This is a genomic window from Nocardiopsis sp. CNS-639 (assembly GCF_000381685.1).
GTDB lineage: Bacteria > Actinomycetota > Actinomycetes > Streptosporangiales > Streptosporangiaceae > Nocardiopsis > Nocardiopsis dassonvillei.
The window spans coordinates 1-57,671 of the sequence record NZ_KB906866.1 but is presented as its reverse complement, the minus strand read 5'-3'; the positions used below and the strand labels follow the sequence as shown (position 1 = coordinate 57,671).

The following is a 57,671-nucleotide window of genomic DNA, read 5'->3' as shown; positions in this document are numbered from 1 at the left end:
CGTCGGCCACAGTCTCGGCGAGTACGCGGCCGCCTGCTTCGCGGGGGTGATGTCCCTGGAGGACGGCCTGACACTGGTGGCCGAGCGGGCGCGCCTGCTGGGCGAACTGTCCGGCAACGGGGCCATGGCCACGGTGTTCGCCCCCGCCGAGAAGGTGGAGGAAGTCCTGGCCGGCCTCGGCGGCGGGGTGATCGGCGTCGCCGCCGTCAACGGACCGATGAACACCTCGATCTCGGGCGAACGGGCGGTCGTGGAGAGGGCCTGCGAGGTCTTCATGGGCATGCGCGTGTTCGCGGAGATACTGCGGATCGACACCGCCTCGCACTCGCCACTGGTCGAGCCGGTTCTGGACCCGTTGGGTGACCTGCTGGGGAAGGTGGAGTTCTCGGCCCCCGACATCCCGTGGGCGACCAACCTGCACGGGAGCGTGTGGCCGTGGGGCAGCGTCCCCGACACCTCCTACTGGCTCGGGCACGCGCGCCACCCGGTGCGCTTCGCCGAGGACGTCCAGGCGCTCCACGAGATGGGGTACCGCACCTACCTCGAGGTCGGACCGGCTCCCGTGCTGCTGGGCCTGGCCAAGGAAGCCGTCGGTGGCGGGTCCACGATGGTGCCCAGCATGCGACCGATGGGCGACGAGTGGGAGACCCTCCTGGGCGCCGTCGGACGTCTGTACACCCGGGGCGTCCGCGTCGACTGGTCGGCCTTCGACCGGGACTACGCCCGTGCCAGGGTGCCGGTCCCGCGATATCCCTTCGAGGGCGCCCGGGACCGGTACGAACCGGACAACGCCGCTGAGGCCTTCCTATGGGGCAGACCCACGCGCAGGCGCGCGGTCGGAACCACCGACGCGCCGCCGCGCCCACGCGGGCGCTCGCCCCGCTCCGGGGACGCCGCGCGGAACCGGACGGCGCGGAGCCGCCCGTCGCGGGAGCGCTCCCCCGAGCCGCCGCGCACTCCCCGGTCGGACCTGCCCACCGCCCGCGAGCTACTGGAACTCCCTGCGGAGCAGCGCTCGCAGACGCTAGTTGAGGGGCTGCTGCGCGCGGTGCGCCTCACGTTGGGTGCCAGGTCCGCTTCGGTGGTGGAGCCGCAGGTGCCGCTCTCGTCCTACGGGCTGGACTCCCTCATGGCCGTCGAACTGCGCAACGCGATCCGTGACCGGCTCGGGGTGACCGTCGTGATCGGCCGGGTGCTGCGGGAGGCGAGCGTCCGCGACCTCGCCGAGGACGTCGTGGCACGGCTCGGAGAGGACACCGCCGACAGGCGCGCGGCCGGCTCCCAGGGGTCAGCGACGCCGATCCGCCGGGCCGCGCGTGCCAGGGACGCCACGGCTGAACGGCTGCTGGAGCGGTTGGAGGACGGGGTGGCAGAACCCGCAGAGGCCATGGTGGAAGAAGAGGCTCAGCCATGACCGGTCTCGACGAGCGCCTGGCAGCGCTCCCTCCAGACAAGCGGGCGCGGTTCGAGCGAATGCTCTCCGAACACGAACCGGCCGAGGACATCTTCCCCCTCGCCGTGTTCCAGGAGGGGATGTGGTTCCTGGAGCAGTTGCGCCCAGGCAACCCCGCGTACGTTTCCACGAGCGCGGTCCGCATCCGGGGGCGCTTGGACACCGGCCTGCTGCGGTCGGCGCTGGACGAGGTCGTCCGGCGGCACGAGGTGCTGCGCACCGTGTTCCGGCTCCGCGACGGCAAACCCGTCCAGGCCATCCGGGCCGGCCTTCGGATCGACCTGCCCGAGAAGGACCTGCGCGGACACGACCCGGCGCTGGTCGACCTCGACGCCTGGATCCGCAGCTCCGTGCTCGACGCCCCCTTCGACCTGGAGAACGGTCCGCTGACCAGGGCGGCTCTGATCCGTACCGCCGACGACGAGCGAGTGCTCGCAGTGGCATTCCACCACCTCGTCTCGGACCGCACGTCGCTGGGGATCATGCTGGACGAGCTGGCCCGGGTCTACGAGGCATTGGAACAGGGGCGCCGCTCACCGCTGCCCGAACCCGAAATCCAGTACGGGGACTTCGCGGCCTGGCAGCAGGAACGCGCCGTGGACGGCACCTGGGACGAACACCTGGCGTACTGGCGTGAGCACCTCGCGGGCGCGCCGGCCGCTCTGGAACTGCCGTCGGACCGCCAACGGCCCGACGTCCAAGGGTTCGACGGCGCCACTCACCCCTTCCACCTGCCCGCCCCGCTCCTGGACAGACTGAGCACCCTAGCCGGGGAGCACGGGGCGACGCCCTACATGGCTCTGCTGGCGGTCTACGCCGTGCTCCTGCACCGACTCAGCGGGCAGGACGACATCGTCGTGGGCGTCCCGACCACGGCCCGCGACCGGCCTGAGACCGAGTCGCTGATCGGCTACTTCGTCAACACACTGCCGGTCCGGATCCGCCTGGACGGGGACCCCGGGTTCACCGACGTCCTCAAACGGGTGCGTGACGCCTGCCTCGGTGCCTACGACCACCAGGACGTGCCCTTCGACCGCGTGGTCACCGAACTCGGGACGGCACGCGATCTGAGCCGACCGCCCGTGTACCAGGCCAGCTTCTCCTACGGGCGTGATCCGGTCCCCGGCGTGGGACCGGGCGGGACCCGGCTGGAGCGCCTGCACGTCGACGGCGGCGGGGCGCGCTTCGACCTCGAACTCCAGGCTTTCGAGAGCGGGGAGGGGTTGTCGGGATGGTTCGAGTACGACACCGGCCTCTTCACCGAGGCCACGGTGGCCCGCTTCGCACACCACTACCACCGCTTGGCACAGGAGGCCGTGAAATCCCCGGGCGTGTGCGTCGGTCGCCTGGAGATGCTCGGGGACACCGAGCGCCGCCGGATCCTGGAGCGGTCCCGGGGACCCGAACGCCGGTGGCCGCGTGAGCGGGGCTGGATCCACCAGTGTGTCGAGGACACGGCGCGCCGCACACCCGACGCGGTGGCCGTCCGCTTCGAGGGGCGGGATGTCGGCTACGCCGAGCTGAACCGGCGCGCCAACCGCCTCGCCCACCGGCTGATCCGGCTCGGCGTCGAGCGAGACGTCCTCGTGGGCGTTGCTATGGAGCGGTCCATCGACCTGGTCGTGGCGCTGCTGGCGGTGCTCAAGGCGGGCGGCGCCTACGTGCCGCTCGACCCTGGTTACCCGCGGGCCCGGCTGAAGCACATGCTGCACGACGCGGCGGTGCCGGTGCTGCTCACCCAGAGCGGCCTCGCTGACCTCCTGCCCGAGACCGACGCGACGGTGCTGTGCCCGGACACCGAGGAGACCCTGGACCGGGAGCGCGAGGACGACCCGCAGGTACCCGTCGACGGCGAGGACCTCGCCTATGTCATCTACACCTCGGGTTCGACCGGTCGGCCCAAGGGCGTGATGAACGTCCACGCGGCCATCCGTAACCGGCTCCTGTGGATGCAGGACGCATACCGCCTGGACTCCACCGACCGAGTGCTGCAGAAGACGCCGTTCTCCTTCGACGTGTCGGTCTGGGAGTTCTTCTGGCCGCTCATGGTCGGTGCCACGCTGGTCGTGGCCCGACCAGAGGGGCACCGCGACAGTGGTTACCTGGTGGACACCGTCCGCAGTGAGCGGATCACCACGCTCCACTTCGTTCCCTCCATGCTCCAGGTGTTCCTTCGGGAGCCGGTTGAGGACTGCGCCTCGCTGCGCCGGGTGTTTTGCAGCGGAGAGGCCCTGCCCCCCGACCTGCGGGACCGGTTCCTACAGCGTTCCGGGGCCGAGCTGCACAACCTCTACGGGCCCACCGAGGCGGCCGTCGACGTCACCGCCTGGGACTGCCGGGGCGACGCCGCAGGCGTCCCGGTCCCCATCGGCGTGCCCATCGCCAACACGCGGATCCTCGTCCTGGACCGCTTCGGGGCGCTCGTGCCCGAGGGCGTCGCGGGTGAGCTGCACATCGGCGGGCGCAACCTCGCCCGCGGCTACCTCAATCTGGCCGGACTCACCGCGGAGCGGTTCGTCGACGACCCGTTCCAGGAGGGCGTCCGGTTGTACCGGACCGGGGACCTCGCCCGCACCCGCGCCGATGGAGCACTGGAGTTCCTGGGTCGGCTCGACCACCAGGTGAAACTCCGCGGGTTTCGGATCGAGCTGGGCGAGATCGAGGCCGCGCTCGTGGAGCACCCGGGCGTGCGGGAGGCCGTCGTCCTGGCACGCGAGCGTGGTTCGGGAGACACCCGCCTGGTCGCCTACGTCACTGCGGACGGCGCGGCCGCGGCGCGGGCGTCGGCCCCCACCGCCGCCGACCTCACCGCGCACCTGCGCAGACGGCTTCCCGAACACATGGTCCCCTCCGCCTTCGAGGTGCTGGAGGCCCTCCCCCTGACTCCCAACGGCAAGGTGGACCGCGCCGCCCTGCCCGAGCCGCGCTCAGACCGCCCCGAGTCGGCCGTCCGTTACACGGCTCCCCGGCGCGGGCTGGAGAGCACACTGGCGCGGACGTGGTGCGACCTGCTCGGTGTGGACCGCGTGGGCGCGGACGACAACTTCTTCGACCTCGGCGGCCACTCGCTCCTCATGGCGGAGCTGAAGGACCGGCTGGCCGAGGAGCAGGGCCATCGGGTGACGATGGTCGACCTCTTCCGCCACCCCACCGTGGCCTCCCTGGCCGAGTACCTGGGCGGCGGCGACGGCGCGCTGCGCGGCTCCGCCGGAGCCGCCCGTGAACGCGCCCGCCGCCGCAACCGCGACCGCCGCCCGGCTGGCAGCCGGACCCGTTCTGACAGCGATAGGTGATGTTGATGTCCGAGGCATATGAGGACAGCGATCGCGTGGCGATCACCGGAATGGCCGGGCGGTTCCCCGGGGCCCGCGATATCGGCGCGTTCTGGGCCAACCTCGTCCAGGGGCGCTCAGGCGTGTCGTTCTTCTCCGAGGAGGAACTGCTGGAGGCGGGAGCCGCCCCCGAGGGCCTCCACGAGGACGGTTTCGTGCCGGCCAAGGGGTACCTGGAGGGCGCGGACCGGTTCGACGCCGGGTTCTTCGGCTACAGCCCGCGCGAAGCCGAGATCATGGACCCCCAGCACCGTGTGTTCCTGGAATGCGCCTGGGAGGCCCTCGAATCCGCCGGCGTCGTCCCCCACGAGTTCGAGGGGCGCATCGCCCTGTACGCCGGGGCCGGTTTCAACACCTACATGCTCCGCAACGTCCTCGCCGACGACGGTACGCGCGAGGCGGCGGGCATGTACCAGACCATGCTCGCCGGGGACAAGGACTTCCTGGCGACCAGGGCCGCCTACAAGCTCGGGCTGACCGGGCCGGCCATCACGGTGCAGACGGCCTGCTCGACGTCACTGACGGCGGTGCACCTGGCTGTGCAGAGCCTGCTGGCCGGGGAGTGCGACATCGCGCTCGCCGGAGGCGTCGCGGTGAGCTCCCCGCTCAAGGACGGGCACGTCCACGAGCCCGGCGGAATCCTCTCGCCGGACGGGCACTGCCGCCCCTTCGACGCTGAAGCCGCCGGCACCGTTCCGGGGAACGGGGTCGGGGTGGTGGTCCTGCGACGCCTGGGCGAGGTCCGCGAGGCCGGCGGGCGCGTGGAGGCGCTGATCCTGGGCACCGCGGCGAACAACGACGGAGCGCTCAAGGCAGGGTACACCGCACCCAGTGTCGACGGGCAGGCAGAGGTGATCGCCGAGGCTCTCGCCGTCGCGGACGTGGACCCTGCCACCATCGGCTACGTCGAGGCCCACGGGACCGGTACCCGTCTCGGCGACCCCATCGAGGTCACGGCGCTCTCCCGGGTCTTCGCCGAAGGGCGCGGGGCCGGCGAGCACGCCGGGAGCTGCACGCTCGGCTCGGTCAAGAGCAACGTGGGCCACTTGGACGCCGCGGCGGGAGTCACCTCGCTGATCAAGGCCGTCCTCACGCTGCGGCACGGGACGATCCCACCAACCCTGCACTTCTCCTCCCCCAACCCCGAGCTGGAGCTGGAGAAAAGCCCCTTCTCCGTCAACTCCGAGGTTCGCGCCTGGCCCCGCGGGGACGCACCGCGCCGGGCCGGGGTCAGTTCCTTCGGCATCGGCGGCACCAACGTGCACGTGGTGCTGGAGGAGGCGCCCGAGGAACCGGAGTCCCCGGCGCCCCGCGCCCGGGGCGCCACCGTGCTGCCGCTGTCAGCGAAGTCCCCGGCGGCGGTGGCCGAGGCGGCGCACCGCCTGGCCGACCACCTGGAGGAGCACCCTGACACCGACGTGGACGACGTCGCCGCCACGCTCGCCCACGGCCGCCGCGCCTTCGGAGTGCGCACGGCAGTGGCCTGCCGGGACCGTGCGGAGGCCGTCGCACACCTGCGTCGGGTCTCCGCAGCGGACACGGTCCAGGCGGACCGGGACACTTCCGTCGCCTTCCTGTTCCCAGGACAGGGCGCTCAGTACGTGGGGATGGCCCGGGGTCTCTACGAGCACGAGTCGGCCTTCGCCGCGCAGGTCGACCGGTGCGCCGACCTGTTCGCTCCCTATCTGGGCCTGGACCTGCGCACCCTTTTGTTCACCGCGGGGGAGTCCGAGCAGGCCGCCGGGCTCCTGGAGCAGACCAGGATCACCCAGCCCGCCCTCTTCACGGTCGAGTACGCCCTGGCGCGGCTGTGGGAGACGTGGGGCGTCACGCCGAGCGCGATGATCGGGCACAGCGTCGGGGAGTTCGTCGCGGCCTGCCTCGCGGGGGTGTTCTCCCTGGAGGACGCCGTCCGCCTGGTCGCGAGGCGTGGGCACCTGGTCCAAGCCATGCCCGCGGGTGCCATGCTCAGCGTCTTCCTGCCGGAGGAGGAGACCGCCGCGCTCCTGCACGGGCGGTTGTGCGTCGCGGGCGTCAACGCGGTCGATGTCACCGCCGTCTCCGGACCGGAGGAGGACATCGCCGCACTGGAGCGGCAGCTGAAGGACCGCAGGGTCTCCTGCCGCAAGCTGCGCACGTCGCACGCGTTCCACTCGCCCTCCATGGAGGCGGCCGTCGGCCCGCTCGTGGAGGAGGTGCGCGGGATTCGGCTCGCCGCTCCGAGGATCCCCTTCCACTCCAACGTGACCGGGACCTGGATCACCGACGAGCAGGCCACCGACCCCGTGTACTGGGGACGCCAGCTCCGCAGCCCGGTGCGGTTCGCCGACTCCGCGGCCGTCCTGCTCGCGGATCCCTCCCTGGTGTTCGTGGAGGTGGGGCCCGGGGAGACGCTCGGGGCCCTGCTGCGGCGGCACAGCGGATGGACTGACGGGCGCACCGCGGTCCCCTCGCTGCGGCACCCCGGGGACCGGGTGGACGACCGCGTGCGTCTGCTGCGCTCGCTGGGTGCCCTCTGGAGCGCCGGCGTCGCGGTGGACTGGGCGGCCTTCGACCCGGAGGGGAACCGCGCCCTGGACCTTCCCGCCTACCCGTTCCAGCGGCAGCGCTACTGGGTGGAGCCCCGGCAGGGGTCGGAGGGGGCGCGTGGCCCCGCCGCCTCCCCCTCTGCGCGGCCCTCGGCCGACACATGGTTCCGCGTACCGGGGTGGAGGCGCCTGCCCGACGCCCCGGTGCCCGGCGCCGCCGCCTCGGGCGCGCTCTGGGTGGTGCTCGGAGAGGACGTGGCCCTCGGGTCGGCGCTGGCCCAGCGGCTGGAGGCGGACGGCGCGGAGGTGGTCCGGGTGCGTGCGGGTGACGAGTACCGCGCCGGTGGAACACACGTCGAACTTGACCCCGGCAGCCGCGAACACGCGGCCGAACTCTTCCGCCTTCTGGAGCAGCGGTCACCGGAGTCGGTGCGGCTGGTCCACCTGTTCGGCTTAGCCGGGGAGAACGGCACAGAGCGGACACTCGACGGGGAACGCCTGCTCGACGCGCGGAGCCGGGGCTTCGCCGGGCTGCTCGCGCTGGCCCAGGGCGTCCTGGACACCCGGGGCGACGGCCGCCGCGTCCCCGTGGCCATCGACGTGGTCTGCAGCGGGGTGTACTCCGTCACCGGCGACGAACGCCTGCGCCCCGAACAGGCGATGATGCAGGGTCCGGCCACGGTGATCCCCCAGGAGGTCCCCGATACCCGGGCGCGCATCCTGGACCTGGCCGAGGCCGACCCGCAGCGCCCCACAGACCAGGAGGCGGCCGCGCTGTACGCCGCGGTGGTCCGAGACAGCGGGCACCGCGACCTGGCTCTGCGCGGGCGCTACTGGTGGGTCCGCGAGTTCGACGAGATCGAGCTCGACGGCGGCGATGGGACCGACAGCACGCTTCGGCCCCGCGACGGCGGCGTGTACCTGATCACCGGCGGCCTGGGCGGCGTGGGCCTGACACTCGCCGAGCAGATCGCCGCGTCCGCCGACGGGGTCGTGCTCGGCCTGCTAGGAAGGTCCGCGTTCCCGGATCAGGCCGACTGGGACGCTCCGCAGGCCGACGACGCGACGGCCGAGCGGATCCGCCGCGTGCGCGCGCTGCGGGACCGGGGCGCTACGGTGGCCGTCCTCACCGCGGACGTGAGCGACGCCGAGCAGACCGGCGCGGCACTGGAACGCCTGCGTGCCCTGGGCGGCCCCATCACCGGTGTCGTCCACGCGGCGGGGCTGCCCTCCTCGGGGATGATCGCGCACAAGACCCTGGAGGAGGCCGAACGCGTCATGGCGGCCAAGACCCAGGGCACCCTGGTCCTGGACCGGCTCTGCGGGGACGAGGCGGAGTTCGTTCTGCTGTGCTCGTCGGTCACCGGCGTCCTGGGTGGCCCAGGGCAGATCGACTACTGCGCCGCCAACGCGTTCCTGGACGCCTACGCGGCCTGGCGCAACCGGCGGGGAACGGGGGCGCGCGCGGTCTCCGTCGCCTGGGACACATGGAACGGCGTGGGGATGGCCGGAAGGGCGCCGTTCCTGCTCAGCGGGGCCGACGGCGGGCAGCCGACCTCCCACCCGCTCCTGCGCCTGGTCCAGGAAGCTGGGGGGAACCGTACCTACAGCGCGTCGTTCAGCACCTCCGAGAGCTGGATCGTCGACGACCACCGGCTCATGGGGCACGGGCTCGTCCCGGGGACCGCCTACCTCGACCTCGCCTATGCCGCGTTGGCCGAGGAAGCCGGCGGGCGCGAGGTCGAGCTGGCCGACATCCTGTTCCTGCAGCCGTTGATCGTGCCCGACGGCCAGGTCCGCACGCTCTACCTGACGGTCGAGGAGGACGGGGAGCAGCGGAGCTTCGCCGTGCGGAGCCGATCCGCGTCGGGCGGGGCCATCGACCACGCCAAGGGAACGGCGCGCTTCGCCGAACGCGGCCCCCGCCCCGTGCTGGACCTGGCCGAGGAGCTTGACAAGTGCGAGGTCACGGAAGTCCTGTCCACCCCGCAGGAGGTCAACCGGCGGTTGCGGGTGGAGGCCTACGCCAAGGGCAACGGCTCCTTGGAATTCCGCTTCGGCCCCCGGTGGCAGCTGCTGCGCAGCATCCGCACCGGGCGGCGGCGGATGCTCGCCGAGATGCGCCTTGACGAGGAGTTCCACGGTGACGTGGAGGAGTACCCGCTGCACCCGGCGCTCTTTGACATGGCGGGTGGGGCCTTCCGGATCCACGCCGAGCACCTGTACTACCTGCCCCTGACCTACCGGAGCGTGCGGGTCCTGCACCCGCTGCCCGCCTCGGTGGTGTGCGTGGTCGAGATGAGGGAGTCCGGTGACGGCGAGACGATGTCCTGCGACATCGACATCCTCGACACCGACGGCCGCCTTCTGGTCCGGGTGGCCGACTTCACCGTCAAACGCGTCACCGATCTGGACGGGCTGATCGAACAGGTGGACCTCGCCGTCGCCGAGGGTGGCACGGACTCCGCGGAGACCGACGGGGACACCGCCGTCCTCCGAGCCTTGGGCGAGGGAATGAGCGAGGAGGAGGGGCGCGAGGCCTTCGCCCGCATCACCGCGTCGGCCGCTCCTCCGGAGCACCTGGTCGTCACCCCCTCGGACTTCGCCGCCAAGCGGATGGCGTTCGCGGCCCTGACCCCCGAGCTCCTCGCCCGCGGGCTGGAGCAGCTGCCGTCGCCGGCCGCCGCCCACCCGCGGCCCGAACTGGACACCCCCTACGTTGCCCCGCGCACGGAGGACGAGGAGGCCATCGCCGGCATCTGGCTCGCGGTCCTCGGTGTGCAGGACGTGGGCGTGAACGACGACTTCTTCGCCCTTGGCGGCCATTCGCTGGCGGCCGTGCAGGTCGGGACGCGCTTCCAGAGCCTTTTCGGGTTCGAACTGGACCTGCGGGACTTCTTCGCCTCCCCCACCGTCGCGCACACGGCCGAATTGCTGGTGGCGGCGCGCGAGGGCGGGGGCGGAGGCGACGCGGCCCCGGAGGACGGGGTCATTCGCCGACTCGACCGGGGCGACGATCCCGAGGACGTGGACGCCCTCTCCGACGAGGAGGTGGAGGCGAGGCTGGCGATGCTCCTCGCCGAGGAACAGGAGGAACGCCATGAGCAGCCTTAGGACGGGAACCCGGCGGGCCGCGCACGGCGGCTTCGCGGGCACGGGCGGAGCGCGATGGACGGAGGAGCAGACGGCATGACCACGACCGACTCGACAGGGCTGTCCGCTGAGCAGAAGCGCCGAATGCTGGCCGAGCGGCTGCGGGAACGCGCCAGGAGCAGGCGACGCTTCCCCGCCTCCTACCCACAGCGGCGGATGTGGTTCCTGGACCAGCTGGCCCCCGGGAACCCCGCCAACAACGTCCCCGCGGCCGTCCGCGTCCGTGGCGATCTCGACCTGGACGCCTGGGGACGGGCCGTGGACGCGATCGCGCGCCGCCACGAGGCGCTGCGCACCGTCTTCGAGGAGAGCGAGGGCGAGCCGTTCCAGGTCGTGACCGACGATGTGCGGCCGGAGCTCACCGTCGTCGACTGTTCCCACCTGCGCGGCCCGGACGAGGAGAAAGCCGTATCCGAGCTCGCCCGGGAGGAGTTCACCCGCCCCTTCGACCTGGGAGCCGGCCCGCTGATGCGGTTGCGCTTCCTGCGCCTGGCCCCCGACGACCATGTCCTGCTGTACACGATCCACCACATCTGCGGAGACCTGTGGTCCACCTCGGTCTTCTTCGAGGAGTTGGTGACGCTCTACGAGGCCTTCACCAAGGGAGGCGAACCGGACATGCCGAAGCCAGCGATCCAGTACGCCGATTACGCGGCCTGGCAGCACGAGCGTGTGGAATCCTCGGCCCTCGACGCCGACCTGCGCTACTGGCAGCACGCCTTGTCCGGAGCCCCGGCGGTGCTAGAACTGCCCACGGACCGTCCGCGGCCCGCCGTGCAGTCCGGCCGCGGCGCCTCGTTGCCATTCCGGGCGGACGGACAGGTGCTGGGGTGGGTGCGGGACTTCGCCCGCCAGGAGGGCGCCACACCGTTCATGGTGGTACTGGCGGCCTTCACGGTGCTCCTGCACCGCTACAGCCGCGAGGAGGACCTGGTCATCGGCGTACCGGTGGCCAACCGCGGCCGTAAGGAGGTCGAGCGGCTCATCGGCTACGTCGTGAACATGCTGCCTCTGCGCGTCGACCTGTCCGAGGAGCCGACCTTCCGCGAGGTCGTGGCCCGGGTACGGCGCGCGTGTCTGGAGGGCTTCGCCCACCAGGAGCTGCCGTTCGAGCGGCTGGTGGAGGAGCTGCGTCCCGAACGGGACCTGTCGCGCAACCCGGTCTTCCAGGTCTCCTTCGTCTACCAGAACATCTCCATGCCCGACTTCCACGCGGCCGGCCTGCACCTGGACCCCATGGACGTGGACGGGTCCACCGCCCGGTTCGACCTGGAATTCCAGGTCTTCGAACGGTCCGAGGGGCTCAGCGGTTGGTTCGAGTACAGCACCGACCTGTTCGACGCCGGAACAGCCGAGGCAATGGCCGACCACCTCGGTGTGCTCCTGGACGAACTCCGGGCGGACCCGGACGCCCCCGTCACCAGCGTGCCGATGCGCACCCCTGAGGAGGAGAAGCACGACCGGGAGCGCAACGCCGGCCGACGGGAATGGCCCGAACCGATCCAGGCCCACCTGCGCTTCGAGGAGAGGGCCGGACTCGCCCCGGACTCCGAGGCGGTGCGCGCCGGGCGGGACCGGGCCACCTACGCCGAGCTCGACCGGTACGCCGACCGGGTCGCCCACGCGCTGCGCGAGCGCGGAGTGGGCAGGGGATCGCTCGTCGGGATCCGCATGGAGCGGACCGTCGACATGGTCGCCGCCCTTCTGGGGACGCTCAAGGCCGGCGGGGCCTACGTTCCGCTCGACCCGGGCTTTCCCGAGGACCGCGTCGCCTTCATGATCGAGGACTCGGGACTCACCGTGCTGCTCACCGACGAGGCCTCGGCCGCGTTCCCCGCACCCGAGGGAATTGACCTTATACGCGTGGACGAGCTCGGGGACGTCTTGGGCACCGCCCCGACCAGGCCGCCGTCGGCGCACGTCTCGCTCGACGACCTCGCCTACGTCATCTACACCTCGGGCTCGACCGGCCGGCCCAAGGGCGTGCAGATCCCGCACCGGGCCCTGGGCAACTTCCTGATGTCCATGCGCGAACGGCCCGGCGTCGGCGCCGGAGACACCCTCCTGGCGGTGACGACCCTCTCGTTCGACATCTCGATGCTGGAGATCCTGCTGCCTCTCATGGAAGGGGGCACCGTGGTCCTGGCCGACCACACGACCACAGCCGACGGCGGCGCGCTGGCCGAACTGGTCACGGCTTCCGGAGCCACGGTGATGCAGGCCACCCCGTCGACCTGGCGGATGCTGTTCGACGCCGGGTGGGCTGGTGCCCCCGGGCTCCGAGTGCTGGTGGGCGGCGAAGCCCTCCCACCCGACCTGGCACGCCGACTCCGCAGCGCGGGCATGCCGGTGTGGAACATGTACGGCCCCACCGAGACGACCATCTGGTCGTCGGTCGCCGAGGTGGGCGACGACCCGGTCATCGTCCTGGGCGACCCGATCGCCAACACCGAGCTGCACATCCTCGACGAGCGGCGCAGACCCGTCCCCACGGGCGTGCCGGGCGAGCTGTGCATTGGAGGCGACGGCCTGGCGCACGGCTATCTCGGCCGCCCCGAGCTGAGCGCTGAGCGCTTCGTGCCCCATCCCTTCGGGGGCGGCCTCTCCGACCGCCTCTACCGCACCGGGGACCTCGTCCGGCGGCGGCGCGACGGCGGCATCGAGTTCCTCGGTCGGCTGGACCACCAGGTGAAGCTCCGCGGGTTCCGGATCGAGCTGGGCGAGATCGAGTCGGCCCTGGCCCTGCACCCGTCCGTCAGCGAGGCGGTTGCGCTGGTCCGCGAGGACGTTCCGGGCGACCAGCGCCTGGTCGCCTACGTGGTCCCGCGGTCTGGGCACGCCGACCCCGACCCGCGCGAACTGCGCTCGGCTCTCGCACAGCGGCTGCCGGAGTACATGGTGCCGTCCGCCTTCGTCGTCCTTGGCACGCTGCCACTGACCCCCAACGCCAAGGTCGACCGCAAGGCGCTGCCCGCGCCCGCGATGGCGAGCGCGTCCCGGGGCCGCGCGCCGCGCGATGAACGGGAGGCCCGGCTGTGCGAGCTGTTCGGGCAGGTGCTCGGACTCGCGGACATCGGCGTCGAGGACGGCTTCTTCCAATCGGGCGGGCACTCGCTACTGGCCACCCGGCTCATCGCCCGCATCCGCACGGAATTCGGCGTGGACCTGCAGGTGCGCACCCTGTTCGAAGCGTCCACCCCGGCCGAACTGGCCGATCGGCTGTCCGGCGGACCCGCCCCGGAGCGCCCAGCACTGGAACCGGCCGCCCGTCCGGAGCCGATGCCGCTGTCCCACGCCCAGCGGCGCATGTGGTTCCTGGGCCAGCTGGAGGGGCCCACATCGGCCTACAACATCCCGGTGGCACTGCGGCTCAGCGGCGACCTGGACGTCGACGCCCTGCGCGCCGCGCTCGCCGACGTCGTCGAGCGCCACGAAACCCTGCGCACGGTCTTCCCCGACGACGACGGGGTAGCCCGGCAGGAGGTTCGGCCCCTGGAACAAGCGCGGCCGAGACTGCCGGTGACACCGGTGTCGGAGAAGGACGCCGACGAGGTGTTGGCGTCGGCGGCCCGGTACACCTTCGACCTGTCCGCCGAGCCCCCGCTGGACGCCCGACTGCTCGCCTTGGGCCCGCAGGAGCACATCCTGGTCCTGGTAGTGCACCACATCGCGGCGGACGGATGGTCCATGGCCCCGCTCACGCGGGACCTGGCGGCCGCCTACACCGCGCGCCGCGACGGCCGGGCGCCCGACTGGCGACCGCTGGAGATCCAGTACGCCGATGTCACCCTGTGGCAGCGGCGGCTCCTGGGGGAGGCCGACGACCCCGAGAGCCTGTGGTCCACCCAGCTGGAGTACTGGCGGGGAGCGCTGGAGGGACTGCCCGAGCGCCTTGACCTGCCCACCGACCGCCCGCGCCCGGCCGAACCCACCCGCGAGGGGCACACCCTGTCCTTCCGGTGGGACGCCGACCTGCGGCAGGCCGTCTCGCGCCTGGCGGGTGAGAGCGGGACGAGCGAGTTCATGGTCGTCCAGGCCGCGCTGGCGGTCCTGTTCCACCGCCTCGGCGCCGGGGAGGACATCCCCGTGGGCGCCTTGGTCGCCGGCCGCGCCGACCGGGCGACCGAGGACCTGGTCGGGCTGTTCGTGAACACACTCGTGCTCAGGGCGGACCTCTCCGGCCGTCCCACCTTCCGCGAGCTGCTAGCCCGGGTACGTGAGCGGTCCCTGGACGCCTACGCCCACCAGGACCTGCCCTTCGAGGCCGTCGTGGACGCCTTGGCGCACTCCAGGTCCACCTCCCACCACCCGCTGGTCCAGGCCACCATCGCCTGGCAGAACACACCCGATGTCGATCTGGAGTTGCCGGGCCTTCGAGCCCGGGTCGTCCCGGTCTTCACCGGTACCGCCCGCATGGACCTGTCCCTGCTGTTGGAGGATCGCGCCACTCCGGGCTCGGCTCCGGACGGCATCGACGGCTATCTGGAGTACAGCTCCGAGATCTTCGACCGACCCACGGCCGAGGGCTTCGTCCGCCGTCTGTGCATGGTGCTCCAACAGGCTCTCTCCGACCCCGACCTGCCCATCGGCGCGTTGGAGGTGCTGAGCCCGCAGGAACGGCAGGACGCCCTCCAAGGGGCGAACGACACCCGGCGGCCCATGCCAGAGGTGACGCTGGCGGAGCTGTTCGGTGCCCAGGCCCGGCGTACGCCGGAGGCCGTGGCGCTCGTCGACGGCGACCGCGAGTTCACCTACGCCGAACTGGACGCGGCCGCCGGGCGCCTGGCCGGGCGCCTGGTCGGCCTCGGGATCGGCCCCGAGATCCCGGTCGCGGTGCGCATGGAGCGCTCCGCCGTCCTGGTCGCGGCGGTCCTGGCCGTGGTGAAGGCGGGTGGCGCCTACGTTCCGCTGGACCCGAGGTACCCCGAGTCCAGGCGGCGGCTGATCCTGGAGGAGACCGGGACGCCGGTGCTGCTCGTCGACGGTGCCGCACCGGCTGAGCCGGTCCCCGACCAGGTGAGCGTACTGCCGGTGGACGAGACCGTGTTCGACCCGCGGGTCTGGAACCCCGGCCCGGCGGAGGCGGGCATGCCTGACCGGTGGCCCTGCGGCCACCCCGACGACCTCGCCTATGTCATGTACACCTCCGGTTCCACGGGCACCCCCAAGGGGATCGAGGTGACCCAGCGCAACGTGGTCCGGCTCGCCTTCGACGAGCGGTTCGCCAACGGCAACCACCGGCGCGTCCTCATGCACGCACCGACGGCGTTCGACGCCTCGACCTACGAGATGTGGGTCCCGCTGCTATCCGGGGGGACGGTTGTGGTCGCACCTCCGGGGCCGCTGGACCCCGACGGACTGGCCGGGACCATCGTGGACCGCGAGGTCACCTCGGCCTTCTTCACCAGCGCCCTGTTCGCCCTGCTGGTCAAGCAGCACCCCGAGGCACTCGCCGGGATGCTGGAGATCTGGACCGGGGGCGAGGCGGCCTCGGCCACGGCCGTCGAGGAGGCCAAGCGCGCGTGCCCGGACACCGTCCTGGTGAACGGATACGGCCCCACCGAGACAACGACCTTCGCCGTGACCCACCCCTTCCGGGAGTCCACCGACGGATCGGTGCCGATCGGCAGGCCCATGGACAACACCCGTGCCTACGTCCTGGACGGCAACCTGAGCCCCGTTCCGCCCAACGTCCCCGGGGAGCTCTACCTGGCCGGTGAGGGGATGGGCCGGGGCTACCTGCGCCGTCCCGGGTTGACCGCGCAGCGCTTCGTCGCCGATCCGTTCGGTCCGCCGGGAGAGCGCATGTACCGCACCGGAGACCTCGTGCGGCGTCTGCCCAACGGGTGGATTGACTACCTGGGCCGTACCGACGAACAGGTCAAGATCCGCGGCTTCCGGATCGAGCCGGGGGAGGTCGAGGCGGCGCTCTGTGCGCACCCGGAGGTCGCCCAGGCCGCCGTCACGGTGTACACCAAACCCGGTGGTGGGAAGGACCTGGTCGGATACGCCGTGCCGACCGAAGGCGCCGAGCCGGACCCGCTCAACCTCCGGGAGCACCTGTCCCGGGAGCTACCGGAATACATGGTCCCGGCCGCGATCACGGTGCTCCCGGCCCTGCCGCTGACCGCCAACCAAAAGGTCGACAAGCGAGCCCTGCCGCATCCGGACCTGGCCGCGACGCGGGCCTCGCGCTCGCCGCGCACGCCCACGGAGCGAACACTGTGCGACGTATTCGCACGTGTCCTGGGTGTTCCCGAGGTGGGAGCGGAGAGCGGGTTCTTCGACCTCGGCGGCGACAGCATCCAGGCGACCCGGCTGGTCGCCCAGGCGCGCACTGCCGGACTGGCGATCACTGTCCGCGACGTCTTCGCGTGCCAGACCGCCGCGAAGCTGGCGCAGGCGGCTGTCCCCATGACCGCGTCCAGTGCACACGAGGAGGAGTCCGACGATGACGGACCGATCCCCGCCACACCGATGATGGAACGGCAGCGCCGGTTGGGCGGCCCTGTGGAGGGGTTCGCCATGGCCGTCATGGTCCGCCTGCCGGACGGGATCGCGTCCGAACACCTGGAGGCGGCTCTGCAGGCCGCGCTCGACCGGCACGCGGCCCTGCGGTCGCGGCTGGTGGTCGGCGACGACTCCTGGACGCTGGAACCCCGTCCCCCCGGCGCGGTGCGTGCCGCGGACGTCCTACGGCGGCTGCCGACCGGGGCCGGGCACGGCACGGACGGCCCGGACGGGCGGGACCGGGAAGAGGCCGAAGCGAACGCCGCGCGGGCCCGCCTGGACCCGGCCGCCGGAGTGGTGCTGCAGGCGCTGCACCTGTCCGGCACAGATCGCCCCGAACGCCTGCTCCTGGTCGTCCACCACCTCGTCTGCGACGGCGTGTCGCTGCGCATCCTCCTCGACGACCTGCGCGCCGCCTGGGAGGACACGGCCGAGGGAGACCCGCCTACCCTGGCGCCGGTCGGCACCTCACTGCGGAACTGGGCGTCGTTGCTGCGCGAGCAGGCCACCTCTGCGCGTCACATCGGCGGCCTCGCGTACTGGCGGGGGATACTGGCCGACGCGGTGCCGGTCGTGGACGGCGCCCTCGACCGTGACCGAGACACCTCCGGCTCCGCGGGCAGGGTGACCGCGGTTCTTCCCGCGACCCGCACGGAGGTGCTCCTCGCGGAGGCGCCCGCTGCCTTCGCGGCCGGAATCCAGGACGTCCTGCTCACCGCCTTCGGCGCGGCGCTGGCCGAATGGCGCCGCCGCCGGAGCGGTGGGGAGGGGCCGATCGTGGTGGACGTCGAGAGCCACGGGCGCTTCGAGGAGCTCACCGAAGCCGTCGACCTCTCCCGCACCGTGGGGTGGTTCACCTCGATCAGCCCGGTGCGCCTCGACCCGCGGGGAACCTCCTGGGAGCCGATCCGGCAGGGCGGGAGCGACCTGGCCAGAGCCGTGGCGCGGACCAGGGAGGAGCTGCGGAGCCTTCCCGACCAGGGCGCGGGCTACGGTCTACTGCGCCACCTCAACCCGCGGACCGCCCCGGTCCTGCGGGAAGCCGGTGACTCACAGGTGCTCTTCAACTATCTCGGGAGGACCGGCGCCACAGGGGCGGGAGCGGCGTGGGAGCCGATCCACGATGAGGCCGCCACGGCGGCGAGCGGGACCGACCCCGCCACACCGCTGACGCATCCGCTGGAGCTCGACGCGGTCGCGCGTGAAGGGGAAGGCGGAACGGTACTGGAGGCGCGGTGGACCTTCGCCCCAGCCCTGGTCGGCGAGGACGAGGTCGGCGAGCTGGCCGAGCTCTGGTTCCAGGCGTTGGATGCCCTGGCCGTCTGCGCCCGCGACCCGGAGGCCGCCGGGGCCGGCCGCGTTCCCGAACCGGGAACCGGGGCCGCGGCCGCAACCGCGTCGTCGATCCCCCACACGGACTGGAGCGGTGGCGTCCCGCTCTCCTTCGGTCAGTTGGAGTTCCTGCTCCAGCCCGTGGGACCCAACCACCCCCACCACAACGTGGTCGCCGCCTGGAGGCTGCACGGTGCCCTGGACGAGCGAGCACTGCGCGAGAGCCTGGACGTCCTGGTCCGCAGGCACGACATCCTGCGGACCCGCTACCTCCAACGGGGGACGGATACGCTGCAGTTCGTCGACGACCGGTCCACCTGGCCGGTCGAAGGGGTCGATCTGCGCGGCGAGGCGCCCGCCGACCGGGAACGCGTGCTGCGCGATCTGGTGAAGGCCCAGACCGACCGGCCCGTCAGTATCGAGGGTGGAGACCTGGTGCGGGCGGTGCTGGTCGCTCTGGCCGAGGACGAAAACGTCATCGTCCTGTCCCTGCACCACATACTCGTCGACCACTGGGGTTTCCAAGTACTGGTGGGCGAGCTCAACACCCTCTACCGGGCGCGGGTCGCAGGGAGCGAGCCCGAGCTGCCCCCGATCCAGGTCCAGCACCTGGACTACGCGGCTTGGGAGCGCGGCCTACTGGACGGAGGCGCGCTCGACGCGCACGTCCGGTACTGGCGCTCCGAGTTGGAAGGGGCGCCCAGAGAGCTGGCCTTCACCGCGCCGGACCACCAGACGGCCGACCCGGTCGAAGGGTACACCCACAGCTTCCGGATCGACGAGTCCGTCACCCGTGCCGTCAAGGCCGCCGCGAAGAGGGAGGGGGTGACTCCCTTCATGGTGTTCATGGCGGTGCACCAGCTCTTCCTGTCGGCCTACACCGGAAGCGACGATGTCGTGCTCACCCATCCCCTCTCCGGCAGGGAGCACCCCGAGACCCAGCGGAACATCGGCCCCTTCGTCGACATTTTGGCGGCCCGGTCCCGGATGGCGGGAGACCCGACCTTCCGCGAGTTCGTCACGCGCGTCTACCAGGCCGAACTGGAGGCCTACGCCCATCAGCACGTCCCGTTGCGCGCACTCATCACCGACGGAGTTGTGGGGGACAACCAGCTTCCGCTGCGCATCCTCTTCAACATGTTGGGGGTCCCCGGAGTCTCCCTCGACCTGGAGGGGGTCGACGCGGTTCCCGCCGGTGCCGGAGTCGGTGACGACAGCGTGCTGTCCGAGCTCGTCACCGTCATGCGCCCGCACAACCTCGACCTGTACCTGATGCTGCGGGAGGACGGGGGAGCCATGCGCGGCATGTGGCTGTACCGGCCCGAGGCCATCGTCCCGGAGACGATGGGGGTGCTGGTCCGCCAGTGGCCGACCGCCCTCGGCCTGGCCCTGGAGAGGCCGGACCGGCCGCTCTCGGAACTGAAGCGGGACCTGCTGGGACGAGAGTTCGGAGGGCACACCACGTGACGACGAACTGGCTGGTCAGGCGGGAGCCCGACCCCTACGTGGAGTTCCGGCTGTTCTGCTTCCCCTACGCGGGAGCCGGTGCCTCGGCCTACCACCGGTGGCACGCCGCCGCCCCGGCCTCCGTGCACGTGTGCGCGGTGGAGCCGCCGGGGCGGGGGATGCGGGTCGGCGAACCGGCTCAGGAGGACTTCCCGACGCTGGTTCGGGACCTGGCCGACCGGTTCGAGGAGCTCGAGCCCGGAGCGTTCGCGTTCTTCGGGCACAGTATGGGCGGTCTCGTCGCCTACGAACTGACCCGGGAACTGCGCGAGCGCGGCTCGCGGGGGCCGACGCACCTGGTGGTGTCGGCCTCCGCCGCCCCGGGGACCCCGCGCCTCCGCCGATCACTGGCCGGGGCCGACGACGCCGCGGTGTGCGAGGAGCTCCGGGACCTCGGAGGCACCCCCGAATGGGTCCTGGACGACGAGGACCTGATGGCTATCGTCCTGCCCGCCGTGCGCGCGGACTACGCCACCCTCGATTCCTACCGCCCGAGCCCGCACGCACCGGTCGATGTCCCCATCACCGTGCTCGGCGGGCGGGACGACAGCGTCGTGCCCCCGGGACACCTGGAGGGATGGCGGCGGGCGACGACGGCCGGGGTCCGGACGCGGTTGTACCCCGGCGGCCACTTCTACCTCCACGACCATGTCGAACACATCCTCGCCCTAGTGGAGAGCGAGGTGTCGGCGGGCAGGACCCGTGACGCCCTGGGCGGCTCAAGGTGACCGTAGATCGGCGGCCCGCGCGGTGCTCGTGGGCGGCCCACAAAGATGCAGGAGGACTTCGCTTGGAAACCACGGAACGCCCGGTGGCGCTGGTCACCGGAGGGACCAAGGGTATCGGCCGTGCAGTCTGCCTGCGCCTGGCCGAGGACGGCTACGACGTCGCGCTGTGCTACTCGACCGACGTGGACGCCGCGCGGGAGCTGGAGAAGGAACTGACGGAATACGGAGTGGACGTCTACGCCCGGCGGGCCGACGTCTCCGACCCGCGTGAGGTACAGCTGCTGCTTGACGCCGCGCAGGACGCGCTCGGGCCGGTGTCCGCACTGGTCGCCTCGGCCGCGGTGGTGCGTGATACCCCGTTGGCGCTGATGGAGGACGAGGACTGGCAGCGGGTGCTGCGCGTCGACCTGGACGGGGTCTACACGGTGTGCCGGGCGGTGATCGAGGAGATGATGGGCCGCCGGCACGGGGCCATCGTCACCCTCTCCTCCCTCGCAGGCATCCTCGGCAGTCCGGGGCAGACCAACTACGCGGCCGCCAAGGCCGGGGTCATCGGCTTCACCACGTCCCTGGCGCTGGAGGTCGGTCGGTATGGGATCCGCGCGAACGTGGTGGCACCCGGTTACATCAACACCAGGAACGTGACCGGATTGCCTGAGGAGACCGTTGACGAGGCGGTCGACCGGACCGCCCTGGGGCGCCTGGGTGAACCGGAGGAGGTCGCCGATCTGGTCGCCTTCGCTCTCTCCGACCGCGCCTCCTACATCACCGGGAGCGTGCTGCGCATCGATGGGGGCTTCGGCGCGTCACTGTGACGCGGGGTCGTCGCTTCGGGCCCGGGACCGCACGGGCCAATCAGACACAGAGGTGGATATGACCAATCCTTTCGACGACGACAACAGCGTCTTCCACGTACTCGTTAACGAGTGGGGGCAGCACTCGTTGTGGCCGGCGTCGGCGCGAACACCTGATGGCTGGACTGCTGTTCTCACCTCGTCCCCCCGCGAGGAGTGCATTGACCACATCGAGCGGAACTGGTCGGACCTGCGTCCGCACCGGAACCCGCTCCCGGAGGAGACTTCACAGGTCGTGCACTGAACCAGGGGCGGAGCCATCGTGTGCGTGTCAGAGGAACTCAGGCCTTCCTCTTAGCCGTCACACGGTGGCTCGCCCCGTGGGGGCGGTGGCGCAGGGGCCACCGGCCGCAGGGGGCTCGTGCGGCCGTGGTTCAGTGTCTGACTCGTCTCAGTTCCAGCCTCTCGGCGAAGGCCTGCCAGGAGCGCGCGCACTCGATCGCCGCTAGCGAGACCATCTCTAGTCGGTGCTCCGGGATCGCCTCGGCGATGGTGCTCGACCGCCGAGCGCCCGTGAGCTGTACGTCCAGCATGCGCAGCAGCAGGCGCCCGAGTTCGCTGTGGCGCAAGGAGGGATCCCTGCACAGGTTCTGGAACAGGGTGTCCAGGTCCACGACGGCCTCGGAGCCGTCGTTGCCGCGGGCGACGGTACGCCTGTAGTCCTCCGTCCTCGACTCCGGTTTGCGCCGTTTGCCAAGAGCCCGGATCGAACGGGGGACGGGGTCCTCGCCCCGGAGTACGCGTGCTCGTACGTCGCGTACGGTGCCCGGCGAGATGCCTGCCTTCCTGGCGATCTCCCGCAGCGGTGCGTAGGGGGTCTCGGAGAGCAGACGTCCGGCGATCCGACGCCCCTCCTCAGTGCTGACGGGGCGGAGCTTTCCGTCCTGTCCCAACCGCGCCGTAAGCTGTTCCCCGCTGGATGCCTCGTTGCGCAGTCCGCCGATCTTCGTGGCGGACAGCGCCGTCGCCGCGGCGATTGCACGGTCCGACCAGTGCGGATGGGTCTTGATGAGGCGTTGTGCCGCCGCCGTCTTGTCTGCGAGTGTCAGCGGCAGTCCGTGGCGGGTGTTGGACTCGACGGCGAGGAGGAACGCATCGGACTCAGGCCCATCGAAGAACTTGGCCTTGATCTCCGTCTGGCCGCGCAGCTGTGCCGCTCGCAGTCTGTGCATACCGTCGATGACGCGCATGGTCGCCTGGTGGACGATGATGGGGGGAAGTTCCTGTCCTGCCTCTGCGAGGGAGCGCACATGGCCCATGTCCTCGCCCGACAGTCGAGGCGAATCCGCAGCGAGCAGGGAAGCAATCGGGACCGTGGTGGTGGCATCATCGGGTAAAGTGCCTTGTAATGCCTGCTGGATCAGTGAATCGGGGCTGGCGAGACTCATTTCCAGAAAACCCTCATGTTTTATGGCGGTTGAATCGTCGGGGTAATTGGCCCGCACCTGAACTTGATATCAAGGCAGGCTAGGTGCGCAGGAGTTCCGAGGCACGCATGTGCCTGACCGCGATGGGTGGGTCTGCGCGAATCCTGCGCTTCCGGTCTTGGCCGGTGTCCGGGGCCTCCTCCTGGCCCGAGCCTGTGGTCGGGCCATTCGGTGTCTGTTTTCCAGGCATCCCGGTGCGGTCGTGCACCTGGGCTCGGCCCCGCGTCAGGGTGCGGTGGAGGCGGCCCCCACGTACCCTGTTCCGCAACCGGCTCACCTGGTCTCATGTTGATCTCTGCAGGTCAAAGGGGTTTCTTATCCTGTAAGATTCCCAAGGAAAGAGTACGTAAAGCATGAGATGGCCGTCAAGCCGAAAGGCGACGGCTGAGTCGAAGGTGGGTCATGCCAGTCAAGCGCACACGCGGCCAGCGGGCAGGGTTGACAAGACAGAGCATTCTCGAAGCCGGGCTCGACCTGGCCGACCGCGAGGGCCTCGCGGCCCTGTCCATGCGGAACCTCGGTGCCGAACTGGGGGTAGAGGCCATGACCCTCTACCACTACATCCCCAGTAAGGACGCGCTTCTGGACGGCATAGTGGAATGCGTCGTCTCAGAAGCCCTTCCTCCTCGGTTCGCCGAAGCGTCCTGGCAGGAAAGGCTGAGGGGCTACGCCAATTCGCTCGCCTCGGTCATGGCCGCCCATCCGAACGTCGTGCCCCTTCTCATGCTCCAGCCAGCGGTTACCTCGCGGAATATGGAGACCATGGAGTCCATGCTCCAGTCGCTGCACTCAGCAGGGTTCGATCTGCGGCAGGCCGTGGACGTGATCTACACGCTGACCGGATTCGTTCTCGGTCACGTCGCGGTCCAGGCGGGCATCCAAGGAGTGCGCTCGCACGGGCGGCCTGCTGAGGAGCGTGGGCGCGATATCGACGAGGATCGCTACCCCTTGCTCTCTCGGGCAGACAAGGTGTCAGAGAGGGACGCGCGGTTCGAATTCGCCTTGGATGCTCTGATCACGGGGTTTGAGGCGGCGTGTTCAGCGCCTAGGTCCTGAACGCTTCCGGAAGCCCAACTGACTCTTACGTCGTAAGAGTCGTGGGGTTACTCTATGAGAGGGACATGGCGAGGCAGATCCGAGAGGAAGATCGTGGCAACTCGACAGCGCGAATCCCTATCCCGAGAACGAGTGATGAGGGCGGCCTTGGAGTTGGTGGACAGGGACGGCCTCGAGAATCTCTCCATGCGCCGCTTGGGTTCTGAACTCAGTGTGGAGGCGATGGCTCTTTACCACTATGTTCCGACCAAAGCGGCTCTGCTGGTCGAGTTGGGCCAGTCCGTGGTCGAGAACGCGGTCAGGAAGGCCGCTGCGGCCTCTGACGGAGGGCGGACGTGGAATGACCGGTTGTACCGTTTCGCGTTGGCGCTCCACAGTGAACTGCTCCTTCATCCCGGGGCCTTGTCCATCCTGGTGAGTCGGCCAATCCATTCTCCGGAGTCGGTGCGGCTCCTCGACTGCATCGCGGGGAGGCTTCGCGCGGAATGCGACGATCGGGCGCGGGTCAAACGCCTTATCGGGGCGCTCATCGCGCTGGCGCTGGGCCACGCCGTGGCCGAGGTGGTCTGCAGTCTGGAGGATCGTCCCCTGCGCACGGTGGACCACGGTACATTTTCCGGTGACCATGCTGTTGGCTGCGGTACCCGTAGTCAGGATGCCAACCGCGAGGACTTCCTCTTCGCCTTGAAGGCGCTCCTTAACGGGGTCGAGCCGCCCCACACATCACCCACCGTGTAGAGATCGTCGGGTGAAGGGTGTATTTGGTTGAGGTCGGTGATATAAGTGTGCCTTTTGGAGCGCGTCTCAGAAGCCCTGCGAGGTGGTCCTGCGCCTGGCATGATCACGCGCTGTGATCGATGTGTTGCCCGATGGGCTCTGGGAGATCGTCCAGCCCCTGCTGCCCCCGGTCCCCAAGACCGGCCGCCCCCGAGCCGACCAAAGAGCTGTGTTGACCACGGTGCTGTTCGTCCAGGCCTCCGGCTGCTCCTGGGAGAAGGCCCACGGCCTGTTCGGCGTCACCCCTGCCGCTGACCTGCGCGATCTCCGCGGTCAACGTCAACGACATCGAAGCACTCCAGCCCCTGGTCTGGGGCATCCCGGCGGTGCGGACGCGTCGAGGTCCCCGGCGGCGGGGGCGCTGCCGCCGCCGAGGCGCGAGGCCGCCTTCCGGTCCCTGACCGCCGAGTGGCTGCGGCGCGGCGGAGCCGACCTGGCGGCTGACTGGAAGCTGCTGCTCAGCGACGTTCCGGACGCCGGGGAGCTGGCTCGGAGCGTGCGCGACGAACTGCTCGCGCGAGGAGAGGCCCCGCCCGCTCCCGTCGCCCCCGAGGAGGTCACCGACTTTCCGGAACGGGCCCCGTTGCGCATGGTCTCCTACACGGCCGAGCACACCGACGGGCGCGTCCGCCGGGAGGCCGAAACCGTGGTGCACCTGGCCGTGCCCGGTCCGGAAGCGGACGGACCGTGGCGGATGCGCGTCCTGACCGCGACCGGTCCCGTCCGGCTCCGGGTGCGGACCGGGGCGTTCGACGGGACCGGCCGCGCCCGCGTGGACCGGGGCGGGGGCGGGCGGGAGGTCTTCGCGGTGGACGGCGACGCCCTGTGCGTGGACGCCCGTGCCTGGGTCCAGGAAACCCCACCGCGCTGACCCGAGGCCGGGCCCTCACCTCAGCGCGGTGTTCTCCGGCAACGACGACGGCGTGCCCTCCCGCTCCGGGTGGGCGTGCCGTCGTCGGCGGTGCGTCAGGCCTCGGGGTTCAGCACCGCCGCCGCGGCGGCCAGGTCGGCCTCGGCGCCGGTGGTCAGCGCGTACAGGGCGTACCCGATCGGGGAGGCGTCCCACAGGTGCCTGGCCTGCGCCGCCAGGCCGGGGTGGACGTGCCCGCCCGCCCGCTCGTAGGCGGTGAGGGTGGCCCGCAGCATCTCTTCGCCCGCGGCGCCGTACTGGGCGGACAGGTCGCGTGCGGGGTCGTCCACGCGGGCGGTCGTCCAGTCCAGGACTCCGGTGACCGCGCCCTCCTCGTCGAGCAGCACGTGCGCGGGGTAGATCTCGCCGTGGGTCATCACGGTCCGCTCGGGCCAGCAGGTGTCGTCGTCGAGCCAGGCCCGCCAGGCCCCGGTCAGGGCGGGGGAGACGGTGAAGGCCTCGCTCACGCGGGCGATGTCGTCCCGCCACGCCTGACGTACCCGGTCCGGGGTACGGACCTCGACGCCCGCGGCCTCGGCCCGCTCCGGGGCGATCGAGTGCAGGCGGGCCAGCAGACGTCCCAGACGCTCGGCGTAGTCGGGGCTGGCGGGGTCCATGTGCCAGACGGGCTCCCCGGCGTCGGTCAGGGTCAGGCCCGGTGCGCCGGGCAGGGCCGGGTAGGCGATCAGCTCGGGGGAGCGGACCCGCCAGTCGGGGACCGCGACGCCGTCCTCGGCCAGGACCGGGGCGACCAGGCCGAGGACGCGCGTCTCGGCGGCCATGCCCTCGGAGACGTCGGCGCGGCGCGGCACGCGCAGCACCCACTTCCGGCCGGTCGCGTCGCGGGCCATGACGACGCGGTAGTCCAGGCCCGCCTCGTTCACCGTGGCGTCCCGCGCGGACAGGTGCAGGCCGTGGGCGGCGGCGAGGGTGATGGTGTCGTCGATGGTGCTCATGGGACCAAGTTCCCATCCATGCCCACGTAACGCGAGGCGACGGGTCGTGCGGGTGCCGCCGAGGACGGAGCGGGCGGCCGGATCACTCGTCCGTCCGGCGGACCACCCAGTCCGGGGCCCACACGTCATCCGGGGTTCGCGGGCCCGAGGTGCGCAGGTACTCGCGCAGCGCGGTCAGCACGGGGTGCCGCTCCCCGCTGCGGGACAGCAGCACGTGCGGGTAGACCGGCGTCGGGTCGCGCAGGGGGACGCGCCGCAGGTCGTGGGCCCGGGGCCACAGGTACCGGTCCCCGCCGCCGACGAGGGTGGCCAGGGAGGCGGAGTCGGCCAGCGCGTCCATCAGGGCCTCGTCGCCGAAGTCGGGGCCGAGCGCGTCGATGCTCAGACCGAAGGCCTCCGACAGCGCCCGGTAGAACTCCGCCCACTCCGTGTCGGGCCTGATCCCGGGGATCCAGATCCGATGACCGGCCAGGTCCGCGGGCCTGACCTCGGGTGCGTCCGCCAGCGGGTGGGCGGGCCCGACCAGGAGCTCCAGGGGTGAGTCCAGGAGCCGTTCGGCGCTGATCCCGGCCGGGAGCCGCTCGGCCGGCAGGGCGCGGAAGGACGCGTCGACGGTTCCTTCGAGCACCGCCCGGGCGGCCCGGGCGGCGTTCTCGCCGCTCAGCGTGACCGCGTCCAGGTCCGCCCCGGGGTGGGAGCGGTAGAACCGGTAGACGGCCTGGGCCGGGGCGATGCGCCGGTTGAGCACGTCCACGCGCAGGGGGCGGCTGCCGGGGCGCACGGCCCGCTCGGCCTGCTCCAGGGCGGCGAGGGCCCTCCGGGCGTGCGGCAGGAGGACCTGCCCGTCCAGGCTCGGTCTGGAGCCCCGGGAGGTCCGCACCAGGAGCGCGGCCCCCAGGTGCCTCTCCAGGGCCGCGATCCGTTTGGAGACCGCCTGCTGGCTGATCCCGAGCTCGTCCGCCGCGGCCTGGAACTGGCCGGTCCGGGCGACGGCCACGAACGTGCGCAGCGCTTCGACATCCACAGCCCCAGCCTACTTGCACAACCTCTGGTTGTGTCCGGTGGATCGTGCGGTTGTTTGACCGCGCGTTCCGCCGGGTGGTGGGATCAGCGCATGTCCACACGCACAGAGCAGGTCATGTACGTCCAAACGCCCGAGTTCGCACGTCACGCGGAGCGGATCGCGGAGGTGACCGACGCGACGTCCCGGCTGAACGTGCTGCCTTTCAGCGACGGCGAGGGCCGCGCCGAACTACTTTCGGTTGTGTTCGGCGGCCCGCTGCCGGAATCGGTGACGATCTACCCGCCGTTCTTCACCGAGTACGGGCTCAACACGGTGTTCGGGGAGGACGTCTTCGTCAACCAGGGCTGCACGTTCATGGACAGGGGCGGCATCCGCCTCGGCAGCCGTGTCATGATCGCGCCGAGGGTCAGCCTCATCACCGGCGGGCACCCCCTGCCCCTCGCCGAGCGCCGCGAGTACCTCTCCTTCGCCCCCATCGTCATCGAGGACGACGTCTGGATCGGAGCGGCCGCCGTGGTCACGCAGGGGGTGACCGTCGGCGCCGGTTCCGTGGTCGCCGCGGGCGCGGTGGTCACCCGCGACGTCCCCGCCCGCGCCCTGGTCGGGGGAGTCCCCGCCCGCGTGATCAGGGCGATCGACTGAGCCCGCCCCGGGTCAACCGGCCCGGAGGGGGCCGGACTCCGGCGCCGGGGCGGCGAAGTACTCGTGCGCCGTGCGGGCGAGCAGCGTGGCGCCGTCGGAGATGACCCCGTTGGCGGCCTCCCCCACGCAGACGGCGGCGAACTCGGGCTGGTGGTTGCTGACCGGGAAGCAGCCCAGGCCGATGTAGGGGTGGATGGCCGGAACGTGCTGGGAGACGTTGCCCATGTCGGTCGAGGCGCGGTTCATCGTCTGGTGTTCGGGGGGCGCGTCGAACCGCCGCCCGAGCGCCAGGGCGTGACGCGTGTAGATCTCCAGGGCGCGCTCGTCCGTGCGGAACTCCGAGTAGGGCTGCGACTCCGGGGTGAACTCCAGGGCGGTGTCGGTCGCCAGCGCTCCGGCCCGGAAGCACTGTTCCACCCGGCGGCGCAACGGCTCCAGCTGCTCCAGGCTCTCGGCCCGGGTGTACCAGCGGCCCTCGGTCACCGCGGGGATGGCGTTGGGCGCCTGCCCTCCCACCGTCTGGATCCCGTGGACGCGGGTGCCCGGCGGGAGCTGCTGGCGCAGCAGGCCGAGGGCCACCTGGGCGACCACGAAGGCGTCGTTGGCGTTGCGGCCCTCGTGCGGGTAGGCGGCGGCGTGGGCCGACCGGCCGGTGAAGCGGACGTGGTCGTGGGCGACGGCGTAGGGCTCGGCCCGAGGTGCGTCCACCGGCCCGGGGTGGGCCATCAGCGCCAGGTCCAGGTCCCGGAAGGCTCCGGCGTCCAACAGTTCGATCTTGCCGCCGCCGCCCTCCTCGGCCGGGGTGGCGATCACGTCGATACGCAGGTCGAGCCGGTCCGCCCAGGGGCGCAGCGCGATCGCCGCGCCCGCCGACATCGCGGCGATCAGGTTGTGCCCGCAGGCGTGGCCCAGGCCGGGCAGCGCGTCGTACTCCACGACGAAGCCGACCCGGCGCCGACCGGACCCGTAGGTGGCGTGCAGCGCGGTGGGAAAGCCGAGGTAGGCGTTCTCGACGGTGAAACCGAACCGCTCCAGCAGCTCCGCCGTCCACCGCGCCGCGCGGTGCTCCTCCCAGGCGGTCTCGGGGTGGGCGTGCAGCGTCTCGGAGTAGGAGACCAGCTCTGGCAGGTGCTCCGCGGCGCTCGGCAGCGCGCCGTGTCCGGGCGCGCCGGGTTCAGCGGTCATCGCCCGGCACCCCGTATCCCGGTGAGGCGGCCGGTTCCAGGCCGCGCCGGACGTAGTCGTCGCGCTGGGGGAGCCAGACCTTGAGCAGTCCGCCCAGCTCCCCGATCGGATCCTCGCGCCAGTCCACGCGCAGGTCCGTGTCGCGCCAGCCGTGCGCGGACACGGTGGACAGCCCCGCGGAGTACACCGGTCCGGCCTCGCCTCCGGCGGCCAGGCCCGCGGCCAGGGCGGTGAGCAGGCGTTCCTCCAGTTCCCCCCGGGCCGAGGCGAAGGCCTCGCACATGGCCGCGGGGACGCCCGGGTCCGAGAGCATGTTCCCAGCGGCGGCACAGTGGGGGCCGGTGGCCTCGCCGTGGACGCCGAGGGTGAGGCCGCCGCTGAACGTGGCCGCGGCGCCGGAGGCGTCCACCACCGTGAGCTGCCGGTAGGCGATGTCCGGTGCGGTGGCGGTCACGGCGTCGAGCGCGGCCCGGGGGCTCGCGCCCGCGGCGAGCCGGTCCAGCAGCGCCGTTCCCAGCCGCGGGTCGGTGATGTTCTGCGAGGCGACCGCGCCGACGGAGTCGCGCAGGTGGACGACCCGCGCGGCGACGGCGGGGGAGGACGAGGACGCGGCGACGCCGAACCTGCCGTCCTGGTGGGCCGCGATGGAGAAGGTCACTTGTCGCCTCCCGAGATCACGGCGGTCGCGTCGATCTCCACGAGCCATTCGGGCCGGGCCAGGGCCTGGACGACGATGCCCGTGGAGACCGGGTGGACCCCCTTCAGCCAGCGTCCCATCTCGCGGTAGACCTCCTCGCGGTAGCGCGGGTCGGTGAGGTAGACGGTCACCTTGACGATGTCCTCCAGACCGCTGCCCGCCTCCCTGAGCAGGAGGTCGATGTTGGCCATGGCCTTCTCGGTCTGCGCGCGGACGTCGCCGACGCCCACGGACTCGCGGGTGTCCAGGTCCTGGCCGATCTGGCCGCGCAGGTACACGACCCCTCCGGCCACCACCGCCTGGCACAGGTCGTTGTCGAGGTTCTGCTCGGGGTAGGTGTCCCTGGTGTTGAACTTGCGGATGCGCGTGTGCGTGGTCAAGGTGTGATCACCCCTGGGTGTGGGACGGGTGCGGGTGCGTGTCGTGGTGTTCCATGTAGCCGCGCTGGATGCAGATCTGGTCGGCCACGTACTTGGCGTCGTGCCAGGCCCCCCAGATGAAGCTCGAACCGCGGCGGGACTGCCACGGCAGCCCCATGAAGTAGACGCCGGGCTCGGAGGAGACCCCGCGCTGGTGCCGGGGCCTGCCGTTCTCGTCGAACGCGTCCACCCGCAGCCAGCCGTAGTCGGCGGTGAAGCCGGTCGCCCACAGGACGGTCCGGACCCCGGCGGCGGCGAGGTCGAGTTCGCGGAGGGGGTCGGTCACCGACTCCGGGTAGGCGCCCAGGACGCGGGCCCCGGGCTCCTCGGGCAGGTCGAGTCCGTTGCGTTCGACGTAGGCGTCGGCCTCGTCCAGCAGCGACAGGTAGTTGGCGTCGCCGCGGGCGATGTTGTCCCGCAGGTCGGGCGCGAAGCGGACGGTTCCGGCGTCGAAGGACTCCGTCCGGCCGACCAGCGTGATGCCGCGCTGAGCCAGGGCCCGGAAGTCCACGGTGTGGCCGCCGTGCGCGCCGCTGACCGCGATCGTGACGTGCTCGGCGCCCCGCGCGGGGGCCGAGGCCTCCCACTTGCCGAGCACTCCCAGCCACCAGACGAAGTCGTGTCCCCGGTACCGGCGCGGCGGGCGGTCGTGCGGACCGACGGACAGGTACACCCGTCGGCCGTCGGCGCGGAGTTCGTCGGCGATCTGGACCCCCGAGGAGCCCGACCCGACCACGAGCACGCCGCCCTCGGGCAGCTGTGCGGGGTTGCGGTAGGCGCTGGAGTGGAGCTGGACCAGGTCCGCGTCCCCGGGGATGAGCGGGGGGACGACCGGCCGCTGGAACGGGCCGGTGGCGGCCACGACGTAGCGGGCGTCGATGTCACCGTCCGAGGTCTGGACCCGGAACCCCGGGCGTCCGGTGTTGCGTCGCACCGAGGTCACCTCGACCCCGCACCGGATCGGCGCACCGATCTTCTCGGCGTAGGTCGCCAGGTAGTCCGCGACGCCGTCCTTGGAGGCGAAGTCCTCGGGGTCCAGGCCGGTGAACTCCAGTCCGGGGAACCGGTCGTGCCAGACGGGCCCGTTCGTGACCAGCGAGTCCCACCGCTCCGAGCGCCAGCGCTCGGCGACGCGGCTCCTCTCCAGGACGACGTGGGGCACCCTGCGGTCGCTGAGGTGCTCGCTCATCGCGATCCCGGCCTGCCCCCCTCCGACGACGACGACCTCGATCTCTTCCAGTGACATGCACAGCCTCCAGGCTCTGGTCAACGCGTGTGTTCAGGGCGGGTGTGTCCCGCGTGCCCTCCCCGACCGGCCGGGGAGGGGGGAGGGTTCAGCGCGGGGCCCGGTCGCTCTCGTGCAGCAGGTCGGAGCCGCTGGTCTCGGGCATGGTGCGCAGCGTGACCGCGCCGATGACGCCGATCACGACCATGGTGAAGGCGGGGACCATGCTGCTGCCGGTGAGGGAGATCAGCCAGGTCATCAGGTACGGCAGGGTTCCCGCGAAGAACGCCCCGGCGACGCTGTAGGCCATCGACAGTCCGCTCTGCCGGGTCCGGGTCGGGAAGAGCTCCGCGACGGCGGAGGCGTGGGTGCCCAGGATGACCGCCAGGATCGCGGCGAGGCCGAAGGTCGCGGCGAACGCCGCCCACGAGGTCTGCACCTGCATCAGCCAGAACAGCGGCACGGAGGCCGCGATCAGCAGCGCGGCGGCGGTGTAGAGCACCGGCTTGCGGCCCACGCGGTCCGAGATCCTGCCCGAGAGCGGGATGATCCCCATGGCGACGACCGAGGCCACCGCGGAGAGCAGGGCGGCCCGGTCGGCGGGCACCCCCACGATCTCCTCCTGGTAGGTGATCAGGTACACCAGGACGATGTAGAAGGTGGAGTTCATGAAGGTCTCGATGCCGACCGTCTGGAGGAACTGCCTGCCGTTGGAGCGGAACACCTCGACGACGGGCTGGCTCGGGACGTTGTTCATGTCCTCCAGCGCGCGGTACTCGGGCGTGTCCTCGATGCGCAGGCGGATGTAGAGGCCCACCGCGGCCATGGGCACCGTCAGCAGGAAGGGGATCCGCCACGCCCAGTCGAGGACGACCTCGGCCGGGAAGGACGCGTGCAGGGCCCACACGGCGAACGACGCGCACAGGAACCCGGCGACCGAGCCGAACTCGATCCAGGAGCAGCCGAACCCGCGGCGCTTGGGCGGCGAGAACTCCGCGAGGAAGGCGGCGGCCGAGCCGAACTCCCCGCCCGCGGCGAGCCCCTGGATGATGCGGGCGACCACCAGCAGGATCGGCGCGAGGATGCCGACGGACTCGTAGCTGGGCAGCAGCCCGAGCATGAGCGTGCCCGCCGCCATCGAGATGATGACGATCGACAGCGTGGTCTTGCGCCCGAAGCGGTCGCCGAGGTGGCCGAAGAGCACCGAGCCGAGCGGTCGCACGAAGAACGCCACGGCGAAGACCGCGAAGACCGACAGCAGGGCGGTGGTGCCGTCCTGCTCGGGGAAGAACACCTGCGCCATGGTGGTGGCCAGATAGGCGTAGACGGCCCAGTCGAACCAGTGGACGAACACGCCCACCGCCCCGGCGAACACACCCCGCCGCAGGTCCTTCTCGTCGACCTGCTCCGCGACCTCGCTCGTCATCTCTTCTCCTGGGGTCTCGTCCTGGCGCGCACCGGGGTCGGTGAGGCCGCGGCGGCCTCCCCGGTCGGGGCGTCCCTGTGCATGGTCAGGAGGCCGCTCGTTCGCGGGAGTGTGGTCTCGAACGCCTGGCGGGAGCGGGGTGGGGCCCACGGCGCCGTCGGTATCCGACCTGCCTGTGTCATGGGTCACCACTATCCAGGCGGGGCCTAGGATCTGTAAAACACATAGTTCCGAAGATCTCCTTCGGAAAAAGCGATAGCTCGGAAGGGAGGGCCGGACCGATGGGCGACGTGAGCCTGCGGCAGCTGGAGTACCTGAGGGCCATAGCCAGGCTCGGATCGGTGACGGCGGCGGCGCGGGAGCTGTTCGTCTCGCAGTCGACGGTCTCGACGGCGTTGTCCGACCTGGAGGCCGCGCTGGGGGTCACCCTCTTCGTCCGCTCCCCGAAGGGGATGCGCCCCACCGCGTCCGGGCAGCGCGCCCTGGCCGTGGCCGACGACGTGCGGGCCAGCCTCGAACAGCTCCGGGAGACCGCCAGCCGGGAGAGGGAGGAGGTCGAGGGGGACCTCACCATCGGCTGCTACGCGACCATCGCGCCGATCCTGCTGCCGAGGGTCATCGCGGAGTTCTCGCGCCGGTATCCGCAGGTGCGGCTCTCGTTCGTCGAGGCCTCCCACGGAACCCTCCTGGACGACCTGCTCAACTCCCGCATCGACCTGGCGATCACCTACCACTACGAGCTGGCGGGCGTCCGCCCGGCGGTCGGCGTGGCCTCGCAGTGGCTGCGGTCCGATCCCCCCTACGCGCTCACCCCGGTGGACGGGCCCCTGAGCGCGAAGGGGGAGCTGACCCTGGCGGACCTGGCGGTCGAGCCGCTGATCCTCTTCGACCTGCCGCCCGGCGGCGACTACTTCCTCGGCCTGTTCGACAGGGCGGGGCTGACGCCCAACGTGCGCTTTCGCACCACGAGCTTCGAGATGGTGCGCGCCCTGGTGGCCCGCGGCCTGGGCAACGCCCTGCTCACCCAGCGCACCGTGCTGGAGCGCAGCTACGAGGACCTGCCCTACGCGACCAGGGAACTCGACATCCGGTCCGAGGGGCTCGGGATCGAGGTCATGCGGCTCGCCGGGCGCAAGCCGGTGCGGCGGATGGAGGCCTTCGTCGACGTGTGCAGGGAGGTCGTGGTCTGACCCGCCCGCGCCCGGGGCCAGGGCGGCCCGGGGCGGAGCGCTCACCCCCGCGCGGTGTTCTCCGGGCCCGGCGCGGCGGCCAGGTGCGGGAACTCCGCGGCGGTCGTGAACCGGCCCTCGTCGTGTCGGACCGTCAGCTCGCCGCCACTGTCGGCCACCCGTTCGCGCAGGGTGGCCAGCCCTCGCAGCCGGGTGGGCGGTTCCTCGGCGGCGCCGTCGTTGACGATGGTGATGCCGGTCTCGGTCAGGGTGATGCGCACCCGCCTGGCCTGGGCGTGGCGCAGGATGTTGGTGGTGGTCTCGCGCAGCACCTGGCCCAGCAGCTCGCCCGCGCCCGGGGCCACCTCGGCCTCGCGGTCCACGCGCACGTCGATCTCGGCGGCCTCGAAGAGGTTCTTGGCGTTCTCCAGCTCCGCGGACAGGTTCAGGCGCCGTTGGGCGTGGGCCAGTTCGCGGGTCTGGGTGATGGTGTCGCCGACCAGGGCCTGGATCTCGCCCAGTTCCTCCTCGGCGCGGTCGGGGTCGGCGCGCACCAGTTTGCGGGCCAGCGCGGTCTTGAGTTTGACCACGTGCAGGGTGTGACCCTGGATGTCGTGCAGGTCGCTGGCGAAGCGCATGCGCTCCTGGGCCACGGCCAGCTCCGCCTCGCGCTCACGCGCCGCCGCCAACTCCGCGATGAGGCCGTGCATCGCGTGGACGAGGATCGTGAGGACGACCCCGCCCAGGGCGACGCCCGCCGAGGCGACCACGTACTGGAGCAGGAAGTCGACCACGCCCTCGCGCGACACCACCAGTTTCGCCGTGAGCCCGGCCGCGGCGAAGGCGGCGATCCCCGCCATCGCCGCCCGCTGGTGGCGCGGCAGGTCGAGGATGATGATGGTGGCCACGATGGCGAACCCGTAGGCGGGCATGGAGACGTCCACCAGGAGCATGCCGAGCAGCCACAGGAGCGCGGTGACGACCAGGCCGACGAGCGTGGCCCGGGAGAGGCGGCCCACGTGCCACCGGCTGACGACCAGCAGGGTCACGGCCAGGCTCACGGCCATGAGGATCGCGTCCTGCCACGAGCTGGCGTTCACCGCCACCAGCAGCGCTCCGACGGCGGAGACCGCGCCGGTGATGAGGTCCACGTGGAGCTTGCGCAGCCGTCCCTGCGTCTCCTCGGTCTTCTCCGAAGTCAAGCGTGTCCCTTCCAGGTTCGTGTCCACCGCGCACGGTCCTTCGCCTCGTCCCCCTCCGCCGCCGGAGCGGCGGCGCCCGGGCCGCGGGGTCCGGGCGGAGCGCGGGTGCGCCGCCCTCCTCGGAAGCGGGAGGACCGCGTCCGCGCGAGGGCGCTCCGCACGAGTGGGCGCCGGGTGCGCCCCCAGTATCCTTCCGGCTCCGCCGCTCGCACCAGTGACGCCGTGTCATGACCTGGACCCGACAAACGTCACGGCCGGGTGGTGACGTGGTCCCACTGCCGCCGGAGCGCGGCGACGGCTGCAATGGAGACAGTCCCCCGAACGCAGACCGATCGCCGCGAAGACCCTCTGGAGCCCGTCACCATGACGACCGACCGCGCCGAAGGCCCGCCCTCCGTCCCCGGAGACCCGCCCGCAGCCGCCGCCGACACCCGGGCCCCGGCGGGTTCGACGCCGGTGGCCGAACGCGCCCTCGCCCCGGACCTGGCCCGCGGCATGATGCTGCTGCTGATCGCGCTGGCCCACGTGCCGTGGTTCCTGTACCAGGCGCCCACCGGCCTGGCCATGCTGCATCCCGTCGACGGCAACCTGGCGGACAGGGTTGCGCAGTTCATGACGATCGTCGTCGTGGACGCCCGCACGCACACGATGTTCGGCTTCCTCTTCGCCTACGGAATCGGGCAGATGTACCGCCGGCAGAGGGCGCGCGGCACCGGTGAGAAGGAGGCCCGCGGGCTCCTGCGCAGGCGCCACCTGTGGATGCTCGTCTTCGGCGCGATCCACGCCGCCCTGCTGTGGCAGGGCGACATCCTGGGCACCTACGGCCTGATCGGGCTCATCATGGTGCCGCTGTTCCTCAACCGCAGCGACCGCACCCTCAAGGTCTGGCTGTCCGTCCTGCTGGCCCTGGGCGCCCTGGTCACCGCCGTCTCGGTGGCCTCGGTCCTGCTGGCGCCGGACGCGGTGTCCACGGCCGCGGCGACCGACATGCAAAGGGCCAGCATCGCCGAGACGGGCTACCTGCTCTCCGCCGTGTTCCGCCTCCCGGCCTGGTTCTTCGGGCTCTTCTCCGGCCTGTTCACCCTGGCCCTGCCGACGGTGTTCCTGATCGGCCTGCTCGCGGCGCGGCACCGGTTCCTGGAGGACCCGGTGCGACACCTGACGCTGCTGCGCCGGGTCGCGGTCCTGGGCATCGCCGTGGGGTGGGCCGCCGGAGCGGTGCTGGGCCTCCAGCACGTGGGCGTCCTGGACGCCACCCACATCTCGGCGGTCTCCTCGGTGCACTTCTACACCGGGATCTTCACCGGAGTGGGCTACGCCGCGCTCTTCGGGCTCCTCGCGCACCGGCTCTCCGCCCGGGGGGCCCAGCGGTCCCTGCCGGTCCGGGCGCTGGTGTCCCTGGGGCGGCGCTCCCTGAGCGGCTACCTGGCCCAGTCGGTGGCCTTCGCCCCGTTCCTGGCCGCCTGGGGCCTGGGCCTGGGCGTGCACCTGTCCAGCTGGTCGGCGGTGCTGGTGGCCGTGGGCACCTGGCTGCTGACCGTCGCGGCGGCGTTCCGGCTCGACCGCGCGGGCAGGCGCGGACCGGCGGAGGTCCTGCTGCGGAGGCTGACCTACCGCAAGCCGTGACGCGGAGCCGTGGCGCGCTCCCGCGACGGGGCGGCGCCACCGCCCCGGCATGACGTTCCTCCGCTCCGACTGATGACGCGGTGTCAGCGGTGGCACCGCGGAGCCGGGAGAACACCGAAAGACAGATTCCAGCCGACGCCGCGGAGCCGCGGACGGACGCGGGGGCACGGCCCTCCCGATCCGCGGCTCCCGTCACCGAACACCGACGAAAGGAACGACATGGCACTGCCCGCGAGGATCTCGGTCGAGGACTTCTTCGGTTCGCCGGAGCGCGCCGGTGCGACGATCTCGCCGGACGGCGCGCGGATCGCCTACCTGGCTCCGTGGAGGGACCGGCTCAACGTCTGGGTCCAGGACCTCACCCCGTCCGGGGACTTCGACGGCGAACCGCGCTGCGTGACCGCCGACGAGGTCCGCAGCGTGCAGAGCTACCAGTGGACCGAGGACCCCCGCTGGCTGCTCTACCTTCAGGACAGCGGCGGCGACGAGAACTGGCACCTGTTCCGGGTCGACCTGGACGCGCCGGGTTCGGCGGCGGTGGACCTGACCCCCTTCCCCGGCGCCCGGGTGGTGGGCTTCGAGCCCTCCCGGGGACGCCCGGGGAGGATGACCGTCCTGCTCAACGCCCGCGACGCCGCCGAGTTCGACCTGCACGAACTCGACGTGGCCACCGGCGAGCTCACCATGCTGGCCCAGAGCCCCGGCGCCACGGGGACCTGGTTCCAGGGCCGCGAGGGGGAGCTGTTCACCAGCTCCCTCAACGCCGACGGCGACTTCGAGGTCTCCCGCCGCGACCCCGAAACGGGCGCCCTGCACCCGGTCCTGGTCCACGAGGGCGCCGACTACCCGGTGGGAGTCTTCCCCACCCAGGTCACCCCGGACGGGACCGGGATGTGGATCGGCTCCAGCAAGGGCACCGACCGCACCCGCCTGGTGCGCGTGGACCTGTCCACGGGTGAGGAGACCGAGGTGGACAGCCACCCGACCCTCGACATCGACACGCGCGCTCAGGTCTTCCCCACCTTTCCCCCGCCGCTGATCCGGGACCGGCGGGGCGAGCTGCTGGGCGTGCGCTACACGGGTGAGCGTCAGGTCGTCCACGCCCTGGACCCGCACTTCGCCGAGGTGCTGGCGAACCTGGAGAAGCTGTCCGAGGGCGACCTGGCAGCGATCTCCGGTGACGACGGCGGGCGGCGGTGGGTCGTGGGCTTCACCCACGACCGCGACCCGGGTGTGACCTGGTTCTACGACCACTCCACCGGGGAGTCCCGGCTGCTGTTCCGCGCCCACCCGCACCTGGACCCCGACGCGATGGCCCCCATGCGGCCGGTCACCGTCACCGCGCGCGACGGGCTGGAACTGCCCTCGTACCTGACCCTGCCGGTGGGTGTCGAACCCGAGAACCTGCCGATGGTGCTGATGGTGCACGGCGGTCCCTGGGCCCGCGACAACTGGGGGTTCAACGGTTCCGCGCAGCTGTGGGCCAACCGGGGCTACGCGGTGCTCCAGGTCAACTTCCGCGGCTCCAGCGGGTTCGGCAAGGCCCACATGAAGGCCGCGATCGGCGAGTTCGCCGGGAAGATGCACGACGACCTCATCGACGCCGTGGACTGGGCTGTGGAGCGGGGCTACGCCGATCCGGACCGGGTGGCGATCCTGGGCGGCTCCTACGGCGGCTACGCCGCGCTGGTCGGGGCGGCCTTCACCCCCGACCGCTTCGCCGCCGCCGTCGATGTCGTCGGCATCTCCGACCTGGCCAACTTCATGCGAACCCAGCCCGCGTTCGTGCGGCCCGCGCTGGTCAACAACTGGTACCGCTACGTGGGCGACCCGGCCGTCCCCGAGCAGGAGGCCGACATGCTGGCCCGCTCACCGATCAGCAGGGTGGACCGGATCACCACGCCGCTGATGGTCGTCCAGGGGGCCAACGACGCCCGCGTGGTCAAGGCGGAGTCCGACAACATCGTCGCGTCGGTGCGCGGGCGCGGCGTGGACGTGGAGTACCTGGTCTTCGACGACGAGGGGCACGCCATCGTCAACCCGGAGAACCTGATCACCATGTTCGGCGCCATCGACCGCTTCCTCGCCCGCCACCTCGGCGGACGGTGAACCCCTGACCGGGCCCGGCCGCGTCCGCCGTCCCGTCGGCGCCCGCAGGGGGAAGGCGACGAGGACGCCGCACCGGGCGGGGGTCGGCTCCAGGGCCGGGTGTCGGGGGAACGGCCCCCGGCCCGGCTCCGGGCCGGGCCCGCGGTCGGCCGGGCCCGCGGTCGGCGGGGGACGCGGTCGGCGGGGGACGCGTGCGCGCCGCGCCCTCCGCGTCCCGGGAACTTTGATCAGTAGGGAACGCGGTTGCGCCCGACGAGGAACCATAGGATGGCCCCGATCAGGGGCGCGATACAGACGAAGATGAGCCAGACGACCTTCATCGCCCCGTCCACCCGCGACGTGAGGATGCTGAACACCGCCGCGATGATCAGCACGACCGCCACCAGGGACACCACCGCGACCCCGACCAGCAGCAGGATCGGGAGCACGGTGGTGAGGAGGCCCGAGTCGTTCAGCGCCAGGAGTGACATGTGGTTCCCTTTCGAGGTCCGGGGTCGGGCGTCGTGCCCCCGACCGGCCGCGGCGGATCCGCGGACGGACGGGCTCCCGGCGGTCCTTCGGTGCGGGCCGACCGGGCGCCCCTGCGGGGACGAACACCACGCTAGGTGCGTGACCTGAGGGGAGGCATCCCTCTGGAGAACCCACCGTGCCGTCTCCTAAGGCGGCACGCCCAGGAGAGCGGTGTCGCTTTGGTCGGTGCGCCGACCGACTTTCGTCGGTGCCCACCCGACAGCGCGTGCGCGAGGTCTCCTCGGTCAACGCCCGTACCACGGCACGGGCCGACTCCTCGGGCGTCGTGCCGCTGTCGGCCGCCTGCCGGGCGTTGGCCTCCAGGAATCCCGCGAACGCGATCCCGTGCAGCGCCGCCACCCCCCCCGGGGAGCGCCAGCCCGGGAGGAGGGGGTCAGGCCGTTCGGGCGGGCGCGCGTCCCAGGAAGGCCGTGGCGAGCGCGCCCAGGGCCAGGGCGGCGGCCAGCCACAGGACCGCGGTGCCGCCCGCGCCGTCCAGGACCAGGCCGCCCACCAGCGCGCCGAGCGCGATGCTGCCGTTGAACACGCCGACGAACAGCGACGAGACGGCCTCGCGCTCCTCAGGGGCCGCGCGCATCATCCAGGTCTGGGCGCTGACGGACACCCCGCCGTAGGCCAGGCCCCACACGACCATGAGCACTCCGGCCCCCAGGGCCGTGACGCCGATCCAGGGGAGGAGGAACACCGATCCGCCCAGGGCCGCGCCGAGCACCACGAGGGTGGCGCGTGGGGCCCGGACGGCGCGCGGGCCCGAGGCGAAGTTGCCGACGACGCCCGCCAGGCCGTAGACCAGCAGCATCGTGCCGATGAGCCCCGCGCCGACGCCCGCCGTCGTCTCCAGGACGGGGCGGACGTAGGTGTAGGCGGCGAAGTGGCCGGTCACCAGCAGCACCGCCAGGAGCAGGCCGGTGGTCACCCGGGGGTTGCGCAGCAGGCCGGTCACACCGCTCAGGCGGGCCACCCGTTCGGAGGGCAGGCGCGGCAGCAGTACGGCCATGGCGGCCGCGACGAGCAGGGCCAGGACGGCGAAAGAGGTGAAGGCGCTGCGCCAGTCGGCCAGGGCGCCGATGAAGGCGCCCACCGGGACGCCGAACACCGAGGCGACGGCGATCCCGCTGAAGATGGCGGAGGTCGCCGACCCCACCGACCGCTCGGGCACGAGCCGGGGCGCGAGCCCCGCCGCCAGCGCCCAGACACCGCCCATGCCCAGGCCGACGAGCACGCGGGCCGTGACCATGACCGCGAAGTCCGGCGCCCAGGCCGTCAACAGGTTGGCGGCGGCGAGCAGGAGCATGAGCGCCACGAGGACGACCTTGCGGTCGGCGCGGCCGATGAGGGTCGGGACGAAGGGCGCGGTGGCCGCCGCCACCAGGCCGGTGATGGTCAGGGTCAGACCGGCGGTGCCCTCCGTGACCTCCAGGGAGGCGCCCATGGGGGTCAGCAGCCCGACGGGCAGCATTTCGGTGGTGACGACGGTGAAGGTGCCGAGGGCCACCGCGACGACGGCGGACCATCCGCGGGCGGGGGAGAGCGCTGGCTGGGAAGCCTGTGGCGACGAGGTCGTGGACATGCTCCGAGTCAAGTGCCCTCCCGGTCGTCGAACAACGGCGAATCCCTCATACTTCGATCAGCTGGGCTCATCGATCCCAGAGCCCGCGGTCGCAGCGCCCGGGCACCGACGCCGGAAGGGTACGGCCGTGGCGCGTGAGATCGACTTCCACGAGATCGAGTGCTTCCTGGTGCTGGCCGAGGAACTCCACTTCGGCCGTACCGGCGAACGCCTCCGCGTCTCCCAGAGCCGGGTCAGCCAGCTGATCCGCTCGCTGGAGGGCCGGGTCGGCGCGCGCCTGGTGGAGCGCACCAGCCGCCGCGTCCGGCTGAGCGAGTTCGGCGCGGACTTCCTGGAGTCCCTGCGCCCGTCCTACGGTGCGCTGGTCAGCGTGTTCGAGGACGCCCGCTCCCGGGCGCGCTCCACGGTCGAACGGGTGCGGATCGGGTTCCAGGGAGCCGTCTACGAGCCGCTGGCGCAGGCGCTCACCGTGTTCGAGCGGCGCAACCCGCTGGTGGCGGTCGACCTGGTGGAGATCCCGCTGGCCGACCCCTTCGGCGCAGTGCGGGAGGGCGGGGTGGACGCGGCCGTGGTCCTGACCCCCGTGCGCGAACCGGACCTGACCCTGGGCCTGACCTTCTCCCGGCAGCCGCAGACCCTGGCCCTGTCCAGCTCCCACCCGTTCGCCGGGCGGGAGGAGATCGGCGCGGAGGAGCTGGCCGGTGTGCGGCTGGTCCCGCTGGCCGGACGGGCGCCCGCGTACTGGAGGCAGGTCAACTCGCCCCGGGTGACCCCGGGCGGCGCGCGCATCCCCCAGGAGGGAGGGGCGGTCACGCTCCAGGAGGGGTTGTCGCTGGTCGCGGCGGGCCGGGGCGCCCTGCTGGTGTGCGGCGCCGCCGCCGAGTACAACCGGCGACCGGACGTGACCTACGTACCGGTCACCGGTCTGGCGCCGTCGGAGCTGGGGCTGGTCTGGCGGACCGCGGCCCGGGGGTCGCGGCTGACGGCCTTCGCCGCCGTGCTGGCGGAGACGGTCGCCTGACCGCTGCGACCGCACCCTTCGGCTCCATGGCGGACCGGAGCCGCCTCGCGTGATAATCCTCGGTATGGCACTTTCCCTCACCCCCCTGATCCTGGGCTCGGGCCCCGGACTGGTCCTGGCGCACGGCGCGGGCAGCGACGTTCGGGACAGCTTCGGCCCCCTGCCCGAACTCCTCGCCGAGCACCACACCGTGGTCGGCGCCGACTACCCGGGCTCGGGCGGGGTTCCGCTGCCCGCCGGGCCCCTCACCCTCGACCTGCTCGCCGATCACCTGGTGGCCTCCGCCGACGCCGCGGGCCTGGCCGACTTCGCCGTGGTCGGGTTCTCCATGGGGTCGGCCGTGGCCGTGCGCGCGGCCACCCGCCATCCCGACCGGGTCGGGGCCCTGGTCCTGTCGGCGGGGCTGGCCCGGACCAGCCCCCGTCTTCGCCTGGTCACCGACACCTGGCAGGCCCTGGCGCGCGGAGGCGACGCCGACATCCTGGCCTCCTACCTGTCCCTGCTGGTCAACAGCCGCGCGTGGCTGGATCAGCGCACTCCCGAGCAGGTGCGTGAGCAGGTCCGCCTCTTCGGTCAGGGTGCGCCCGCCGGGACCGGGGCCCACCTGGACCTGCTCGGCGGGATCGACGTGCTGGGAGAACTCGGCCTCGTCCGCGTCCCGACACTGGTGGTCTCGCCCTCCGACGACCTCCTGCTGACCCCCGCCGACCACCGGCGCCTGGCTTCGGGCATCGCTGGTTCGGTCCTGGTGTCGATCGACTGCGGGCACGCGCTGGCCAGTGAACGCCCCGGCGAGTGGGCCGACGCGGTCCGGGAGTTCCTCGGCTCCGCCACCTGGTGACCCGGGGTCAGTGGCCGCCGACCACGCCCTCCAGGGAGGCGACCGCGCGGACCGCCGCCGGGACCGGGAGGCCCCGTCCCCGGCCAGTCCTGGGGAAGGACGATGTCCGGCATGGTCGCAGAACCCTTTCCGTGGGTCGCTTCGGACGGTTTCGTCCGGTTCGATCCTAGAAAGGGCCCCTTTTTGGGGACCACTGCGCGGACGGGTAGTCCTCCTGCCCGAAAGGGCGCGCCGCGCGCCGTGCGCGGACGGTACCCGAAGGCCTTGCGGGCCCGGAGTAGCCTCGGCGGGGAGAGGGAGGACCACCATGACAGGACAGGGCATGACCCCCGGACCCGACCACCCGATCACCGTCGAACCCACGGGTGCGCGCGTCGTCGCACGGGTCGGGGACCGGGTCGTCGCCGACACCGAGGACGCGCTGACCCTGCGGGAGTCCGTCTACCCGCCGGTCCACTACGTTCCGCTCGCCGACGTGGACCCCGCGGTGCTGCGGCCGAGCGCGACCACCACCCACTGCCCCTACAAGGGCACCGCGACCTACCGCACGCTCGCGGTCGGGGAGGGCGAGGAGCTGGTCGACGCGGTGTGGGCGTACGAGGAGCCCTATCCGGCGGTCGCGGAGATCGCCGGGTACGTCGCCTTCCAGCCGGGCGGGGTCCGGGTCACCGTCGAGCCCTGAGCGGTGGCCCGGCGGGCGGCGCTCGCTGGAGGTCGTCTTCGCCTCGGGAACCGTGCGGTGCGAGAGCTGGTCCGGGGACCCGCGCCTGTCCGCCGGATGAGCCGCACGCCGGTGCCGCCGCGACCATTTCCGCCCTGACAGGGGGACACAGCGAACCCTGCGGTGGGTGTGGTCAGGGGTGCTGTCCCCAGGTCCCGGCTTCGGTCAGGGCCGTCGTGACCACGTCGACGTCCATGGTGACCACGGCCATCTCCCAGACCTGTGCGCCCGCTCGGAAACGGATGACGCGTACGTCGCCCAGCACGGCCTCCCGGAAGGAGGCGGGCTCCCGTACGCCGAGCACCTCGGTGGGACCGGGCACCGGAACGGGGGCCGCGTAGGTGCGCAACGGCCGCCACTCGCGCCAGGTGAGGCGTTCGGTCGCGGCGAAGTGCATGACGAGGACGCCCTGCACGAAGGAGCCGCCGTGCCGCAGGTGGGCCACGGAGTGCAGCGGGAGGCCTTGGCGCAGGTCGTGGAGGTCCTGTCTGGTGACTTCGGGGTTGCCGCCTATGAGTCCCCACCACCACTGGCGGGGGTCCCGGATGATGTCGGGGATGCTTCTGGTGCCCGCGGTGTTGCGGGAGGCGAGGGCCATGTGGGGGCTTTCTGGGAATCGGGCCTGGTGTCGCACCCTCCGACGGAGATGGCGGCTCACGGGTTCCCCTCGGGCGCCGTCAACAGCCGTGTTCGTCGGGCGCCGGGCGGAGCCGCCGCCCCTCGGGGGTGAAGGTGAAGGTCGCGCGGAACGGGCCGCCGCCGAAGCGCACGGCGAGCAGGACCGGCTCGGGGCGCGGGGGAGACCAGGAGGGCTCGGCGCCGGGTTCGGTGCCGTTCCAGAGGTGGAAGAACACCACGGGCTGACGCCGGTCCTCGGTGAGGTAGCCCAGCGTCTTGCCGGAGAAGGGGCTGCCTCCGCCGAACAGCACCGACGGGGGACCGAACTCGGCGACCACCTCCGCCCACACGCGGTCGGTCTCCGCCCAGCGGCGGACGCGGCCCGTGAGCGCGTCGTAGGCCCGGGCGTCCAGGACGCGGTCGGATGCCAGCCAACCGCGCCGATGCGCGAGCTCGGCGTGGACGGAGGCCATGCCGTGCTCGTAGTCGCCGCCCGGGACAAGCCGCCGGAAGGCTCCGGTGACCCCGGTGGGGGACCAGGCCCCGCGTTCCTCCAGAAGCCGCTGGTGCTCGGCCCCCGCCCACGGTTCACGCTCCATGAACAGCAGGTGGTCCACCAGCACGCGCAGGGTGGTCTCGCCTCCGTACATCCCGGGCCGCCGCAGGGCCGAGTTCAACTGGCCGACGAGGTGGGAGTGCATGTCCTCGGACGCCACGAGTGTTCCGGATGTGCCCATGCGCGCATTCTTCCCGTTGGGCCGCTCCGGTGCCTCCACGGGCTCCGGGCCCTTGCGGAAGGGATTGACGAACTTGTGTTAGCGAGTAACAATTCTTGTGTCGGAACCGGTCGGGGGGAGTGGCGGACGTGGACCAGCGCACGCGCCGCAGGCAGCGCAACAGGGCCGCCATCCAGGAGGCCGCCCTGCGCCTGTTCGAGCAGCAGGGCTACGAGGCGACCACGGTCGCCCAGATCGCCCGTGAGGCGGGCGTCTCGCACATGACGTTCTTCCGCTGCTTCCCCTCCAAGGAGGACGTGGTCCTGCGGGACGAGTACGACCCGATGCTGGAGGAACTGGTCCGCGAGCAGCCCGACACGCTCCCGGCCGTCGAGCGGATCCACCGGGCCACCCTGGTCGGACTCGGCCGGGTCTACGACGACAACCGGGAGGCGCTGCTGGCCCGGGCCCGCCTCCTGCTGTCCGTCCCGGCCCTGCGCTCGCGTATCGGCGAGAACCTGGCCTCGGCGAGCACCGCCTTCGAACGCGGTCTGGCCCCGGCCCGGGATGAGGTCTTCGACCCGAATCCGCCTGGAGGTGGAGCCTCCGTCCTGGATTCGCCCGCAAACGAGGTCCCCGCTCCGGATCCGTCTGGAAGCGACGCCCCCGCTCCGAATCCGTCTGGCAGCGAAACCCCCGGCCTGGCTCCGCCCGGAACCGAGGAACCCGCACCCGTCCTGTCTCCGCCCGGGACCGAACCCCCCGACCTGGAGACCAGGGCCGTCGCCGCCGCCTGTTCGGCGGCGCTGTCCGAGGCCGTCGTCGCCTGGGTCGACTCGGACGGGCAGGACGAACTGCCCGCGCTCGTCGACCGGGTCTTCCTCGCCCTGCGCGTCCCCTCACCCACCCGCCACCGACCCTGAGGACCCCCATGACCGACCAGGTCATCACCGTCGAGGACCTCCGGGTCCGCTACCCGAACGCCGCCCGGCCCGCGGTCGCGGGGATGAGCTTCTCCGTGGCCCGCGGCGAGGTCTTCGGCTTCCTCGGACCCAGTGGTGCCGGGAAGTCCACGACCCAGAAGGTGCTCACCCGGCTGCTGCGCCGTTACGAGGGCGAGGTGCGCGTCCTCGGCCGGCCCCTGCGCGACCGGGGCGCGGACTACTTCGAGAGCGTGGGCGTGGGCTTCGAGCTCCCGGCCGGGTTCGGCAGGCTCACCGCCCGCGAGAACCTCGCCGCCTTCGCCTCCCTCTACCGCGGTCCCGTCGAGGACCCCGGCGAACTCCTGACCCGGGTGGACCTGGCGGACGCGGCCGACCGCAGGGTCGACGACCTGTCCAAGGGCATGCGCATGCGGCTCAACCTGGCCCGGGCACTGGTCAACAGACCCGAACTCCTCTTCCTGGACGAGCCCACCTCGGGGCAGGACCCGGTGCGTTCCGCCCTGCTGCGCGAGGTCGTCCGGGAGGCGGCCGACCGGGGGTGCACGGTCTTCCTCACCACGCACGACATGTCCACCGCCGACCTGCTGTGCGACCGGGTCGCCTTCGTGGCCGGGGGACGGATCGTCGCCGTGGACACACCGCGCGGCTTCAAGCTCCGCCACGGCCGTCCCGGCCTCGTGGTCCGGGTCCGGGGGCAGGCCCCCCGGGAGATGCCGATGGAGGCCCTGGCCGGGGACGCCGAACTCCTGGAGCTGCTGAGGCGGGGCGAGGTGGAGACGCTGCACACCCGCGAGGCCTCGCTGGACGAGGTCTTCGCGACGGTCACCCGGGAGAGGCTGTGAACCGCCTGCTCGCGGCCACCGCGCTGGAGTCGCGGGTCGGACTGCGCTACGGCGTCGTGCCCGTGGCCGCCGCCCTCGGCGCCGTGTGGACCCTGGTCCTGCTCGCGGTCCCCGCCGAGGCGGCCGGGACGGTGGCGGCCTACCTGCTCTTCCTCGACACGGCGGGCTTCGGCGCGCTCTTCGCCGCGGCCCTGCTGCTCTTCGAACGCACCGAGGGAACGCGTTCGGCGCTGACCGTGACTCCGCTGCGCGCGGAGGAGGGGGTGGCGGCCCGGCTCGCGGTGCTCACCGCGCTGACGCTGCTCATCGCCGTGCCGATGCTCGCGGCGGCGCTGCGGGGCCGCTTCGCCGATCTCACGCAGGCCCTGCCTCCGGTCCTGGGCGGGGTGGCGCTCACCTGTCTGTTGCTGCTCACCGTGTGCCTGGCGGTGGGCGCCCGCTCCCGGGACCTGTCGGGCTTCCTCCTCGCGGCCCCGCTCACCGTCGCACCGCTGGTCCTGGTCCCCCTCGTGCACGTCAGCGGAATCCTGGAGCACCCGCTCCTGTACGCGGTGCCGACCACCGCGGGCGCCGACCTCATCCGCCTGGGGGCCGCGCCCGGCTCCCCCGACGCGTCCCCAGCGGCCCTGGTCGCGGGCACCGTCTACGCCGTGGCGTGGGCGGCGGCCGGGGTGGTCGCCGCCTCCCGCGCGGTCGGACGCGGAGCGGCCCCCGCTCGCCGGAGGCACGCGAACGGCAGGGGTGCGGGCGGGTCCGCCCGGCCGGTCACCGGGTCTGTCCACCCGTTCACCGGGTCCGCCCGGCCGGTCACCGGACGCGGCGGCCTCCCGGCGATCGTGCGCTTCGCCCGCGTCGACCTCTTCGGCACCGGGCGCGACCCCCTGCTGCTGCTCATGCTCGGCGCCCCGGCCCTGCTGGCGCTGGTCATCCGCTTCGTCTTCCCGGCGGTCTCGGAGTTCGTCCTCGGCTCCTACGGGTTCGACCTCGCGCCGCACACCCCCGTGGTCCTGGCGGTGCTGGTCCTGCTGCACGTGCCCATGATGTTCGGGGTGGTCGGCGGCCTGCGCGCGGTCGAGGACTCCGACGAGAACGTCCTGCTGGTGCTGCGCGCCTCGCCGGTGTCCGTGCCCGCCTACCTCGGCTACAGGACGGTCCTGGTCACCGTCCTGTCCCTGGCCGGGCTCGCCGCGGCCCTGCCCCTGAGCGGGCTCATGGCCTCAGTGTGGTCCGCGCCGGTCGCGGTCGCCCTGGTGCTCGCTGCTCTCCAGGCGCCGCTGCTGACGGCGTCGATGACCGCGCTGTCGGCCAACAAGGTGGAGGCCCTGGTGGTGGTCAAGGGGATCGGCGCGCTCCTGGTCCTGACCCCGGTGGCGGCCTGGGTCCTGCCCGCGCCCTGGAACCTCCTGCTGCTGCCGCTCCCGCCGTCCTGGCCCGCCCTGGCCCTGCCCGGTTACGACGCCGGACCGCTGGGGCCCTGGCTGTGCCTGGCGGGCGGGGTCCTGGTCTCGGCCGCCGCGCTGGCGCTCCTGCTGCGGCGCACCGTGCGGCGGATCGAGGGCGCGTAGGCCGACGCGCGGGGGAGGCGTCCGGTCCGGTCCGCGGCTGCGCTCGGCAGCCGAACGGGCCGGGCTCGCCCCGCGGAAGACCGGACGGGCCCGATCCCGACATCCTCCTTCCGGCGGTCGAACGAGCCGGTTCCCCGGACTCCTCCGTCCGACAGCCGGGCGGACCGGACCCTCCCCAGCGACGTCCCTAGACCGGCTGGTCGAAGCGGGGCGTGCGCGCGAACAGGTCGGTCACCTCGCCCGACACCTCGAAGGGGGCCGTGCCGCGGCGGAAGACGATCGCCGGACCCGGCGCGTCCGGCTGCACCGCGGCGCCGCCCACGGTCGCGCGGACCACGTCCGACCCCGCGCCCCGCACGCGCAGGTGCGTCCCCTCGCGCAGGCCGAGGACGTCCACGTCGTTGGCCTCCAGGAACTCCGTCAGCCGGGTCTCACGGGTCTCGCCCTGGTGCGTGGACCGGGGGTCGGCGTCCAGGTAGTGCGGGTTGATCTGGAACGGGACGAACCCCAGCGCGGTGAAGGAGGGCGGCTCCACGATGGGCATGTCGTTGGTGGTGCGCAGCGTGGGAGCGGTGATGTTGGTGCCCGCGCTCGCCCCCATGTAGGGCAGCCCGGCCAGGACGCGGTCGCGCAGGTCGTCCAGGAGCCCGGTGCGCTGGAGGGCGGCCACGAGGCGGAACGTGTTGCCTCCGCCCACGAAGACGGCCTGCGCCTCGTCCAGGACCCGCGCGGCCCCGGCGTCCGCCGGGACCCCCGTCACGCGGATTCCGCGCGCCGCGAAGGCCTCGGCCACCCGCGCGGTGTAGGCGCCGTGGTCGCCCCCCGCGAACGGCACGAACGCGACCGCGTCGCGGCCGTCGAGGAAGGCCTCCACCTCCTCCCACGCGTGGTCGAGGTAGCCCCGGCCGTGGTTGGTCGAGTTGGAGAAGAGCAGCAGCTCGGGCATGGTCCCCCTTCAGGGAGCGGTCGGGCGCGGGGAGGGGCGGGAGCCGTGCCCCCGCCTCCAGTTGCGCGTGGGCGGTGCCGGGCGGCGGTTGGACAGCAGCCCGGTGAGACCGTCGGCCGCGGCGCGCAGCGGCGCCAGGTGGTCGAGCAGGTCGTCGTCGTGGTCGGAGTGCTTGTTCTCCACCAGCGTCACGGAGCCGACCGGGCGCTTGCCGCCGAACACGGGGACGGCCAGCGCGCGGGACGCGGCGTCGTACTCGCCCTGGGAGAGCGCGTAGCCCTGCTCGACGGCCTCGTCGAAGAGCTCCTCGACCTGCTGTTCGTCGAAGGGCGTGAGGTCGGAGAAGCGGGCGGAGGGGCGCCCCGCCAGCAGGGCCCTGCGCTCCGCCGGGTCCAGGAAGGCGAAGTAGGCCCGGGAGGTGGCCCCGGCGTGGGCGGGGTAGAGCTCGTCGAGGAAGGGGTGGGAGCGGCGCGGGCCCTCCGAGCCGCCGACCGCGGCGATGCAGCGCACGTGCGCGCCGTCGGGGACGCAGAACAGGCAGGTGCGGCCGCTGGAGCGGGCCAGATCGGCGAGCAGGGGTTCGGCCAGGACGGAGAGGCCGCCCGAGCGCTCCCACAGCCCGGCCATGCGCCACATGGCGGGGCCCATGCTGTAGCGGCGCGTGTCGGGGTCGGCGCGCAGGAACCCCTTGCCCGCCAGGGAGGCCAGGAGGCGCTGGGCGGTCGACTTCGACAGGCCGAACTCGTCGGCGAGTTCGAGGACGCCCCAGCTCGTGCGGTACTCGTCGAAGCTGAGGAGGACGTCGAGCGCCCGGTCGACCGTCTGGAGCGGGCCGGTGCGTTCCGTGGAACCGGTGGACATGGAAGCCCACCCTACGTCCCGCGGAGGGACCGGCACCCCCGGCTCCGGGGATCGAAATGTGATCTTAACTCCCACATAGTGGGAAACCTTTGCCCCGGCGGGTGAACGGGAGGCAGCCTGGGCGTGACGGGCCAGGACGCGGCAGCCGCGCACCGCAGGCCTTTGACCAGCGACACTCCGTCCTCGACGGACGTGAGCCATCCCTGAAGGACACACATGGAACCGTCGGCACCTGGTTCGTCCACCGAACCGCAGACCCCGGGAAGCGCCCGCCACCCGCGCGCGTTCGAACCCGTCGTCGTCATCGTCACCGTCCTGGTGAGCCTCCTCGGGGCGGTGATCGGCATCCACATGATCACGACGCTCGGGGTCTCGCCCAACACCAGCGTCATCGGCGCGGTCGTGGCCATGCTCATCGGCCGGATCGGGTTCCTGGGGCTGCGCTCGATGCGCAACACCAACCGGCAGAACCTCATCCAGTCCTCGCTCTCCGGCGCGACCTTCGCCTCGGCGAACTCCCTGCTCACCCCGATCGCCATCCCGTTCCTCTTCGGCCGCCCCGACCTGGTGTGGCCGATGCTGCTGGGCGCGTCCCTGGGCCTGCTCATCGACGTGTTCGTGCTCTACAAGGCGTTCGGCTCCCGGTTCCTGCCCGCCGACGCGGCCTGGCCGCCCGGGGTGGCGGCCGCCGAGACCATCAAGGCGGGTGACCGGGGCGGACGCCAGGCGGCCATCCTGGTGGGCGGCGGCGCGGTCGGGCTCGGCGCGTCCTTCCTGGGCATGCCGATGTCGGCGGCGGGCATCGCCATGATCGGCAACGTCTGGGCCCTGCTCATGTTCGCCGTGGGCCTGCTCGTCGCCCAGTACTCCCCGGCGGTCATCGGGATCGACCTCAACTCGGTCTACGTGCCGCACGGCGTCATGATCGGCGCGGGCGTGGTCGCGCTGGCGCAGATCGTGGTCATCCTCGCCGGCCGCCAGAGCCGCCGGGAGAGGGAGCGCGAGGCCGCCCGCGACCGCGCCGCCCAGGACGACCCGTCCCTGGCCTACACGGTGGACCGCGCCACCCTGGGCCGGGCCCTGGGCTCGGGCTACGTGCTGTTCGCCCTGGGCGCCCTCGTGCTCGCGGTCACCGGCGGGATCTGGGCGGACATGAGCTGGCTGGGCATCCTCGGATTCGTCCTGTTCGCCGCCGTGGCCGCCCTGGTCCACGAACTCATTGTCGGACTGGCCGCCATGCACGCGGGCTGGTTCCCCGCCTTCGCGGTCACCCTCATCTTCCTCATCCTCGGCCTGGCGCTGGGCATCCCCGGGGTGCCGCTGGCCCTGCTCGTGGGCTACTGCGCGGCCACCGGACCCGCCTTCGCGGACATGGGCTACGACTTCAAGGCCGGGTGGGTGCTGCGCCGCGACCGCCGCCCCTACACCGCCTTCGAGCTCGACGGACGCCGCCAGCAGCTCATCTCCTCCATGATCGGGTTCGCCGTCGCCATCGGCATGGTCGCGCTGCTCTGGCAGGGCCTGTTCGAGGACGGCGCCGTGCCGCCCACCTCGATCGTCTACGCCGACACCATCAAGGCCGGGCTGAGCGACCCCTCCGTCCTGCTCCAGCTCGCCCTGTGGGCCGTACCCGGCGCGATCGTGCAGCTCCTGGGCGGCCCCCGGCGCCAGATGGGCGTCCTGCTCGCCACCGGCCTGCTCGTGGCCACGCCCAACGCCGGATGGCTCGTCCTGGCCGGGCTGGCGATCCGCCTGGTGTGGGAGCGCCGCCGCGGCGAGAAGGGCGAGCAGGAGATCGCCCTGGTCGGCGCCGGGCTCATCGCCGGGGACTCCGTCCACTCCGTCGGCACCATCTTCAGCCGCTGAACCCGGGAGGAACCATGACACGACTCGGAGTCGTCACCATCGGCCAGGCGCCGCGCACGGACCTGACCCCGGAGATCACCGCCCTGGTGCCCGAGGCCACCGTGGTCGAGCGGGGCGTCCTGGACGGCCTCACCCGCGCCCAGATCGAGGCGCGGCCGGTCGCCCCCGACGACCACGCCCTCACCACCCGCCTCGCCGACGGCACCTCCGTCGTCCTGGGCGAGTCCCTGGTCATGGAGCGCCTGCCGGGCCTGCTCGCCGACCTGGAACGCGAGGTGGACGCGGTGCTGCTCGCCTGCACCGGCGCCTTCCCGGAGCTGGAGCACACCAAGCCGCTCTTCGTGCCCGACCGGATGATCGCCTTCGGGGCCGCGGCCCTGCTCGGCGACACCGGGCGCCTGGGCGTCGTGTGCCCCCTGCCCGAGCAGAGGCGCGACACCGAGGCCAAGTTCGGCCGCCGCCTGACCGCCGGGGCCCGGGTGCTCACCGACGTGTGCTCCCCCTACACCGGCACCCCCGACGACCTCGCCGCCGCCGCACGGCGTCTGGCCGACGCCGGAGCCGACCTCCTGGCCCTGGACTGCGTCGGCTACACCGAGGAGATGCGCGCCCGCGCGGCCGCTGCCTCGGGCCTGCCGGTGGTCCTGGCCCGGTCGGTGTGCGTGCGCCTGGCCTCGGAGGTCCTGGACTCGCTCGGCGCGCGGACGGGGGCGGCGGCATGAGGATCGGCGTCATCCGGGTGGTCACCACCGACGACCGGGAGCAGCTCGACGCGCACGGCCGCGTCATCCGCGAGGAGTTCGGCGTGGACACCGTCTCGCGGTGCCTGCCCGACCAGCCCGACGGCGTGCACGACGACGCCACCTTCGCGCTCGCCTCGGCCAAGGTCGCCGACCTTGCCGCGCGCATGGAACGCGAGGACGGCGTGGACGCGCTGCTCGTCAGCTGCGCCGCCGACCCGGGCCTGGCCCTCGCCCGCGCCGCGGTCGGCGTTCCCGTCGTCGGCGCGGGGGAGGCCGCGGCCCGCCGGGCCCTGGAACTGGGCTCGAAGGTCGGCGTCCTGGACCTGACCACCCGCACCCCGGACTCGGTCACCTCCGTGCTCGGACCCGCCCTCGTCGCCGCGCTCGTGCCCGAGGGCGTGCGCCGGACCCACGACCTGCGCACCGACGCGGGCCTGGCCGCCTCGGTCCGGGCCGCCGAACGCCTGGTCGCCATGGGCGCGGACACCCTGATGTTCGCCTGCACCGGCATGACCACCATCGGCCTGGCCGCCCGCCTCACCGACCGGGTCGGCGTCCCCGTCGTGGACGCCGTCCGCGCCGGGGCGCGCGCCGCCGTGCGAGCGGCCGAAGGCACGTCCGCGGGCGCGGCCGGGGACTGAGTCCGGAACCGCGACAACCGACAACCCGAAACCGCGACAACACGGCAACGCGGTAACGCGCCAACGCGGCAAGCCGTGTCGCCCGCGCGCACAGGCCGCGCGGCGACCACACGAACGACCGCCCCGGCCGGGGCGCCGACCGCGGCGCCCGGCCGGACCGGGCGGTCCACCACCTGAGAGAGGGAACCCATGTCCTGGAGCCACGTCATCGAGACCCACGACCTGCTCGACACCCCGGCCGCGAACGGGGCGTCCGTGGCCGAGTACCTGCGCCGCCACGGCGCGGCCGACGGCGAGGTCCTCGTGGAGACCGTCGCGGGCGAGGGCGGGTCCACCGACTTCGTCCGGGTGACGATCGCCGGCACCGACGGCGCCGCCTCCGGCGGCTCCGCGCCCACCCTGGGCATCCTCGGCCGCCTCGGCGGCCTGGGCGCGCGCCCGGAGCAGATCGGCTTCGTCAGCGACGGCGACGGCGCCCTCACCGCCGTCTCCGCGGCGGCCAAGCTCCTGGACATGCGCCGCCGGGGCGACACCCTGCCCGGCGACGTCGTGCTGGCCACCCACATCGACCCCGACGCCCCGACCCAGCCCCACGACCCCGTTCCGTTCATGGGCTCGGTCGTGGACCAGGACGTCAGCAACCGGCACGAGGTCCTGCCCGCGATGGACGCGATCCTGTCCGTGGACACCACCAAGGGCAACCGGATCTGCAACCACCACGGCATCGCCATCACCCCGGCCGTCGTCGACGGGTGGATCGTCCGGGTCCCGGAGAGCCTGCTCGACATCGTCTCCCGCACCACCGGCCGCGCCCCGGTCGTCATGCCGCTGACCATGCAGGACATCACCCCGTACGGCAACGGCGTCTACCACGTGAACTCGATCCTGCAGCCGTCGACGGCCACCAGCGCCCCGGTCGTGGGCGTGGCCATCGTGACCGAGGAGGCCGTGGCCGGGTCGGCCACCGGCGCCACGGACCTGCGCAGCGTGGAGAGCGCGGTCCGGTTCGTCATCGAGACCGCGAAGGACTACGGTCGCGGCATCGCCCGCTTCGTCGACGCCGACGAGGTGCGGCGGCTCCAGGAGCTGTACGGGAGCATGTCCCACCTGCGCGGCGCGGGCGAGTCCGCCTCCTCCTGACGCTGTCGGGAGTGCCGTCCCGCCCGGGCCACGCACGGGACGGGCCCCGCCGACCCCCTCGCGCCGGGGAGCGGCGGGGCCCGCCGTGCTCGGGCCCTCGGGGCGGTCAGGCACCGCCCAGGGTCGAGGCGTCGATGACGAACCGGTACCGCACGTCCGAGGCGAGCACCCGCTCCCAGGCCTCGTTGATCTGGTCGGCGCGGACGACCTCGACCTCGGGGGCGATGCCGTGCTCGGCGCAGAAGTCCAGCATCTCCTGGGTCTGGGCGATACCGCCGATCTTGGAACCGGCGAACGAGCGGCGGTTCTCGAACAGCGTGAACAGCGTCACCGCCACCGGCTCCGGCGGCGCGCCCACGCTCACGATCGCGCCGTCCAGCGCCAGCAGGTTCAGGTAGGCGTCCAGGTCGATGGGCGCGCTGACCGTGTTGACGATCAGGTCGAAGGTGTTGGCCAGCCGCTCGAAGGTGTCCGGGTCGCTGGTGGCGTGGTAGTGGTCGGCGCCGAACCGCAGCCCGTCCTCGCGCTTCTTCAGGCTCTGCGAGAGCACCGTCACCTCCGCCCCCATGGCGTGGGCGAGCTTGACCGCCATGTGCCCGAGGCCGCCCAGCCCGACCACGGCGACCTTCTTGCCCGGCCCGGCGTTCCAGTTGCGCAGCGGCGAGTAGGTGGTGATCCCCGCGCACAGCAGCGGCGCGGCCTTCTCGAAGGGGATGGCCTCGGGGACGCGCAGCACGAAGTGCTCGTCCACGACGATGCGCTCGGAGTACCCGCCCTGGGTGACGGTCCCGTCCCGGTCGGTGCCGTTGTAGGTGTCGGTGAACCCGCGCAGGCAGTACTGCTCCACACCGGCCAGGCAGTTCGCGCACTCCCGGCAGGAGTCGACCATGCAGCCCACCCCCACCCGGTCGCCGACCTTGTGGCGGGTGACCTCGGAGCCGACCTCGGCGACCACACCGGCGATCTCGTGCCCCACGGTCAACGGGTAGGGGACCTCGCCCCAGTCCCCGCGGACGGTGTGGATGTCGGAGTGGCAGATCCCCGCCCAGGCGATGTCGATCAGGACGTCCTTCGGGCCGACCTCCCTGCGCTCGATCGTGCCCGGCGCCAGGGGCGCGGTCGCCGACGAGGCCGTGTAGGCGTGAACGAGGGACATGAATCTCCTCAGAAGAGTTCGTGTTGGATGCGCGTCGAACCCCGTACGAGGGCGCGGTCAGCCCTTCGGGCACGGGTCGACGGGGACGGCCGGCCGCGCATGCCGCGTCGGCCGCCTCCAGCAGTCAAACACCCCGACGACACGTTTGGGAGGTTCTGTCAGTGCCCGTCACGGCAGTGCCCCCTTCTGGTGCTTCGCCGTCCTTCCCGGAAGGCGGCCTCCCGGGACCCGGCGGGTCCGGGACCGAGACGGGCCGCGCCGCCGACAGCGTGCGTCCGCGGCCGCCGCCCGGCGGCTCCCCCCGGAGCGGCCCGCGGAGTCGAACGCCCCCGCCCGGACCGTCAGCGGCGGACCCCGTCCGGCGACCGGGGGAGCTCCTCCTGTTCGGGGTAACGACAGGACCTCCCACGAGCGGGTTCGGCTTCCTAGCCTGGAGGACATGGACCACCGCAACCAGATCCGGGACTTCCTCTCCACCAGACGGGGGAGGATCACCCCCGAGCAGGCGGGACTCGTCGCCTTCGGCGGCAACCGGCGGGTGCCGGGCCTGCGCCGCGAGGAACTCGCCATGCTCGCCGGGGTGAGCGTGGATTACTACACCCGCATCGAGCGGGGCAACCTCAAGGGCGTCTCCGAGAGCGTCCTGGACGCCCTGGCCGAGGCGCTCCGGCTCGACGACGCCGAGCGCGCCCACCTGTTCGACCTGGCGCGCACGGCGGGGGAGGCGCCGGGCAGGCCCCGACGCCGGTCGGCGCGCCAGCGCGTGCGGCCCGGCGTGCAGCGGATCCTCGACGCGATGACCGGCGCACCGGCGGTGGTGCAGAACGGGCGGCTCGACATCCTGGCCGCCAACCGGCTCGGCCGCGCCCTGTACGCGCAGGTCCTCGACATGTCCGGGCGGCCCGCCAACTACGCGCGGTTCGCCTTCCTGGACCCCCGTGCGCGGGACTTCTACCCCGACTGGGAGCGGGCGGCCAACGACACGGTCGCCGTCCTGCGCACCGCTGTGGGACGCGACCCCTACGACCGTGCCCTGTCGAATCTGGTGGGAGAGCTGTCCACGCGCAGCGAGGACTTCCGGACCCGGTGGGCGGCGCACAACGTCCACCAGCACCGTACGGGCACCAAGACCATGCACCACCCCGTCGTGGGCAGGCTGGAGCTGGGCTTCGAGGCCATGGAACTGACCGCGGACCCCGGCCTGTCGCTCTTCGCCTACAGCGCCGAGCCGGGCTCGTCCTCCGCGGAGGGCCTGGACCTGCTGGCGAGCTGGGCCGTCACCTCCGAACGCGAGCGGGACGGGGCCCCGGCGGCCGACGGCGACCCGGCCGCCTCCTTCCCCCGTTCGGACACCTGATATGTGGGGTCTTTGTGTCAAGAGAGCAGCGTTGACCTGCGGTGATGCGTAGGGTCTCACCACCGCGGGTTTCCCGCCACCACATGCAACAGGTACTGCGTGAAGACCGGTGGGAGCACACCGCGTGGCTCGCGTGTCGTGCACGACGCGTGGTCAGACTGATATGCGCGGGTTGGCTACCGCAGGACGGACTGTTCGGCGGGAACGAGGCCGCGGCTCTAGAGATCGAGCGTGGCCCGGAAAAACAACCCCGGGCTGCTCATAGGTGTATCGCGGATCGTTCCTCACGCGGTGCCCGCGCTGTGGCCCCCACCGGTCGGCTTGTGCAAGCCGGGCCTTACTCCTC

At 72.3% G+C, this 57,671-nt stretch carries 41 protein-coding genes (1 of these 41 running past the window's edge); 25 read left to right on the top strand and 16 right to left on the bottom strand.

Annotated features, from left to right (window positions below; all coding sequences use genetic code 11):
* The 7 genes from G011_RS30635 to G011_RS31225 all read left to right on the top strand — a co-directional run.
* On the top strand, nucleotides 1-1,414 hold the final stretch of the coding sequence (locus G011_RS30635) for a type I polyketide synthase (RefSeq protein WP_019609942.1). The gene continues 1,970 nt to the left of window position 1, outside the view; the window shows 1,414 of its 3,384 coding nt (coding positions 1,971-3,384); its start codon lies beyond the left edge, outside the window; the stop codon is at nucleotides 1,412-1,414.
* Nucleotides 1,411-4,746 carry a non-ribosomal peptide synthetase gene (locus G011_RS0119395; RefSeq protein WP_019609941.1) on the top strand — a complete coding sequence of 1,112 codons (3,336 nt, stop codon included), beginning with the start codon at nucleotides 1,411-1,413 and terminating at the stop codon, nucleotides 4,744-4,746. The genes G011_RS30635 and G011_RS0119395 overlap by 4 nt, the downstream gene beginning before the upstream one ends.
* A gap of 5 nt (nucleotides 4,747-4,751) precedes the next feature.
* The gene (locus tag G011_RS0119390) at nucleotides 4,752-10,427 is read left to right on the top strand and encodes a type I polyketide synthase (protein ID WP_036552846.1); all 5,676 of its coding nucleotides are present in this window, start codon (nucleotides 4,752-4,754) and stop codon (nucleotides 10,425-10,427) included.
* A gap of 75 nt (nucleotides 10,428-10,502) precedes the next feature.
* Entirely contained in the window at nucleotides 10,503-19,775 is a 9,273-nt protein-coding gene (locus G011_RS0119385; RefSeq protein WP_019609939.1) for a non-ribosomal peptide synthetase, read from the top strand.
* Complete coding sequence (locus tag G011_RS30020) at nucleotides 19,772-20,542, top strand: thioesterase II family protein (RefSeq protein ID WP_019609938.1); 771 nt, start codon at nucleotides 19,772-19,774, stop codon at nucleotides 20,540-20,542. Before G011_RS0119385 ends, G011_RS30020 begins: the two co-directional genes overlap by 4 nt.
* Nucleotides 20,543-20,604: 62 nt before the next feature.
* Nucleotides 20,605-21,357: a 3-oxoacyl-ACP reductase FabG gene (gene fabG, locus G011_RS0119375; RefSeq protein ID WP_019609937.1), complete on the top strand. Its 753-nt coding sequence runs from the start codon at nucleotides 20,605-20,607 to the stop codon at nucleotides 21,355-21,357.
* Nucleotides 21,332-21,640, top strand: a complete 309-nt coding sequence (locus G011_RS31225) for an MbtH family protein (protein ID WP_369757392.1) — start codon at nucleotides 21,332-21,334, stop codon at nucleotides 21,638-21,640. The genes fabG and G011_RS31225 overlap by 26 nt, the downstream gene beginning before the upstream one ends.
* A 130-nt stretch (nucleotides 21,641-21,770) precedes the next feature.
* On the opposite strand, the gene G011_RS0119370 is transcribed toward G011_RS31225, so the two are convergent.
* Nucleotides 21,771-22,655 (bottom strand): ParB/RepB/Spo0J family partition protein, encoded by an 885-nt coding sequence (locus G011_RS0119370; protein WP_369757391.1) that lies wholly within the window; start codon nucleotides 22,653-22,655, stop codon nucleotides 21,771-21,773.
* A 570-nt stretch (nucleotides 22,656-23,225) separates the two neighbouring features.
* On the opposite strand from G011_RS0119370, the gene G011_RS0119365 reads away from it, so the two are divergent.
* From G011_RS0119365 to G011_RS32800, 3 genes are all read left to right on the top strand, one after another.
* On the top strand, nucleotides 23,226-23,879 hold the full coding sequence (locus G011_RS0119365; RefSeq protein ID WP_019609935.1) for a TetR/AcrR family transcriptional regulator C-terminal domain-containing protein: 654 nt from the start codon (nucleotides 23,226-23,228) through the stop codon (nucleotides 23,877-23,879).
* A gap of 147 nt (nucleotides 23,880-24,026) precedes the next feature.
* Complete coding sequence (locus G011_RS30630; protein WP_157756091.1) at nucleotides 24,027-24,617, top strand: TetR/AcrR family transcriptional regulator; 591 nt, start codon at nucleotides 24,027-24,029, stop codon at nucleotides 24,615-24,617.
* A 112-nt stretch (nucleotides 24,618-24,729) separates the two neighbouring features.
* Entirely contained in the window at nucleotides 24,730-25,527 is a 798-nt protein-coding gene (locus tag G011_RS32800; RefSeq protein WP_081642992.1) for a transposase, read from the top strand.
* A gap of 95 nt (nucleotides 25,528-25,622) precedes the next feature.
* On the opposite strand, the gene G011_RS0119345 is transcribed toward G011_RS32800, so the two are convergent.
* Entirely contained in the window at nucleotides 25,623-26,522 is a 900-nt protein-coding gene (locus G011_RS0119345) for a macrolide 2'-phosphotransferase (protein WP_019609931.1), read from the bottom strand.
* An 82-nt stretch (nucleotides 26,523-26,604) separates the two neighbouring features.
* On the bottom strand, nucleotides 26,605-27,546 hold the full coding sequence (locus G011_RS0119340; RefSeq protein ID WP_019609930.1) for a LysR family transcriptional regulator: 942 nt from the start codon (nucleotides 27,544-27,546) through the stop codon (nucleotides 26,605-26,607).
* 114 nt (nucleotides 27,547-27,660) lie between these two features.
* Between G011_RS0119340 and G011_RS0119335 the strand changes: the two genes are divergently transcribed.
* A complete protein-coding gene (locus G011_RS0119335; RefSeq protein WP_026338450.1) occupies nucleotides 27,661-28,188 on the top strand; it encodes a sugar O-acetyltransferase in 528 nt (175 codons plus the stop codon).
* A gap of 12 nt (nucleotides 28,189-28,200) precedes the next feature.
* On the opposite strand, the gene G011_RS0119330 is transcribed toward G011_RS0119335, so the two are convergent.
* The 5 genes from G011_RS0119330 to G011_RS0119310 all read right to left on the bottom strand — a co-directional run bounded on the left by G011_RS0119330 (nucleotide 28,201) and on the right by G011_RS0119310 (nucleotide 33,140).
* Nucleotides 28,201-29,373 (bottom strand): M20 family metallopeptidase, encoded by a 1,173-nt coding sequence (locus G011_RS0119330; protein ID WP_019609928.1) that lies wholly within the window; start codon nucleotides 29,371-29,373, stop codon nucleotides 28,201-28,203.
* Complete coding sequence (locus G011_RS0119325) at nucleotides 29,363-30,031, bottom strand: DUF1028 domain-containing protein (RefSeq protein ID WP_019609927.1); 669 nt, start codon at nucleotides 30,029-30,031, stop codon at nucleotides 29,363-29,365. The genes G011_RS0119330 and G011_RS0119325 overlap by 11 nt, the downstream gene beginning before the upstream one ends.
* On the bottom strand, nucleotides 30,028-30,450 hold the full coding sequence (locus tag G011_RS0119320) for a RidA family protein (RefSeq protein WP_013152699.1): 423 nt from the start codon (nucleotides 30,448-30,450) through the stop codon (nucleotides 30,028-30,030). Before G011_RS0119320 ends, G011_RS0119325 begins: the two co-directional genes overlap by 4 nt.
* A 7-nt stretch (nucleotides 30,451-30,457) precedes the next feature.
* The gene (locus G011_RS0119315; protein ID WP_019609926.1) at nucleotides 30,458-31,735 is read right to left on the bottom strand and encodes an NAD(P)/FAD-dependent oxidoreductase; all 1,278 of its coding nucleotides are present in this window, start codon (nucleotides 31,733-31,735) and stop codon (nucleotides 30,458-30,460) included.
* Nucleotides 31,736-31,823: 88 nt separating this feature from the next.
* Entirely contained in the window at nucleotides 31,824-33,140 is a 1,317-nt protein-coding gene (locus tag G011_RS0119310) for an MFS transporter (protein WP_019609925.1), read from the bottom strand.
* A gap of 281 nt (nucleotides 33,141-33,421) precedes the next feature.
* Between G011_RS0119310 and G011_RS0119305 the strand changes: the two genes are divergently transcribed.
* Nucleotides 33,422-34,330: a LysR family transcriptional regulator gene (locus G011_RS0119305; RefSeq protein WP_019609924.1), complete on the top strand. Its 909-nt coding sequence runs from the start codon at nucleotides 33,422-33,424 to the stop codon at nucleotides 34,328-34,330.
* A 41-nt stretch (nucleotides 34,331-34,371) separates the two neighbouring features.
* Here G011_RS0119305 and G011_RS0119300 read toward each other — a convergent pair whose 3' ends face one another.
* Entirely contained in the window at nucleotides 34,372-35,538 is a 1,167-nt protein-coding gene (locus G011_RS0119300; RefSeq protein ID WP_019609923.1) for a sensor histidine kinase, read from the bottom strand.
* Between the two features lie 336 nt (nucleotides 35,539-35,874).
* Between G011_RS0119300 and G011_RS0119295 the strand changes: the two genes are divergently transcribed.
* Together G011_RS0119295 and G011_RS0119290 are read left to right on the top strand one after the other, a co-directional pair.
* Nucleotides 35,875-37,137 carry a DUF418 domain-containing protein gene (locus G011_RS0119295; RefSeq protein ID WP_019609922.1) on the top strand — a complete coding sequence of 421 codons (1,263 nt, stop codon included), beginning with the start codon at nucleotides 35,875-35,877 and terminating at the stop codon, nucleotides 37,135-37,137.
* A 219-nt stretch (nucleotides 37,138-37,356) separates the two neighbouring features.
* Nucleotides 37,357-39,246, top strand: a complete 1,890-nt coding sequence (locus G011_RS0119290; protein WP_019609921.1) for a S9 family peptidase — start codon at nucleotides 37,357-37,359, stop codon at nucleotides 39,244-39,246.
* A gap of 227 nt (nucleotides 39,247-39,473) precedes the next feature.
* Here G011_RS0119290 and G011_RS0119285 read toward each other — a convergent pair whose 3' ends face one another.
* The gene (locus G011_RS0119285; protein WP_019609920.1) at nucleotides 39,474-39,716 is read right to left on the bottom strand and encodes a PLD nuclease N-terminal domain-containing protein; all 243 of its coding nucleotides are present in this window, start codon (nucleotides 39,714-39,716) and stop codon (nucleotides 39,474-39,476) included.
* Between the two features lie 434 nt (nucleotides 39,717-40,150).
* Nucleotides 40,151-41,347, bottom strand: coding sequence for an MFS transporter (locus tag G011_RS0119280; RefSeq protein ID WP_196808525.1), 1,197 nt, complete (start codon nucleotides 41,345-41,347; stop codon nucleotides 40,151-40,153).
* Between the two features lie 127 nt (nucleotides 41,348-41,474).
* Here G011_RS0119280 and G011_RS0119275 point away from each other — a divergent pair, with 127 nt between their 5' ends.
* The 3 genes from G011_RS0119275 to G011_RS0119265 all read left to right on the top strand — a co-directional run bounded on the left by G011_RS0119275 (nucleotide 41,475) and on the right by G011_RS0119265 (nucleotide 43,891).
* On the top strand, nucleotides 41,475-42,368 hold the full coding sequence (locus G011_RS0119275) for a LysR family transcriptional regulator (protein ID WP_019609918.1): 894 nt from the start codon (nucleotides 41,475-41,477) through the stop codon (nucleotides 42,366-42,368).
* 64 nt (nucleotides 42,369-42,432) lie between these two features.
* A complete protein-coding gene (locus G011_RS0119270) occupies nucleotides 42,433-43,209 on the top strand; it encodes an alpha/beta fold hydrolase (protein WP_019609917.1) in 777 nt (258 codons plus the stop codon).
* A gap of 307 nt (nucleotides 43,210-43,516) precedes the next feature.
* Complete coding sequence (locus G011_RS0119265) at nucleotides 43,517-43,891, top strand: DUF427 domain-containing protein (protein ID WP_026338449.1); 375 nt, start codon at nucleotides 43,517-43,519, stop codon at nucleotides 43,889-43,891.
* Nucleotides 43,892-44,063: 172 nt separating this feature from the next.
* Here G011_RS0119265 and G011_RS0119260 read toward each other — a convergent pair whose 3' ends face one another.
* Both G011_RS0119260 and G011_RS0119255 read right to left on the bottom strand, forming a co-directional pair.
* Nucleotides 44,064-44,528: a hypothetical protein gene (locus G011_RS0119260; RefSeq protein WP_019609915.1), complete on the bottom strand. Its 465-nt coding sequence runs from the start codon at nucleotides 44,526-44,528 to the stop codon at nucleotides 44,064-44,066.
* Nucleotides 44,529-44,607: 79 nt separating this feature from the next.
* Nucleotides 44,608-45,285, bottom strand: a complete 678-nt coding sequence (locus tag G011_RS0119255) for a hypothetical protein (RefSeq protein WP_036552828.1) — start codon at nucleotides 45,283-45,285, stop codon at nucleotides 44,608-44,610.
* Nucleotides 45,286-45,413: 128 nt separating this feature from the next.
* Between G011_RS0119255 and G011_RS32895 the strand changes: the two genes are divergently transcribed.
* From G011_RS32895 to G011_RS0119240, 3 genes are read left to right on the top strand one after another with little or no spacing between them, the layout of a single operon-like run.
* Nucleotides 45,414-46,187: a TetR/AcrR family transcriptional regulator gene (locus G011_RS32895; RefSeq protein ID WP_051104387.1), complete on the top strand. Its 774-nt coding sequence runs from the start codon at nucleotides 45,414-45,416 to the stop codon at nucleotides 46,185-46,187.
* A gap of 8 nt (nucleotides 46,188-46,195) precedes the next feature.
* Entirely contained in the window at nucleotides 46,196-47,050 is an 855-nt protein-coding gene (locus G011_RS0119245) for an ABC transporter ATP-binding protein (protein ID WP_019609912.1), read from the top strand.
* The gene (locus G011_RS0119240) at nucleotides 47,047-48,615 is read left to right on the top strand and encodes a hypothetical protein (RefSeq protein WP_019609911.1); all 1,569 of its coding nucleotides are present in this window, start codon (nucleotides 47,047-47,049) and stop codon (nucleotides 48,613-48,615) included. The genes G011_RS0119245 and G011_RS0119240 overlap by 4 nt, the downstream gene beginning before the upstream one ends.
* A gap of 187 nt (nucleotides 48,616-48,802) precedes the next feature.
* Here the strand turns inward: G011_RS0119240 and pepE are convergent, their stop codons facing one another.
* Both pepE and G011_RS0119230 read right to left on the bottom strand, forming a co-directional pair.
* The gene (gene pepE, locus G011_RS0119235; protein ID WP_013152719.1) at nucleotides 48,803-49,561 is read right to left on the bottom strand and encodes a dipeptidase PepE; all 759 of its coding nucleotides are present in this window, start codon (nucleotides 49,559-49,561) and stop codon (nucleotides 48,803-48,805) included.
* Between the two features lie 9 nt (nucleotides 49,562-49,570).
* A complete protein-coding gene (locus tag G011_RS0119230; RefSeq protein WP_013152720.1) occupies nucleotides 49,571-50,422 on the bottom strand; it encodes an IclR family transcriptional regulator in 852 nt (283 codons plus the stop codon).
* 216 nt (nucleotides 50,423-50,638) lie between these two features.
* Between G011_RS0119230 and G011_RS0119225 the strand changes: the two genes are divergently transcribed.
* From G011_RS0119225 to G011_RS0119210, 4 genes are all read left to right on the top strand, one after another.
* The gene (locus G011_RS0119225; RefSeq protein ID WP_019609910.1) at nucleotides 50,639-52,288 is read left to right on the top strand and encodes an OPT/YSL family transporter; all 1,650 of its coding nucleotides are present in this window, start codon (nucleotides 50,639-50,641) and stop codon (nucleotides 52,286-52,288) included.
* 14 nt (nucleotides 52,289-52,302) lie between these two features.
* A complete protein-coding gene (locus tag G011_RS0119220; RefSeq protein ID WP_019609909.1) occupies nucleotides 52,303-53,010 on the top strand; it encodes an AroM family protein in 708 nt (235 codons plus the stop codon).
* Entirely contained in the window at nucleotides 53,007-53,672 is a 666-nt protein-coding gene (locus G011_RS0119215) for an aspartate/glutamate racemase family protein (protein WP_019609908.1), read from the top strand. The genes G011_RS0119220 and G011_RS0119215 overlap by 4 nt, the downstream gene beginning before the upstream one ends.
* A 189-nt stretch (nucleotides 53,673-53,861) precedes the next feature.
* Entirely contained in the window at nucleotides 53,862-54,812 is a 951-nt protein-coding gene (locus G011_RS0119210; RefSeq protein ID WP_019609907.1) for a DUF1177 domain-containing protein, read from the top strand.
* A 106-nt stretch (nucleotides 54,813-54,918) separates the two neighbouring features.
* Here G011_RS0119210 and G011_RS0119205 read toward each other — a convergent pair whose 3' ends face one another.
* Nucleotides 54,919-55,968, bottom strand: a complete 1,050-nt coding sequence (locus G011_RS0119205) for an NAD(P)-dependent alcohol dehydrogenase (RefSeq protein ID WP_019609906.1) — start codon at nucleotides 55,966-55,968, stop codon at nucleotides 54,919-54,921.
* Between the two features lie 439 nt (nucleotides 55,969-56,407).
* On the opposite strand from G011_RS0119205, the gene G011_RS0119200 reads away from it, so the two are divergent.
* Nucleotides 56,408-57,325 carry a helix-turn-helix transcriptional regulator gene (locus G011_RS0119200; RefSeq protein ID WP_019609905.1) on the top strand — a complete coding sequence of 306 codons (918 nt, stop codon included), beginning with the start codon at nucleotides 56,408-56,410 and terminating at the stop codon, nucleotides 57,323-57,325.
* Nucleotides 57,326-57,671: the final 346 nt, after the last annotated feature.

Excerpts from the sequence above, each read along its gene's own strand:
- G011_RS31225 (WP_369757392.1), top strand. The coding sequence starts at position 21,332 with ATGGGGGCTTCGGCGCGTCACTGTGACGCGGGGTCGTCGCTTCGGGCC.
- G011_RS0119255 (WP_036552828.1), bottom strand. The coding sequence starts at position 45,285 with ATGGGCACATCCGGAACACTCGTGGCGTCCGAGGACATGCACTCCCAC.
- G011_RS0119390 (WP_036552846.1), top strand. The coding sequence starts at position 4,752 with ATGTCCGAGGCATATGAGGACAGCGATCGCGTGGCGATCACCGGAATG.
- G011_RS0119260 (WP_019609915.1), bottom strand. The coding sequence starts at position 44,528 with ATGGCCCTCGCCTCCCGCAACACCGCGGGCACCAGAAGCATCCCCGAC.
- pepE (WP_013152719.1), bottom strand. The coding sequence starts at position 49,561 with ATGCCCGAGCTGCTGCTCTTCTCCAACTCGACCAACCACGGCCGGGGC.
- G011_RS0119270 (WP_019609917.1), top strand. The coding sequence starts at position 42,433 with ATGGCACTTTCCCTCACCCCCCTGATCCTGGGCTCGGGCCCCGGACTG.
- G011_RS0119265 (WP_026338449.1), top strand. The coding sequence starts at position 43,517 with ATGACAGGACAGGGCATGACCCCCGGACCCGACCACCCGATCACCGTC.
- G011_RS0119335 (WP_026338450.1), top strand. The coding sequence starts at position 27,661 with ATGTACGTCCAAACGCCCGAGTTCGCACGTCACGCGGAGCGGATCGCG.
- G011_RS0119385 (WP_019609939.1), top strand. The coding sequence starts at position 10,503 with ATGACCACGACCGACTCGACAGGGCTGTCCGCTGAGCAGAAGCGCCGA.
- G011_RS0119290 (WP_019609921.1), top strand. The coding sequence starts at position 37,357 with ATGGCACTGCCCGCGAGGATCTCGGTCGAGGACTTCTTCGGTTCGCCG.
- G011_RS0119280 (WP_196808525.1), bottom strand. The coding sequence starts at position 41,347 with ATGTCCACGACCTCGTCGCCACAGGCTTCCCAGCCAGCGCTCTCCCCC.
- G011_RS0119330 (WP_019609928.1), bottom strand. The coding sequence starts at position 29,373 with ATGACCGCTGAACCCGGCGCGCCCGGACACGGCGCGCTGCCGAGCGCC.
- G011_RS0119225 (WP_019609910.1), top strand. The coding sequence starts at position 50,639 with ATGGAACCGTCGGCACCTGGTTCGTCCACCGAACCGCAGACCCCGGGA.
- G011_RS0119200 (WP_019609905.1), top strand. The coding sequence starts at position 56,408 with ATGGACCACCGCAACCAGATCCGGGACTTCCTCTCCACCAGACGGGGG.
- G011_RS0119245 (WP_019609912.1), top strand. The coding sequence starts at position 46,196 with ATGACCGACCAGGTCATCACCGTCGAGGACCTCCGGGTCCGCTACCCG.
- G011_RS0119305 (WP_019609924.1), top strand. The coding sequence starts at position 33,422 with ATGGGCGACGTGAGCCTGCGGCAGCTGGAGTACCTGAGGGCCATAGCC.
- G011_RS0119285 (WP_019609920.1), bottom strand. The coding sequence starts at position 39,716 with ATGTCACTCCTGGCGCTGAACGACTCGGGCCTCCTCACCACCGTGCTC.
- G011_RS0119210 (WP_019609907.1), top strand. The coding sequence starts at position 53,862 with ATGTCCTGGAGCCACGTCATCGAGACCCACGACCTGCTCGACACCCCG.
- G011_RS0119370 (WP_369757391.1), bottom strand. The coding sequence starts at position 22,655 with ATGGGCCATGTGCGCTCCCTCGCAGAGGCAGGACAGGAACTTCCCCCC.
- G011_RS0119205 (WP_019609906.1), bottom strand. The coding sequence starts at position 55,968 with ATGTCCCTCGTTCACGCCTACACGGCCTCGTCGGCGACCGCGCCCCTG.
- G011_RS0119315 (WP_019609926.1), bottom strand. The coding sequence starts at position 31,735 with ATGTCACTGGAAGAGATCGAGGTCGTCGTCGTCGGAGGGGGGCAGGCC.
- G011_RS0119295 (WP_019609922.1), top strand. The coding sequence starts at position 35,875 with ATGACGACCGACCGCGCCGAAGGCCCGCCCTCCGTCCCCGGAGACCCG.
- G011_RS0119345 (WP_019609931.1), bottom strand. The coding sequence starts at position 26,522 with ATGAGCACCATCGACGACACCATCACCCTCGCCGCCGCCCACGGCCTG.
- G011_RS0119230 (WP_013152720.1), bottom strand. The coding sequence starts at position 50,422 with ATGTCCACCGGTTCCACGGAACGCACCGGCCCGCTCCAGACGGTCGAC.
- G011_RS0119215 (WP_019609908.1), top strand. The coding sequence starts at position 53,007 with ATGAGGATCGGCGTCATCCGGGTGGTCACCACCGACGACCGGGAGCAG.
- G011_RS0119395 (WP_019609941.1), top strand. The coding sequence starts at position 1,411 with ATGACCGGTCTCGACGAGCGCCTGGCAGCGCTCCCTCCAGACAAGCGG.
- G011_RS0119310 (WP_019609925.1), bottom strand. The coding sequence starts at position 33,140 with ATGACGAGCGAGGTCGCGGAGCAGGTCGACGAGAAGGACCTGCGGCGG.
- G011_RS0119220 (WP_019609909.1), top strand. The coding sequence starts at position 52,303 with ATGACACGACTCGGAGTCGTCACCATCGGCCAGGCGCCGCGCACGGAC.
- G011_RS0119365 (WP_019609935.1), top strand. The coding sequence starts at position 23,226 with ATGCCAGTCAAGCGCACACGCGGCCAGCGGGCAGGGTTGACAAGACAG.